This window comes from Rhodococcus sp. OK519 (assembly GCF_003051005.1).
Lineage (GTDB): Bacteria > Actinomycetota > Actinomycetes > Mycobacteriales > Mycobacteriaceae > Prescottella.
Map to the genome: position 1 here is coordinate 399,405 of NZ_QAOW01000003.1, position 56,243 is coordinate 455,647.

Sequence of the window (56,243 nt, forward strand, 5' to 3'; positions counted from 1 at the left end):
CACCGCGCCGGTCAGCAGCGTGACGGTGACCAACCACGACGCGCTCGTCGGCGGGACACCGAGGTCGACGGCGAACGCCGGCAGCACGGGCACGACGAGGGTCTGGAGGAGCGCGACGAGGATCCCGCTCAGGCTCAGGACACCGATGACGAGCCCGCTCCGCGCAGTGCGCGAAGCGGGCGTCGCATCGACTGTCACCCGGTCACACGAGCTGCATTACCTGCGTCGATCGGGAGCACGGTGCCGCTGATGTGCGCGCTGGCTTCGGCGGCGAAGAACAGGACCGCGCGCGTGATCTCGAACGGGTCGAGCCACGGCACGGGCTGCGCGTGCAAGCTCTGGAACACCGGGGCGACGTCGTCCATCGTCGGCTCTTCGAGGTCCGGTCGCATCATCGAGTAGAGCGCCTTGTTGTGGATCATCCCGGTCGAGATGTTTCCGGGTGCAATCGCGTTGACGGTGATGCCGTTCTGCGCGAGATCCAGTGCGGCGCTCTTGGTCATACCGATGACACCCCACTTGGATGCGGCGTACGCGGCCATGTTGGTGTTGCCGGCCCGGCCGAGCATCGACGAGATCGTGACGATGCGGCCGTAGCCGCGCTCGATCATGCCGGGTGACACGGCGCCCAAGGTGTTGAAGACGCCGGTGAGGTTGGAGTTGATCGCCTCGTTCCACTGCGCCGAGGTCATCGACTGGATCGGGGCGGCCACCGAGACACCCGCGTTCGCCACCGCGATGTCGACGCGACCGAACTCCGTCTCGGCCCGCTTCACCAGGTCGTCCATCGCCGCGCGATCAGCGGTGTCTGCCTTGACCGCGATGCACTTGCGGCCGGTGGCCTCGACGAGACGCACGGTCTCGGCCAGTTCCTCCTCGGTACCCAGCGGGTAGAACACGGACTTGCTGTCCTCGCACCGGTCGCAGATGACGATGTCGGCGCCGCGCTCCGCGAATGCCACCGCATGCGAGCGCCCCTGCCCGCGGGCTGCGCCCGTGATCAGTGCGACCTTGCCTTCGAACTCCTCCATGCTGCTTCTCTCCTTGCGATCGGGGACCGTGACGACACACGGCGTCCAGGACTATCACTACCCGCCACCGCTGTGACACCGGACACAAGTCTCGGCCAGCGGGAAGTTCGACCGTCATTCACCGAAACACAATCGGCGGGCGCAGTGGGGAATGCGATCCGATTGTCACCGACCGACCGTGAGGATCACGACGACCGAAACAGTCGCGAGTGCCACCACCGTAGCGGCCAGGCCGAGCATGATCACGAATGGAGGCACGATTCTCCCGGTTCCGAAGGCCTCGCTCGACCGCTCGTAGCGACTACGCGCCGTCACGACCACGACGGACGCCGAGGCGATCGCCCAAATCCCGATGGCCTGCAGCAGGACGGATGATCCGGGAACGTAACGAAGGCAGAGAAAGGCGACCGCGGCGAGGCTCGCAGCCGTGCGCACCCACGCGAGCGTCGTCCGCTCGGGTTGCAGGCCGGGATCCCCGTGCCCCGCGATCGCCCTGGTCAACGCACCACCACGATGAGCAGTGTGACGCCGGCGGCGGCGATGAGACAGGCCAGGAAGGCCGCGATCGCCGGTACCGGCAGACTGCGGCCCTTCCGCATCGCGGCCTCCACACCCATCCAGCGCAGGAAGGCGAACCCGACCAACAGGATCGCGCCGACAAGCAGACCCACGACGAGGACGGTGTGCATCGCGGGTCCGACCACGTCGGTTCCGAACGCCTCGAGTCCCACGGCGGCAGCGATCAATCCGAGACCCGTCCGAATCCAGGCGAGGTACGTCCGCTCGTTCGCCAGCGTGAACCGCGGATCCGGATCGTCGCCTTCACGAAAGGCCTTCGGTCGCCACCCGCGCAGTGTCACCGCGACGGTCCCTCCTCGTACGTCGATCCGGTCAACGGGCGTATCGCTTCAGCACCGCGGCGCGGCGACGACCGAGTACGGTCCGCCGCTCATCGGCGTCGACCCGAACCGTCGCTGCAGGCAACTGGGCGAGCACGTCAGCGAACTTCACCTTACGCACCGTCGGTGCCGGAAGGTCGGCATCCGACGCGAGCCACCACCGGTACACGCAGCGGGTCAACTCGTTGCCTGCCGTATCCAGCCAGTTCGCCACGCCGGGATCGCGGTGCGCGACCACCGCGCGGAACACCCCGTCGCCGTCGAGCACTGCTTGGTGGCCGTTGAGCGATGTCTGCCGGTAGGTGTAGTCCAGGGACTGCCCCCAGTGATCGCCGAGATGGATGTTCCAGAAATGGCAGTCCGGTGGGGCGACCTCGAGGATCAGCGCCTCGTCGGGGCCGATCTCGAAAGTTCCACCGCCGTAGGCGATGTGACCGCCGTCGCTCGCATACGATCCGCTCACGGTGGGTTGGGTCCGCAGGACGTTCCGTTCCCCGTCACGCAGTCGGTACATCGCGGACCAGTACTCGGCGAATCCGTCGACGAAGCGCCCCACCGACTCCACCTGCCCGGTCACGGTTACCGGTTCAGCCACCGGTCCCGGGCCGTCGACATCGAGCCGTTCGATCGAGACGTGGTACGGATCCTCGGCATCCCAGTCGTAGAAGTACTGGCGCGTGATGACGTCCTTTGCATTCGGGGGCATCGGCAGCCAGTTTCCCTCGTGCGGCCGAGCGCTGATGATCACCTCGAAATTCCCGTTGTCCTGCAAAGTGATTCCGCCGGGATTGGAGATCGCGCCGAGCGTCGACCCGGTGGCCGCCTTGAACGCGGCCCGGAAATCCTTCGGCTGGCGCCCGCCGGACTGGACCTTCTCGTACAGGCTGATGGTGTCGTAGAGGGTCAGCCCGATGTAGCGCGCGCGGCCACCGGTTCCGGTGAGCCGATACGTCCCGTTCGGATCGAGCACCGCGTGGCCGAACAGGCAGTCCGGCGACTCCGTCGCGTACCTCTTGGTGTTGTCCTGCAGGTGCCCGACCTCCGGATAGTCGGGGTCGGCACTGAAGACCACCTGTTCGAGACCCGCGTTCAGCAGATTGAGCAGGTATCGATAGCCCGCCGCCCGCATCGCCGGATCGTCCGACCGTGGATCACCGGAGATCACCTTGGACGCCCGGGACAGGTTGTCGCACAGGCTCTGCCAGGCGGCATCGAGTTCCGTGTTGCGTTGCTGCCGATCGTCGACGGGCTGGTTCACAACCCTGCCCTCAGGCCGGAACGTCGCCGAGGACGGAGACGCGCTCCATGACACGGCGATGCGGGAAGTAGTCACTGGCCGCGTAATGCTGCGTGGCGCGGTTGTCCCAGAAGGCGATCGAGTTGGGCTGCCAACGGAACCGGCACTGGAAGTCGGGCACCTTGGCCTGGTCGAAGAGATGACGCAGCAGTTCCTCACCTTCTTCGGGGTCCATGTCCGGAATGTGGGTGGTGAACAGACTGTTGACGAACAGCGTCTTACGGCCCGTCTCGGGATGGATCCGTACGATCGGATGCTCCACCGGCGGGTACTGCTCCTGCATCGCAGCGAGCTTCTCGGGCCCCATCGAGCGCCCGAAGGACGGCACGAAGTCGTGAATCGCGATGCGGCCCTCGATCTTCGCCTTGACCTCGTCGGACAGACAGTCGTAGGCGTTGCCCATGTCGGCCCACAGCGTGTCGCCGCCCGCGGGCGGAACGTCGAGCGCACGCAGGATCGATCCGAGCGGCGGCCGCTTCTGCCACGTCACGTCGACGTGCCAGATGTTCTCGGTGCCGGGGCTGTCCTCACCGCGCTCGAAGTGGACCACCTCCGGAACCTCACCCTGAGGCAGCAGCGGATGAATCTCGAGGTCACCCCAGTGTCGCGCGAAGTCGCGGTGTTGCAAGCCGGTGAGCTGTTGGTCGCGGAAGAACACGACCTTCCACTCGAGCAGAGCCCGGCGCAGGTCCTCGACGACCTCGGCACTGGGATCGCGCAGATCGACGCCGTGAATCTCAGCACCGATGTACGGCGTGACCGGCCGAACGTCGAACCTCTCGTACGGCCTCGACTCGAAGTCATTTGCGCACCTGCGCATTCCGCGCGGACCGAACTCGATGGAATGACCGCCGATCGCGACGGTTCGACTACTGGTCAACGTTGCCATGCAAGTCTCCTGGTCTCGAGGAATCCCTGTCCGAACACACCACCGCCGATGCCATCCGCTCGACCGGAGCCGGCGAAGGCGCCTTCCGCAAACTATCAGCCGGCGACTCGAGCCGTCAAGACACTGACTTAATTCGCGAAACATGCTGCATAGGACAGGTATTGATTCAGTCGCAAGCTCTCCGCGTGGGACGCGGGCCCCCGTGCCGATTCCACTGAGTGGGACCTGGGTCACATCCGGTCCTGCGACTGGGACTAACGTCCCTTCCCCAGGGCGACTCAGCCGCCCATACCGGACTCCGTCGAACGCGCCACCGCCAGGCACCTTCTTCCCGACGACGAAACATTCTGCGCCCCAAACTTCTCGCGCGTAGGCGTCGTCGTCCTCCACCGAAACAAAGGACAACGATGGCGCTCGTCCTCACTCCGATTCAAGGCGAACTCGCACGGCTTCTTGTACGCGGCAGCCGTCGGGCTCATCGGAATCGTCGTCGCCCTCGTGATGAAGCACGGAAGGACGCCCGCCGCCGCCGGCCCGGGCACGCCCGATTCGGAAGTCGGTCAGTCCGAGGTCGAGTCGGGTGCCTCCAACGCCCCCACCGACATGTCGACCAGATGACGAACGGTCTCGTCGAAGTCGACGTCTACCAGTGGATTACCGCCGTTGCGGCGCTGTTCGAAGACAGCGAGCGCCGAGACCGCCATGTTCAGCATCAGATCGACCCGGACCACCGCCACCCGACGCGGCAGGTGGTCGAGTGCGCGCATCAGCCGAGTCGACACCTCACGACTGACCTCGGTGACGCCGCCCAGATCGGAGTTCGTGATGTCCACCGACGGAGACACGCGAGCGATGAACTGCGCGTAGTACGAGTCGGTACCCGAGGTCCGAAGGTAGTCGGCGAGTGGCACGACGACCGCCTCGACGAGACCGCGGACGTCGTCGCCGCGACCCGCTTCGTCCAACTTTGCGAGGAAGGCAGCGCGGCTGAGGTTGATCTCGCGCATACGACGTCGGAACACCTCGAGGACGAGCCCGTCCCTGCCACCGAAGTGGTACTGCACAGCCGAATTGTTCTTCTGCCCGGCGGCAGCAGCGACATCACGCATGGACACGCCGTCGATGCCGCGCTCGGCGAACATTCGCTCGGCAACCTCGATCATCGTGCTCTTCGCGTTTCCGGGATTCGACACGCCGAGAGAGTAATGAGGCAACGCTTCAAGGGTCAAGGCGCACCGCCGGTACCCTCCCCCCGCTCCGCCACCATGAGAGGTGAGTCATGAACCGTCATTCGATTCCCATCGTCCGCACGGAACAGCAGGTTCCCACCGCGGTCGACTACCGCGACCAGAAGGAGCCGTTCACGCGGCCACAGCCGGTGCGACCGCCTGCGGGCGCTCCCAACGTCCTGCTGGTGATGCTCGACGACGTCGGCTTCGGCGCCCCGTCCGCGTTCGGTGGACCGTGCCGCACCCCCACCGCGGAACGTCTGGCCGCCGACGGCGTCAAGTACACCCGATTCCACACCACAGCCCTGTGCTCGCCGACACGCGCGGCGACGCTCACCGGGCGCAACCACCACAGCGTCGGATTCGGCGTGATCGCCGAACAGGCAACGGCCGCTCCGGGTTACAACGGAACTCGACCCGACTCGGCGGCTACCGTGGCCCGCGTTCTGCAGGGCAACGGCTACGCGACAGGCGCGTTCGGCAAGATGCACCAGACCCCGACCTGGGAGATCAGCGAGGCCGGCCCGTTCGACCGCTGGCCCACCCGCGAGGGCTTCGACCGCTTCTACGGCTTCCTCGGCGCCGAGTCGGATCAGTTCTCCCCCGTTCTCTACCAGGATTTCACTGTTGTCGATCCGCCGCGGACGCCCGACGAGGGCTATCACATGTCGGAAGACCTGGTGGACCGCGCGATCGAGTGGATCGAGTCGGTCGGCACGATGGATCCGGACAAGCCGTGGTTCTGCTACCTCCCGTTCGGCGCATGCCATGCGCCGCTGCAGGTTCCGGACAGCTACCTCGACAAGTACCGCGGCGAGTTCGACCACGGATGGGACCGTCAGCGTGAGATCACGCTGGAGCGCCAGAAGCAGCTCGGGGTGGTCCCGCCGGCGACCGAGCTGGCACCGTGGTCGGGCGATCTGCCGCACTGGGACGAACTGGACGACGACCACAAGAAGGTCTCCTCCCGGCTGATGGAGCTGTACGCGGCGTTCCTCGAGCACACCGACGATCAGGTCGGACGGCTCGTCGACCGGCTTCAGGAACTGGGTGCGCTCGACAACACCCTCGTGCTGTACATGCTCGGCGACAACGGCGCCTCCGCCGAGGGTGGCATGGAGGGGTCGTTCAACTACCTCGCCGGACTCAACGGCTACAAGCAGACCACCGCCGAGGTGCTCGAGCGCTTCGACGAGCTGGGCACGCCGGCGAGTTACCCGCACTACCCGGCGTCGTGGGCGCTGGCGCTCGACACCCCGTACCAGTGGGCCAAGCAGGCGGCATCCCACTACGGCGGTACCCGCAACGGTCTGATCGCGCACTGGCCCGACGGAATCACCGAACCTGGACTTCGGGACCACTGGCACCACTGTGTGGACATCACTCCGACGATCCTGGCGGCCGCCGGCGTGCCGGCGCCGGACACCGTCGACGGCGTTCCACAGAAGCCGATGGAGGGCGTCGCGATGAACTACACGTTCACCGACGCCGGGGCCGCGGACCGCCACACGACGCAGTACTTCGAGATCTACGGCAACCGCGGAATCTACGACCACGGATGGACGGCGGTGACCCTCCACCGGGCGCCGTGGCTGATGGCGACGTACGGTCTGAAACTGCCTGCATTCGAGGAGGATCGGTGGGAGCTGTACGACACGACTGCCGACTGGTCGCAGGCCCGCGACCTCGCCGCCGAGTTCCCCGAGAAGCTCGAGGAACTCAAGCAGAAGTTCCTGGTCGAGGCCGCGCGCTACCAGGTGCTGCCACTCGACGACCGCACGGTGACGAGAAACGCTGCACCACACGACCGTCCGCCACACCCGCTGCGGGGCCGCACGAGCATCACGCTGTACCCACACATGTACGGCCTGCCGGAGAAGGCGGCGCCGCCGCTCTTCAACCGCTCGTACGTACTCACAGCATCGCTCGAGACCGACGGCAAGCCGTGTGAGGGCGTGCTCGCGAGCCTAGGCGGGCATTTCGGTGGGCTGGCCCTGTACGTGGCCGATTCGAAGCCGGTGTTCTGCTACAACTTCAGCGGCGGCGGCCGCACCTTCGTGCGCCCCGACGTCGAGCTGACTGCGGACACCCGTGAGGTTCGGCTCGAGTTCGAGTACGACGGCGGCGGGATCGGGAAGGGCGGAACGGCAACGATTTCCGTCGACGGAGTCGTCGTCGCGACGGGACGGATCGAGGAGACGACCCGTGCGATCTTCAGCATGAACGAACAGTTCGACATCGGCGTCAACCGCGGCAGCCCGGTGTGCAACGACATCGTCGGCCGCTTCGCCTTCACCGGGCGCCTGCACCACGTCCGGGTCGACCTACCCGGCGAGGGCCGCCCGGAGACCGCCGAAGAGCGGCAGCGAGTGGCGCTGGCGACGCACTAGTGGCGGGAATCGGGGCCGGGGTCGGCGAGCGCGCGCTCGCCGACCCCGGCGCTCGACGGATTCGCGATTGCAGCGAGCCCGCTTGATAACCACGCGATCACGACCTGTCCGCGTTGCTGTCAGATCTTCTGGGCGCGTGACACGTTCGCCGGAGCGCCTGCATCGTGTCGTTCCAGCCATTCCAGAATCGCCCGGTTCGTCTCTTCGGGCTTCTCCTGCTGGATCCAGTGACCGCTGTCGAGGTGGATCTCTTCGACGTCGGGCACGAACTCTGCGAGGTTCTCGGCCTGCGCCACGGCATCGCGGTCGCCGTAAATCATGAGGGCGGGTTGGTGGATGATCGGGTCGACGTGGGCAAGCAGGTGCCAGTCGCGGTCGAAGTTCCGGTACCAGTTGATGCCGCCGGTGAAGCCGGACTTCTCGAAGGCGGAGACGTAGACGGCCAGATCGCTGTCGCTCATCATGGGCTCCCCGAGAGGGCTCTCCGCCCGGGCGAGATCGATCATCACCATCCCTGGCTGCGCCTGCTCGAAAGGCTCGTTCTTCCGGTACAGGTTGCGGAGGAACCGTGCCGGGTTCTCGTCGAGCACGGCGTCCGCGACGCCGGGCCGCCGGTTGAAGTGGACGAAGTAATAGTCGCTGCCGAGCACCGCTTCCATCCACTCGAGCCAGGGTGTCTCGCCGCGCACGGGGTACGGAAGGCTCAGGCAGATCACCTTCTCCACGCGCTGCGGATGCAGCAGGGTCAGGCTCCACACGACCATCGCCCCCCAGTCATGGCCGAGGAAGGTCGCGTCCCCGTAGCCGTAGTGGTCGAGGAGGGCGACGAGATCGTCGGCCAGGTGTACGACGTCGTAGGCAGTGACCTCGTCCGGGCGGGAGGAGTTGCCGTAGCCGCGCTGGTTGGGGGCAATGACGTGGTAGCCCGCGGCGACGAGGGCGGGCACCTGATGACGCCAGGTGAAGGCGAGATCCGGCCAGCCGTGGCAGAGCACGATAGGTTTGCCGGCGTTCTCGCGGCCTGCTTCGAAGACCTCCAGCTCCACGCCGTTGACGGCGATCATGGTGGGCTCGGGGAAGTCGGTGGGGTTCATTACTAATTCCATGCCATCAAGGTAGGAACCTATACCGGTCACATCATGACCGGTTTTTCTGGAAATGTTGTCGGTATGCGAACTGACCGGCTGGTGGCGATCCTGCTCATGCTGCAGCGACGCGAGCAGGTCACGGCCGCGGAGGTCGCCAAGGAACTCGAAGTCTCCGAGCGCACCGCACGCCGCGATCTCGACGCCCTGGCCATGAGCGGCATCCCGGTGTACTCGGTCCAGGGCCGAGGCGGCGGCTGGCGGCTCCTCGGCGGCGCCCGCACCGACCTGTCCGGGTTGACCTCGGGCGAGGCCCGCGCCCTGTTCCTGGTCGCCGGCCCTGCCTCGGCGGCGTCGCCCGCAGTGAAGACCGCCCTGCGCAAACTCGTCCGCGCCCTGCCGGAACCCTTCCGGGCACAGGCCGAGGCCGCGGCATCCTCACTGGTCCTGGACCCGCAACAATGGGGCGCGACACGTATCGTTCGGCAACCCCCACGCTTCCTCGACGACCTGCAGGACGCCGTGATTCGCGGCGTACAGGTGCGACTCGGTTACGTCGATCGCCAAGGCGCCGAGACCGAGAGGACCATCCACCCGCTCGGAGTCGTCGCCAAAGGCCCGTCCTGGTATCTCGTCGCCCAGACCGCGACCGGCCGACGAACCTTCCGAATCGACCGCGTCTCATCTGCCGACCCGACCGGCGACCCCGTCCACCGACCCACGGACTTCGACCTCTCCGAGAGCTGGCGCGAGATCTCAGACGAAGTCGACCGCAAGCGAGCGCCCGTCGAGATCCACGCGACCTGCGCACCCGACGGAATCGGCCTGCTCCGAATCGCCGTCGGCACCGACCTCGAAATTGGAGGCGCCACCGACGACGGCCGCGTCACCGTCGTGATCCGCGGACCCGAGGAGTACGCACTCGCAGGTCACCTCGCCGGACTGGTCGAATGGCTCGACATCACGAGCCCCCAGAGTGTGCGGGATCACCTCGCCGCGATCGGCAACGCCCTCGCCGAGCGATACCGCTGATCGACGCGGTTGTGAGGGACCTACTTGATGGTCGCGAGCGAGGCCGGCGCGGCGGAACAGGCGTCCGCGACCTCCGTGCCCTTCTTGTCGAAGTGCGCGGTGAAGACGTTCGCGTGGTCGGCGTGCTCGTGGAAGTGGTGCGGGGTAGGTGGCCTGGACGAAGGCGATAGGTGGCACCAAACTTCTACGCCGTGAGCACCAATCCCGAAGTGGGAACACCGGTTCCGGCGGTGACGAGGACGTTCTCGACATCCGACACCTGGTTGACCGAGGTGCCACGGATCTGCCGCACGCCCTCGGCGATGCCGTTCATGCCGTGGATGTACGCCTCGCCGAGCTGACCGCCGTGGGTGTTGATCGGCAGGCGTCCGCCCAGTTCGATTGCGCCGTCGGCGATGAAGTCGCGGGCCTCGCCGCGGCCACAGAAGCCGAGTTCCTCGAGCTGCATCAGCACATACGGGGTGAAGTGGTCGTAGAGCACCGCGGTCTGCATGTCCGACGGCCGCAGCCCCGACTGCTCCCACAGCTGATCGCCCACCAGTCCCATCTCCGGCAGACCCGTCAGACCGTCCCGGTAGTAGCTGGTCATGATGTACTGGTCGACCCCGCTGCCCTGCGCCGCGGCGGCGATGATCGCCGGCTTGTTCGGCAGATCCTTGGCCCGCTCGGGAGACGTCACCACGATCGCGATGCCACCGTCGGACTCCTGACAGCAGTCGAGCAGGTGCAGCGGCTCCGCGATGAAGCGCGAGTTCTGGTGATCCTCGAGCGTGATCGGCTTGCCGTGGAAGAACGCCTTCGGATTGGTCGCTGCGTGCTTGCGGTCGGCGACCGCAACGCGGCCGAAATCCTCGCTGGTGGCGCCGTACACATGCATGTACCGCTGCGCGATCATCGCAACGAACGACGCCGGCGTGCCCAGCCCGTGCGGGTAGGAGAACGCATTGTCGGTGCCCGACGAGTTCACCTGCTGCACCAGCCCGGTATTGACCTGACCGAACCGGGCCCCCGACCGCTCGTTGAACGCGCGGTAAGCGACCACGACGTCCGCGACTCCCGTGGCGACCGCCATGGCGGCCTGTTGGATGGTGGCGCACGCGGCACCGCCGCCGTAGTGGATGCGACTGAAGAACTTGAGGTTCGGGATGCCCACCGAACGGGCAACGGCCGCCTCGGTGTTGGTGTCCATGGTGAACGACGTCAGACCGTCGACGTCCGACGGCTTCAGTCCCGCGTCGTCGAGCGCCGCCTGGACCGCCTCGGCAGCCAGGCGCAGTTCACTGCGGCCCGAGTCCTTCGAGAAGTCGGTGGCGCCGATGCCGACGATCGCGGCCTTGCCGGACAGCCCGCTCATGCGCCGCCTCCGTTCATGACGAGAGTGACCGTGGAGGTGATGTGGTCACCGAGGCTGTCCTTGCCGACCACCTTGACCGTGGCCAGGCCGTCTTCGGCCGCGACGACCTCACCGGACAGGTGCAGGGTGTCGTACGCGTACCACGGCACACCGAGGCGGAGCTTGATCGACGTGATGCGCGCCCGCGGTCCGGCCCAGTCGGTGACGAACCGCTGCACGAGCCCGGTGTCGGTGAGGATGTTGACGAAGATGTCCTTGGACCCGCGCTGCTGCGCCTTGTCCCGGTCGTGGTGCACATCCTGGAAGTCCCTGGTGGCCAACGCCGTCGAGACGATGAAGGTGGGGTCGCCGTGGACGGAAAGGCCCGGCAGCTGGTCGCCGACGGAGATGTCGAGTGCGCTGGTCATCTCACGACTCCTTCACGGGACGCCACGCGTACAGCGTCCAGGGCTCGTTACCGGTCTCGTCATCGCCCGGGAAGTCCAGGAACTGGGCCTGCACCGGCATGCCGACTGCGACCTCGGACGGGTCGACTTCGCGCAGCTCGCCGAGCATGCGCACGCCCTCCTCGAGTTCGACGAGTGCCACCACGAACGGCAGCGATCGACCCGGCACCTTGGGGGCGTGATGGACAACGAAGCTGAACACCGTGCCGCGACCGGATGCCACGACGTAGTCGGTGGTCTCGGACTTGTCCTTCCACAGCGCCGGAACCGGCGGGTGCTGGAGCGTGCCGTCCGGGCGCTGCTGGATCCGCAGCTCGTGTGCCGCCACACCGTCCCAGAAGAACTGGGTGTCCCGCGACGGCGTCGGCCGCATCATGCGCGTCGGATCCAGATCGTCGGGCACACGCCCGTCGGCCGAATGTGACACGCGTTCAGTCGAACTGACCGAATGTGACATTCGGTCAGAAACCGGGGGCGCGAACTTCAGGATGCGGAACATCATTTCGGCGACGATCTCTGCACTACCGTCTTCCCGAGCCACCTTCCAGAAGTTGCGCGTCGTGAAGAACCACCCCTCGCCGAGTCCGGTCTTCTTGGGGCCGACGACCTCCTCGAGTGTCGACTCGATCGTCACCTCCTCACCGGGGCGCACGTAGCGGTGGTAGATCTGGTCGCAGTTGGTCGCGACCACCGAGGTGTAGCCGGCGTCGTCGAGAATCTGCGTCATCCGGCCCAGCGGATCGTCTTCGTCGCGGGCGGCTCCGAGGCCGCGCATGGTCCACACCTGTGCCATCGCGGGCGGTGCGACGAGGCCACCGTGGCCCGCGGCCACGGCAGCGTCCTCGTCGACGTAGATCGGGTTCTCGTCACCGATCGCCTCGAGCCAGTTTCGGATCATCGGCATGTTGATCGGATCCCGGCCCGCACGAGCCTTACTCGCCCCGCCTGCCTTGACCTGCTCGGCGCCGGCCAGGATCTGGGCGGTCGTGTCCGTCATGGCACCGTCACTCATCGCGGCACCTTCGGCAGTCCCAGGCCGGCCACCGCGATCAACTCGCGCATGATCTCGTTGACGCCGCCACCGAAGGTGATGACGACGTTGCGCTTCACCTGGACGTCGAGCCACCGCATGAGCGCGGCGGTCTCGGGATCACCCGGGTCGCCGTGCGCGCCGACGATCTCGTCCACGATCCTGCCCACGCGCTGAATGCGTTCGGTCGCAAAGACCTTGGTGGCCGACGCATCCGCGATGTCGACGTCGCCGGTGGCCGCCGCCACCTGCCAGTTGAGCAGTTCGTTGAGCCGGTACGTCGCGTGGATCTCGCCGAGTCCGCGGCGAACGTCGTCCAGTTCCAACAGGTCCCGCTTCGCGGCCCAGTCGTACACCTTCTCGTACAGACCCGCGACACGGCCGGCAGGACCCAGCATGACGCGCTCGTGGTTGAGCTGCGTCGTGATGAGCCGCCAGCCCTTGTTCTCCTCGCCGACCAGCATGGTCGCCGGCACGCGGACGTCGGTGTAGTACGTGGCGTTGACATGGTGGGCACCGTCGGCGGTGATGATCGGGGTCCACGTGAAACCCGGATCCTTGGTGTCGACGATCAGGATCGAGATGCCGCGGTGCCGCGACTCGGCGTCACCGGTGCGCACCGCGAGCCAGATGTAGTCGGCGTCGTGGCCACCGGTGGTGAAGATCTTCTGGCCGTTGACGACATACTCGTCGCCGTCGCGCACCGCCGTGGTGCGCAGCGCCGCCAGGTCGGTGCCCGCGTCGGGCTCGGAGTAACCGATCGCGAAATGCACCTCACCGGCAAGGATCGCGGGGAGGAACTTCTGCTTCTGCTCCTCGGTTCCGTACGTCTGCAGCGTCGGACCGACGGTCTGCAGGGTCACCGAGGGAAGCGGAACATCTGCGCGCACAGCCTCGTTGACGAAGATCTGCTGCTCGATCTCACCGAAGCCGCGGCCACCGAACTCGACGGGCCAGCCGACACCGAGCCAGCCGTCCTTGCCCATTCGGCGGATGACCTCACGGTAGGTGGCGCCGTGCCGCTCGGTGAGCATGATCTCGGCCTCCGCCGGTGAGATCAGCCCGGAGAAGTAGCGGCGCAGTTCCGCCTGCAGTTCACGCTGCTCGGGCGTCAGATCGATGAACACCGGGCCCCCACGAGGTCGAGTCGGTACGAGGCGCCGCCGACGAGGCGGGCCAGGTCTTTGGCAATGGAGAAGTAACGGTGCATCGGGTACGTGACGTCCACGCCGATGCCGCCGTGCAGGTGATGCAGCGTCCGCATCGCGGCCGGTACCTCGGTCGCGATCCAGTACGCCGTGACATCGAGATCGTCTGCGGCGTCGAGGCTCTCGGCCACCCGCCATGCCGACGACAGCGCCGCGACGTGCAGGGTCCGCGAAGTGACGTAGACGTCGGCGATCTGCTGCGCGACGGCCTGGAACGCCGCGAGCGGCTTGCCGAACTGCTCACGGGTCGTGAGGTGGTCGGCGGCCAGACCCGTTGCGCCGGCGAGCAATCCGTCGGCGTACGCGCCGATGCTCGCGAGCGCGATCCGGTACAGCGTCTCGACACCGTCGAGTCCGCCACCGAGGACGTCGGCGGCCGGGACGCGGACGGCGTCGAAATGGGCCGAGAACTCCGGACCACCGGCCGACGTCGCACCCTTGACGAGCGTGACCCCCGGCGCGTCCGGCGCCACCGGCACCACACCGGCGTCGGTGGGCACGAGAATGCGGTGCGCGATGTCGGCGAACGCCACGGCGATCTTGTGGCCCGTGACGACGACGTCGTTGCCGTCCGCGACAGCCGTCGTCGACGGCACGGCAGGGAACGCGCCACCCTGCTCCGCGAGCGCTGCGGTGAGCACCCGCCCGCCCGCGATGCCGTCGAGGAGCGTGTCCTGCTGTTCGATCGAACCGAGGGCGAGCACGGGGAGCACGCCGAAGCCGAGGGTCGCGAGCGCCGGGACCGGCGCGGCCCCGCGGCCGATCTCGGTGAGCATCGTCGCTACCTCGAGCACGCCGAGTCCGTCGCCGCCGAGCCGCTCGGGCACGGCCAGCGACAGCAGGTCCGCCTTCGCGAGCGCCTGCCACAGCTCGGCGCTGAAGCCGCCGGTGTCGGCGGGATCGGTGTGCTCGCGAGCCAGCAGGCCCACGACGATCTCCGCCACCGTTTCTTGAGTCTGATCCAGAGAGAAGTCCACGTTGCCGATCCCGCCTGTGTTTTAGAACGTGTTCCTGTTCTATCACCTGCAGGATGACGAAGAAAGTCCCACAAGATCGAGAACATGTTCACCTACCGAACGGCACGCGTTCAGGTACCCGCCGATCCTCGTCCCGGGGACAGCAGAACGCCCGCCCGTGAGCATGTCCACGGGCGGGCGATCGACGCGATCGGGCTCGGCGGGCGTCAGCCGCGCGGCAGCCCCAGCAACTGCTCGGCGGCGACCGTGAGCAGGATTTGCGTGGTGCCGCCGGCGATGGACAGGCACCGGGTGTTGAGGAATTCCCGCGTGAGCGGTCCCTCGACCCAGCCGGCCTCACCCGCGAGTTCGACGGCGAACTCGGCGACGCCCTGACGGTTTCGCACGCCGACGAGCTTGCGGACGCTCGACGCCGGCCCCGGATCCTGACCGTCGAGCTGACGCAGCGTCGTGCGCAGTTCGAGCAGCGATCCCACGAGCGCCTCGGAGATCAACGCGCCGAGGTGGTCAGCGGTCACCGGGTCCGGATCGCCCGCGAGTTCGAGCAGTTCCTCGACGGCCTTGCCGAGCGACGACCCACCGCTCATCGCGACCCGCTCGTTCGCGAGCGTCGTGCGGGCGAGCTTCCAGCCGCCGTTGACCTCCCCGACGACGCACTCGTCGGGAATGAACACGTCGTCGAGGAACACCTCGTTGAACAGTGCGTCGCCGGTGATCTCGCGCAGCGGCGAGATCCGGATGCCGGGGGTGCGCATATCGAGCAGGAAGTACGTGATGCCCCTGTGCTTCGGCGCGTCCTTGTCGGTGCGGGCCAGGCAGATTCCCCAGTCGGCCTCGCGGGCGAGCGATGTCCACACCTTCTGCCCGTTGAGCTTCCAGCCGCCGTCGACCTTCTCGGCAACCGTGCGCAGCGACGCCAGATCCGAGCCGGCACCGGGCTCACTGAACAGCTGGCACCAGGTGATCTCGCCGCGCAGCGTCTGCAGCGCGAAACGCTCGATCTGTTCGGGGCTACCGTGCTCGAGAACTGTCGGCACCGCCCACCACCCGATCACGAGATCGGGCCGCTCGACACCGGCCGCCGCCATCTCCTCCGCGATCAAGATCTGATGGGCCGCGCTCGCACCGCGGCCGTACGGACGCGGCCAGTGCGGTGCGGCGTAACCGGACTCGGCGACCGCCACGCGCCGCTCCGCCTCCGGAACGACGGCGAGGGCGGCCACGTCGTCGCGGATCGCAACCCGCTCCGACTCGAGTTCGGACAGGTCGATCGTCAGGTGCCGGCGTGCGCCGGCCCGGGTCAGCTCGGTGACCCGCGCCCGCCACACGTTGCTGCCACCGAGGATCTGCTTGTTCGACACCGCGCGACGCAGGTAGTAGTGCGCATCGTGCTCCCACGTGAAGCCGATGCCGCCGAGGATCTGGATGCAGTCCTTGGCGTTGGATACCGCTGCGTCGAGCGCGACGGCCGCGGCGACGGACGCCGCGATCGGCAGCTCCGAGTCGGCCGCGTGTCCGGTGTCCGGATCGGGCAGCGCATCCTCGGCGGCGACGGCCGCATCCCACGCGACGGCACGCGCGGCCTCGACGCGGCACAGCATCTCGGCGCACAAGTGCTTGATCGCCTGGAACGAGCCGATGGGCTTGCCGAACTGCTCGCGGATCTTGGCGTACTCGACCGCGGTCCGCAGGCTCCAGCCCGCGACGCCGGCGGCCTCCGCTGCCGCGAGGGTGGCGGCCAGGTCGCGCACGAGTTCCGGCGCGACGCCGGTGACGATCCGATCGGACGCCACCGCCACGCCGTCGAAGCGGATCCGGGCGGCGCCCCGACTCTTGTCGAGGATGTCGAGCGGTTCGACGGTCAGCCCGTCCGCAGCGGCGTCCACGAGGCACCACACGACGCCGTCAGCGGCCCGCACGGCGACCAGCACCGCGACGCCCGGCTCGCCACCGAGCGCGCTACCCGCGTCGCCGGACAGGACCAGTCCGCCGTCGGCGTCCGGGGTCGCGTCGAGCACCGGACCGTCGAGCACCACCGAAACCGGCAATTCGCCCTCGGCGATCTGCCCGGCCCACGCCTTCGCGGCGGCGCCGTCGGCGCGGCCGAGCACCAGACCCGCGAGCGCCGTCGACAGAACCGGTCCGCCGACCAGTTCCACTGCCGACTGTTCCAGCATCGCGGCCAGGTCGACCACCTGTCCGCCGACCCCGCCGACAGACTCGGGAACACCCACCGCGAACAGGCCCAGGGATGCCACCGACGGCCATGTGCGACGCCAGAAGTCCGCAGGTCCTTCACGTAAAATGGCGATGGGCGCGGCAGAGCGTGCCCACGCCTGAATCGACTCCTGGACGGCCTTCTGCTCGTCACTCGTGGCGATTGTCACAACGGCTACCCGCCTTTCGTGGATGACATATACATCTAGAACGTGTTCTAATATGCTCGACCGTCAAGAGTCAAGGCGTGAAGGAAACAGTCGATGACCACCTCATCTCGATCCCGCTCCACCGGGGGTACGGTCTCGACCCTCAGTGAGGACGATCTCAGCTCCAACGCTCAGCGCGAGCGCCGCAAGCGAATCCTCGATGCCACCCTGACGCTCGCGTCGAAGGGTGGCTACGAGGCCGTGCAGATGCGTGCGGTCGCCGAGCGCGCCGACGTCGCCGTCGGCACCCTCTACCGCTACTTCCCGTCGAAGGTGCACCTGCTGGTGTCCGCCCTCGCGCGCGAGTTCGAGCGGATCGAGTCACGGGGCAAGATCCCCCCGGGCCACAGCCCGCTCGAACGGATGCAGCTCATCCTGGGGCAGATCACCAAGGCGATGCAGCGCGATCCCCTCCTCACCGAGGCCATGACCCGCGCCTTCATGTTCGCGGACGCATCCGCGGCGGCCGAGGTCGATCAGGTCGGCAAGCTCATGGACACGTTGTTCGCGCGGGCCATCACCGATAACGACCCCACCGAGGAACAGCTTGCCGTCGCCCGCGTCATCAGCGATGTGTGGCTGTCGAATCTCGTGGCGTGGCTCACTCGACGCTCGTCGGCCACCGATGTCGCCAAGCGGCTCGAACTGACCGTCGAACTGCTCCTCGGCGACGGGTCGAAGACTCCCTTCTGACCGGATCCGTCGGCCCCCAACCGGAACGCGGCGCGCCAGCCCGCCCGCAATCGCTTAGGTTTGAACCTGTGAGCGCTCTGGATCTGCCGATCGAACTCCGCCGGGCCCTGTCCACCGTGGCCCGGACCCCTCGCCTGCTCGTGGCGTCCGACTACGACGGCACGATGGCTCCCATCGTCAACGATCCGGAGAACGCCTACCCCCACGCGGAGTCGGTGCGGGCATTGCGGGCGCTGGCCGGCCTGGCCGCCACGACGGCCGCCGTGATCTCCGGACGGGCCCTCAAGGATCTCGCGACGCTGTCGCGGTTGCCGGCCGAGGTGCAGTTGGTCGGCAGCCATGGGTCGGAGTTCGACATCGGCTTCGTGCACGCGATCGACGCCAACGCTCGCAAGTTGCTGAGCGAGGTCACCTCCGAGCTGTCCCGGATCGCCGACCTGTACCCCGGTGTCACGGTCGAGACCAAGCCGGCCAGCACCGCGCTGCACGTGCGCAACGCGAGCCCCGAGGCGGGCGCGAAGGCGCTCGCCGCAGTCCACGCGGAAGCCGCACTGTGGACCGGCGTGGAGGTCACCGAGGGCAAGTCCGTCGTCGAACTCGCCGTCATCGCGACCGACAAGGGCAACGCCCTCGACATCCTGCGACATCAGGAGGGCGCGACGGCGGCCGTCTTCTTCGGCGACGACGTCACCGACGAGAAGGCGTTCGGGCGCCTGCAGGGTCCCGATCTCGGCATCAAGGTCGGAGAGGGAGACACCCTCGCCGCGTACCGCGTCGACTCCACCGAGGACGTCGCAGCGGCACTGGCCTTCCTGCTCGAGGAGCGCCGCATGTGGCTCTCGGGCGCGGATGCCCCGCCCATCGAGCGGCTGACGATGCTCGCCAGTCCCCGATCCGTCGCACTCATCACCCCCGATGCGAACATGACGTGGCTGTGCCATCCCGAGCCGGACTCGGCCGCGGTGTTCGCCCACCTGCTAGGCGGTTCCGAGGCCGGTCACTTCAGCGTGGGCCCGCAGCGCGAGGCGTTGCCGCTGAGCCAGCAGTACCTCGACGGCACCATGACGGTGCAGACCCGCTGGGCCAGCCTCACGGTCACCGACTACTTGCCGCACGACGTCCAGCCGAGCCGTACCGACGTCACCCGCGTCATCACCGGCCGCGCGAAGGCCGTCGTGAGCTTCGCACCCCGCCCGGAGTTCGGTCAGGTTCCGGTGCAGATGGAACCGGACGCCGACGGACTCCGGGTCTCGGGCACGAGTGAGCCGATGGTGCTCCGTTCTCCCGGTGTCCACTGGGACATCACCACCGACGGAACCCAGCAGACGGCACTCGCCGTGGTCGACCCGTCACAGGGCCCGGTTGTGCTCGAACTACGTTGCGGAACAGAGGATCTGGGCCCCTCACAGATTTCGGAGCCGGAACGTCGGGAGATCGCCGAATCGTACTGGCGAGACTGGGCGAACACGCTCGAGCTTCCACCGCTCAAGTCGGATCTGATGAAGCGGTCGGCGCTGACGCTGCGCGGCCTGGTGCACGCGCCGAGTGGATCGATCCTGGCTGCCGCGACCACATCGTTGCCCGAGGAGATCGGCGGCGTCCGCAACTGGGACTACCGCTACTGCTGGCTACGCGACGCCGCGCTGACGGCCTCGGCCCTGGTGAGCCTCGGTTCCCTCGCGGAAGCCGAGAACTACCTCGAGTGGGTGCACGGCGTGCTCGAGACGCTGCACGGGCCGGAGCGACTGCACCCGCTCTACACGCTGTACGGTGCCGGCCTGCCGCCGGAGGCGGTGATCGATTCGCTGCCCGGGTATGCGGGATCACGCCCGGTGCGTGTCGGCAATGCCGCGAACCAGCAGGTGCAGTTGGACGTGTTCGGCCCCATCGTCGACCTGATCTCGAATCTTGCCCTGGCGCGACAGAAGAAGGGCATGGCCGGGTCGGACGCACTCACCGACCGCGACTGGGAACTGGTGTCCGCGATGGTCGAGGCGGTGGAGCGGCGGTGGAGCGAACCGGATCACGGGATCTGGGAGATTCGCGACAACCCCCGGCACCACGTGTACTCGAAGGTGATGGGCTGGCTCACGGTCGACCGGGCTCTCACCCTGGCCGAGAACTTCGGCCGCGAGGCCCGGGAGACATGGGCGGCCCTGCGCAGCGAGATCGCCGAGGAAGTCACGGAGAAGGGGTGGAACGCCGACGTCGAGTCGTACACCGCCGCCTACGACGGCACCGACCTCGACGCAGCGACGCTGCACATCGGACTGTCCGGCCTGATCGATCCGGCCGACGAGCGATTCGCGGCGACGGTGGTCGCGACAGAAACCGAACTGCGCAGCGGCTCGACCGTCTACCGCTACCACCATGACGACGGTCTACCCGGCACCGAGGGCGGCTTCCACCTGTGCGCGGCGTGGCTGGTGGAGGCGTATCTGCTGATCGGTCAGCGGTCGGACGCCGAGGCGTTGTTCAAGCAGCTGGTGAACGCCGCGGGACCGACCGGCCTGCTGGCCGAGGAGTACGACCCGGTGGCCGAGCGCTCACTGGGCAACCACCCACAGGCGTACAGCCACCTCGGCCTACTGCGGTGCGCGCAGCTCCTGAGCGCGGACACACAGCGGTAGAGACACCACCCTCCGGCCGCTCGGTTCGAGAATCCCTTATGTGCTGCAACAGATCTGGCTGACGAAACGAATCGCAGGGCGTCGACGCGCTCGGCTCGACCGTGACCACCTGAACGAAAACGGCAAAGGGTCGCGAAGTTTCGTGCCACACTCAGGCGTCCGCTGCGGTACCGCATCGAGAACCCCTCTTACGCAGGCCCGGCGGTCCCCTCGCATCGAACTGCCGAGGGTTCACCGAAGGAGGATGCAACAGTGGGTTCAGGCGACTTCGTGGGACAGTTCTTCGGCATTCTAGGGGGAGGGCTACAGCTGCTCGGTTCGACTGAACTGGGGCAGGGTGTCCAGATGGTCGGGATCTACCTCGCTCAGGCAGTCGGATCGCTGGGCAGCTAGCGCCCCAACAGAATCCGACGATCCCCTGCCGGGCGCCGGTTCCGGTGGGCCTCCTCGCTACCGCGGGGACCTGTTGCACCCCAGTCGGTTCGGTCCCGAGATCGCTACGGCTCGGGAGGGGAGGCCGCGGTGTGCCCGCGCACCAGTTCGGTCTCGAGCATCTCGACCGTCGTGACGCCGGAATCGGACCGGGACATCAGCAGTGCGCCGGCCCGTCGACCCTTGTCCTCCTGGGGCTGGAGGACGGTGGTCAGACCCTCGCGAAGCGCATCCTCGATCCCGTCGAAACCGGTGATCGACAGTCGGCCGGGAACGTCGACACCCTCGCAGCGCGCCCAGTCGAGGGCTCCGAGCGCGAGAACGTCGGTGGTGCACAGTAGCGCGGTGATGCGCGGGTTCACTGCGAGCGCATGCGCGGCCGCGGCGTGCCCGGCCTGCGTGGTGTGCTCGAAGCGCTCGACGACGGTGAGCGACGACGGGTTCAGGCCGGCGTCGGACATCGCGTCCCGGACACCGGCGATGCGCTCGCGCTGGACGTGGAAGTTGGGAGCGTGCAGCCGATCGCCGTCGACCACCCTGTCGGAGCGGTCACGACCGAGTCGCATGCACAGCACGCCGATCTCCCTGTGGCCCAGTGAGATCAGAAAGTCGGCAACCTTCCGCATCGCGGCGCGGTCGTCGATCCCGACGAGCGAGGCGCCGGACATCTCCCGCGGCTGGTCGCAGATGACGGTCGGCAGGTGCCGCTCCCGCACCGCAGCCAGATAGGGGTCGTCGTCTGCGACGGAGTACACGACGAAGCCGTCGACGCCGGCCTGCTGCACCACAGCTGCCGCCTCGACGTCGTTGCGCCCGGGCCCGGCCGGGATGAGTAGCAGACCCTGCCCGGCGGACTCGCACGATTCGGCGAGGCCCGCGAGGAAGCTCATCGCGGCAGGGTCACGGAACGAGTAGCTGAGCGCCTCGGTCAGCAGCAGACCCACGGCCCCGGCCCGACGGGTGCGCAACGACCGAGCAACCGGATCGGGGCCGGGGTAGCCCCGGCGCTTGGCGGCCTGGAGTACACGCTCGCGCAGTTCGGCCGACAGCTGATCGGGGCGGTTGTACGCATTGGAGACGGTCGTCCGCGAGACCTTCAGCTCGGCGGCGAGCGACGCCAGAGTGGCTTGACGACGTGGCTGTCGAGACCTTGGCATAACGGGACGGTAGCGGTTCGGGGGGCGAACGGCGAACTGGATCCCGCCCCGGACCGATAAGACCTGCACAGTTCCGCTAATGTGTAAACGGAAACCGTTACCAATAACGGTCGGTCCCGACAGCAGGTCGGCCATCGGCCCGGTCGTGATCAGGAGAGACGAAGTGCGCATGCCCCGAAGGTTCCGTGCCTCACGAACCGCAGCGGCAGCCCTCGGCGCTGCCCTCGCAGCAGTCGCCCTCACGGCGTGCGGCAGCAACCCCGGATCCGACGGCCAGATCCGCGTCGTCACATCCACCAACGTGTGGGGCAGCGTCGCGCAGGCCGTCGCAGGCGACCGCCTCGAGGTCACCTCGATCGTCAACGAGCCCTCCGCCGATCCGCATTCCTACGAGGCGAGCCCTTCCGACGCCGCAAAGATCACGGACGCGTCCCTCGTCGTGCTCAACGGTGGCGGCTACGACCAGTTCGTCGAGGACGTCCTCGAGTCCACCGGGCCGAAGCCGACCGTCGACGCGTTCGATCTGTACGAGGAGCGCACCGGCACGCACGCCACCGAGTCCGCCGAGGAGCACGCGGGCCACTCGCACGGGTCGATCAACGAGCACGTCTGGTACGACATCCCCACCGTCGATGCCACGGCGAATGCGATCGCCGCGGAACTCGGCAAGCTCGACCCCGAGGGCGCCGACACCTACCTCCGCAACGCCGAGACCTTCCGCAGCCGGCTACGCCAAGTATCGGAGACGACGGCCTCGATCGCGGCCGCGCATCACGACGCGCCCATCGCCCAGACCGAACCGATCGCGCACTACTTGCTCCAGGCCGCGACGCTGAAGGACCTCACTCCCCCGGCGTTCACCGGTGCGATCGAGAACGGCACCGACCCGTCGCCCGCGTCCATCGCCCAGACGCGTGAACTGCTGGCGGACAAGAAGGTACTCGTCCTCGTCTACAACTCGCAGACCGTGGACAAGGTCACCGAGAACATCCGTGAGACCGCCGAGAACGCCGGTGTTCCCGTCGTCGAGGTCACCGAGACCCTGCCCGAGGGCATGGACTTCGTGCAGTGGCAGACGGAGACGGCGCGAGCACTCGCGGCGGCCCTGAACGGCGTCTCGTGACCGCCGCACCGCCCGCCGTCGAACTGCGCGACGCCTGCCTGTCCTTCGGCGAGCGCACGCTCTGGTCCGAACTGAACCTGGCCGTCGAGCAGGGCGAATTCATCGCCGTCCTGGGCCCCAACGGCTCCGGCAAGACGTCGCTGCTCAAGGTCCTGCTCGGTCAGCTCGCGCCGACGTCCGGCACCGTCCGGATCGCCGGCACCCCGGCCCAGGCCGGCAACTCACACGTCGGGTACGTGCCGCAGCAGAAGTCCCTCGACGAAGGACTGCCGCTGCGCGGACGCGACCTCGTCGGCCTCGGTGTCGACGGGCATCGTTGGGGCACCGGCCTGCTCGGTCGCGCCAAGCGCCGCGCGATCGTCGACTCGGCCATCGCACAGGTGGGCGCGCAGGCGTACGCGGACGCCCCGATCGGCTCCATGTCCGGCGGCGAGCAGCAGCGGCTGCGAATCGCACAGGCGCTCGTCGGCGACCCCAAGGTGTTGCTGTGCGACGAGCCGCTACTGAGTCTCGATCTCGCCAACCAGCACCGCGTCTCCGAACTGATCGACCGCCGACGCCGCGACCACGACACCGCGGTCCTGTTCGTCACCCACGAGATCAACCCGATCCTGCCGCTGGTCGACCGCGTGCTCTACCTCGTCGACGGCAAGTTCCAGATCGGAACGCCGCAGGAGGTAATGACCTCCGAGGTGCTGTCCGCGCTCTACCGCACCGACGTCGAGGTGCTGCACGTGCGCGGACGCCTCGTGGTCGTCGGCACCGGCGACGCCATCGACGCGCTCGGCAGCGGCAGCGGTCCGCGCCCCGGCGAGGGCGTCCACCACACCGAGGACCACGCATGAGCAACAAGTTCACCGACGCGATGTCACACATGTTCGACTTCTCCGCGACCGCGGACCTGTTGCGGTACGACTTCGTCCAGCAGGCCCTCATCGCCGGCGCAATCCTCGGACTGCTCGCCGGTGTGATCGGCCCGCTGATCGTGAGCCGGCAGATGTCGTTCGCCGTCCACGGGACGTCGGAGCTGTCACTGACCGGCGCGTCGGCCGCACTGCTCATCGGTGTCGGCGTCGGCATCGGTGCAGTCGTCGGATCCGTCGTCGCGGCCGTCCTGTTCGGGCTACTGGGAACGAAAGCACGCGAACGTGATTCGGTGATCGGCGTCATCATGGCGTTCGGCCTGGGCCTGTCGGTGCTGTTCCTGTGGGCCTACGACGGCCGCACCGGCACCAGCTTCTCGCTGCTGGTCGGACAGATCGTCGCGCCCGGCAACTCGGGTCTGGCGCTGCTGTTCGGCTGCGCCGTAGTCGTACTCGGCACCCTGTCGGTCATCTACCGCCCGCTGCTGTTCGCGAGCACCGACCCCGACGTCGCCGCGGCGCGCGGCGTGCCGGTGCGCGGCCTGTCGATCGTGTTCGCCGTCCTCGTCGGCATCACCGCCGCACTGGGCGTGCAGATCGTGGGCGCCCTGCTCGTCATGGCACTGCTCATCACGCCGGCTGCCGCCGCCGGGCACGTCACCGCCAACCCACTGAAGGCGACGGTGCTGGCCGTGCTGTTCGCCGAACTCGCCGCCGTCGGCGGCATCCTGCTCTCCCTCGCCCCGGGCGTCCCGGTGTCGACCTTCGTCACCACGATCTCGTTCGTGATCTACCTGGTGTGCCGCGCGATCGGCGCATCGCGACGGCGGTCTGCGGGGCGCGTCGTCGTGCCGGCCGGAGAGCACCTCCACGCCTGAAAGTCGACCGCAGGCATCCCCGATCGGGGTGCCTTGGTCCGCCGCCACCCTGGATTCGGTGCCGAACCGCATGCAGGCACCGAATTCGTAGGGAGAGAACGATCCACTACTTCGAGCGACTTTCCGAGACGACATTCCTCGCGAGCAGCCACACCGGCGGCGCCTGGAATACCGCGGAGCAGCACATCGCACCGGCGCTCGGTCTGCTGGCACATGCAATCGAAACCGACCGCGATCGACGCCGCGACGACTCCCCTGCCATCGGCCGACTGTCCTACGACATCCTCGGAACCCTGCCGATCGGTGTCGTGGAAGCATCCGTTCGGATTCTGCGCGCCGGTCGCACGATCGAATTGGTCGAAGCCACTCTCAGCCACGACGGCCGAGTCGCCGTAGTGGTGCGGGCCTGGCTGATGCAGTCCTTCGAAACCCAACCGTTCCACGGCACCCCCTTCCCCACCATCGCCGCACCCGACGACATGCCGTCGTGGGACGCGACGACCGTGTGGCCGGGTGGATTCATCGAATCCGCCGACGTCCGCCGTGCGCACCTCGAGCCCGGACGCGCCTCGTTCTGGGTACGCACCCCGGTCGCGCTCGTCGCCGACGAACAGGTGAGCGCCGTCGCCCGAACCGCCGGGTTGCTCGACATCGCAAACGGCATGTCCACCCGGGTCAGTCCGACCGAGGTGGCCTTCCCCAATCTCGACCTCACCGTCCACCTGTTCGCGATGCCTCACGGCGAGTGGGTGGGTTTCGACACGAACGTCAGCTTCGGCGCCTCCGGGATCGGGCTGACCCACAGCGTTGTCAGTGACGTGCGGGGTCCGATCGGAACGTCGTCGCAGATCCTCACGGTGCGGCCCGCCACACGGTAGCCAGGCCGGCCGTACGCGGCTACGACGGCGGCACCGGAACTAGGATCGACGTGTGGGAATGATCGATCTCAACAGCGACCTCGGCGAGAGCTTCGGTGCGTGGACCCTCGGCGACGACGCGGCGATGCTCGACCTCGTCACCAGTGCGAACGTTGCGGGCGGGTTCCACGCCGGCGATCCCGCGACACTGCTGCGCACGTGCCGGGACGCGGCCGACCGCAACGTCCGGATCGGGGCGCAGGTGGGCTACCGCGATCTCGCCGGATTCGGTCGTCGCTTCATCGACATCACCGCGAGTGACCTGACGGCCGACGTGATCTATCAGATCGGTGCGCTCGACGCCCTGGCCCGCGCCGCCGGATCCGCGGTCACCTACGTCAAACCGCACGGCGCGCTGTACAACGCGATCGTCCACCACCGCGACCAGGCCCGGGCCGTCGTAGCTGCTGTGCTCGCGGTGAACCCTGCACTGCCGGTCCTCGGTCTGCCTGGATCGGTCTTCCTCGAGGAGGCGGACGAGGCCGGATTGCGCACCGTCACCGAGGCGTTCGCCGACCGCGCGTACACGCCCACCGGCACCCTGGTCCCCCGCACCGAACCGGGCGCCGTCGTGGACGACCCCGACGTCGTCGCGGCGCGGGTACTGCAATTGGTCACCGCCGGCACGATCGAAGCCGTCGACGGTTCCCGAATCGCAGTGCCGGCGGAGACGATCTGCGTCCATGGCGACACTCCCGCCGCGGTTGCGATGGCCGCAGCGATCCGAAAGCTGCTGGATGCCGAGAAGATCCACGTGAAACCTTTCGTGTGATGCGCATCCTCGACGCCGGCGACCGCGCGCTGCTGATCGAATTCGACGGGCTCGACGCGACACTCGCGCACTACCGCGCGATGACCGCCCACCGGCATCCCGCTGTCGTGGACCTCGTTCCCGCCGCACGGACTGTCCTCGTGCAGTTCCGCGGGACCCGGCCCGACATCGTCGCCGCCTGGGTGCGGTCGACCGCCCCGATCACCGCGCACGCGCTGCCCGCCACCGCAACCGCAACCGCAACCGCAACCGCAACCGTCGAGATCCCCGTCCGCTACGACGGGCCGGACCTCGACGAGGTCGGCGAACTCACCGGCCTCGGTCCCGACGGTGTGATCGCCGCGCACACCGGGCAGGCGTGGACGGTCGCCTTCGTCGGCTTCAGCCCCGGCTTCGGATACCTCGTCGGTGAGGACACTCGCCTGCACGTCCCCCGACGCTCGTCGCCCCGCACCTCCGTCCCGGTCGGCGCCCTCGGACTGGCGGGAGAGTTCTCCGGCATCTATCCGCGCAGTTCCCCCGGGGGCTGGCAGCTGATCGGAACTACGACCGAACCGATGTGGGACGTCGACCGCGACCCGCCGGCGCTGTTGCAGCCGGGCACCGTCGTCACCTTCCGCACGGTCGACGGCTGAGCCGTGTAGTCGACCCGGAATCGCCCGAACAGCAACGAAATAGGCCGATTCCGAACGACGCCCGGCGCTGTCGGGCGAGAATCTTCCATTGTCGGGGGACAAACGGGCGCGAAAACACCGCGCGGTTCGAAAACCCGATCCGAGGAGATTCGATGACCAACCCTCAGCACACTGCGCTGTCGGAATCGTCCCTCGCCGAACGACTCGGCAACGCCGTCGCAGGCGCCGTGTACAGCCCGGGTGAGGACGGCTACCGTCTCTCCGCCGCCGGGTTCAACGCTGCAACCGTGCACCGCAGTGCCGCCGTCGTCGTCGTGTCCCGTGCCGACGACGTCGCCGCCACCGTGAAGATCGCCGGCGAACTCAGCCTGACGATCGCGGTTCAGGCCACCGGGCACGGCGCCGCCCCGGCACCCGAGAACAGCATCCTGATCGACACCGCCCTGCTCGACGGAGTGACGATCGACCGCGACGGCCGCACCGCCACCGTCGAAGCCGGCGTCCGCTGGCAGGAGGTACTCGACGCGGCGGCCCCGCACGGCCTGGCCGCGCTTGCCGGATCGTCGACCACCGTCGGCGTCGTCGGCTACACGCTCGGTGGCGGCCTCGGGCCGATCGCACGGATGCACGGCTTCGCCGCCGACCACGTGCTGTCGATGGACGTCGTCACCGCTGACGGACGGCAGCGCCGGGTCTCGGCCGATGTCGAACCGGACCTGTTCTGGGCACTGCTCGGCGGCGGCGGCGCGTTCGGCATCGTCACCCGAATGACGTTCCGGCTCTTCCCGATCCAGACCCTCGATGCCGGCGGGGTCTTCTACGACATCGCCGACGCCCCGAACGTCCTGCGGCGCTGGCGGGACTGGATCGGCACGGCACCCGACTCGGTGTCGAGTTCCGTCGCGATCGTCAACTTCCCGCCGCTACCCGAACTGCCGGAACCACTGCGCGGACGCACCGTCGTGCACGTGCGGGTCTCCCACGTCGGCGACGACGAGAACGGTCCCGAACTGCTCGCCCCCATGCGCTCGATCACCGCGCCGATCCTGGACACCGTGACCGAGATGATGTTCCCCGCGATCGCGTCCATCCATGCCGACCCCACCGGCCCGATCCCGGGAATGGAACGCTCGACCCTCCTGCAGGAGTTGCCGGACCCCGCGCTCGACGCCCTGCTCGGCATCGCCGGGCCCGCCGCCGGTCTGCCGATCATGCTGGTCGAGATCCGGGCGCTGGGCGGCGCCCTGGCGGCCGCGACCGCCCGCAACGCTGTCGCGGGACGCGACGCCGCGTTCACGCTCTTCACCGTCGGCATCCTCGCCCCGCCGATCGCCGACGCCGTCCCCGGCGCACTCGAGAGCGTCGTCGAGGCGATGGCCCCGTGGAGCACCGGAGGCGCGCTGCTGAACTTCGCCGGATCGGCTGACGGCGCACCCGCGGCCCGGGCCGCTGCGGCGTGGACTCCGGAACAGCGCCGACGACTCGTCGCGACCCGACTCACCTACGATCCGGCCGGCCTCTTCGCCCCCACCGCCCGCTGGTCGTCGGGCCAGATCACTTCCACTCCCACTTCCACTTCCTGAACCCGCGTTTTGCGCACTTATCGCGCGTCCGGCGCCCGAAATTTCGCGACAAGTACGCAAAACGCGGGTCAGGCGCCGAGGGCGAAGGCGACGAGGAAGCCGAGCGCGGTGGACAGCCCCACCCACCAACCGCCCTCGCGGTACGCCTCGGGCATGAGCGAGTCAGCAAGCACCGCAATGGTTGCGCCACCCGCAAACGCCTGAATGACGGCGATGCCGCCGACGGAGACGGTGTCGGAGACCGCGTTCGCGGCGATGACGACGAGCACCAGGACCGCGGCGGTGACGGCCCACACCCCGAACGCGCGCTTCGAATCGAAGCCGGGTTGCCCCCGCATCGACGCGGCGCCCGCGACGGACTCGGGGACGTTGCCGACCGCGACCGCCACCAGCAGCACCACTCCCCCGCCCTCCATGAGCGAGACGCCGAGCGCGGTGTTCTCGGGAATGCCGTCGAGCAGCGACCCCAGCATCAACGCCCAGCCCAGCGCGGCCGGTCCCAGTCTGTTCTCGATGAGATGGTCCGCCACGACGTACACGAGCGCACCCGCCAGCAGTGCCGTGCCGGCAACCCACACACCCTCGATCGCGAACGCCGGCGCGAACAGTTCCGACGACACCGCCGCCACCATCGTGCCCGCACCGAACGCCATGAGCGCGGCCAACAGCGGCTTGGGGAGGTTGTAGTGCAGACCCACCCACGCGCCGAACAGCAACGGCAGGGCCGTTCCCAGACCGTACAACGCAGCCGTCAGCATCGATCGATCGTAGTGAGCGCCGACGACGATGGGCGACAATCGACGCATGGCATGGCTCGAAGTCCTGCGCGCCGGCGCGCGCACCACCGTCCAGGACCGCGGGCGGCCCGGGCACGCGGCACTCGGCGTCGGGATCTCGGGTGCCGCCGACGTAGTGGCCCACGACGGTGCCAACCGCCTCGTCGGCAATGATCCCGGCGCCGCCACGCTCGAGGTGACACTCGGGGGCCTGCGGGTGCGCGCCCACGGATCCGCCACCATCGCCGTCACCGGGGCGCCGACGCCGCTCCTCGTGAACGGTGCACCCCGACCGCGGTACTCGACGCTCCATGTCCGCGACGGCGACGAGGTCGCGCTCGGGGTCGCGCCGACCGGTCTGCGCGCCTACCTCGCGGTGCGCGGCGGCATCGACGTTTCGCCCGTCCTGGGCAGCCGCTCGACGGACACCCTCTCGGGGATCGGGCCCGACCCGCTCCGGGACGGGGACCGACTGCCCGTCGGCTGTCCAAGCGCCGATCTACCCGCGGAGGACCTCATCCCGCCACCCGCGCCGGCCACCGATCCGGTCGAACTGCGGATCCGAATGGGGCCGCGTGACGACTGGTTCACGCCGGCCTCGCATTCCGCCCTCGTGGAGCGGACGTGGACGGTCAGCACCGACACCGACCGCGTCGGGGCCCGTCTGGACGGTCCAGGACCGCTGCACCGCGGCCGCCAGGGCGAGTTGCCGAGCGAGGGCATGGTGAGAGGTGCGCTGCAGGTGCCGCCCAACGGCATGCCCGTGCTGTTCCTGGCCGACCATCCCGTGACCGGCGGGTACCCGGTGATCGCCGTCGTCCTCGAAGACGACATCCCGGCCGCAGCTCAGCTGCGACCGGGATGCCGGATCAGATTTCGTCGGGTTCAGTGACCCCGCGAGCAGTCAGCCGCGGCGCTGGCGCGCGATCTCGGAGAGCACGACGCCCGCGGCAACGGACGCGTTGAGCGACTCCACCTCACCGGACATCGGGATGCTGAGGATCGAATCGCACGTCTCGCGGACCAGACGCGAGAGGCCCTTGCCCTCGGAACCGACGACGACCACGACGGGGCCGGTGCCCTCGTAGTTGTCGAGGGTGGTGTCGCCGCCGGCGTCGAGGCCGACGACCTGAACACCCTTGGACTGCCAATCCTTCAGCGTGCGCGTCAGATTCGTCGCGCGAGCGACGGGCAGACGGGCCGCGGCACCGGCACTGGTGCGCCATGCGACAGCCGAAACGCTGGCGCTGCGACGCTGCGGGATCACCACGCCGTGACCACCGAACGCCGCCACCGAACGCACGACGGCGCCGAGATTACGCGGATCGGTGATGTTGTCGAGGGCCACCAGCAGTGCGGGCTCCTGACGGGTACGGGCCGCCGTGAGCAGATCGTCCGGATGCGCGTACTTGTACGGCGGCACCTGCAGGCCGATGCCCTGGTGCAGTCCGTTGGCGCTCATGCGGTCCAGGTCGCTGCGCGGAACCTCGAGGATCGAGATCCCCGCGTCGGCCGCGCGCTGCACGGATTCCTTCAGCCGGTCGTCGCTCTCGGCGCCCACCGCGACGTACAGCGCGGTCGCCGGCACGCCGGCACGCAGGCACTCGACGACCGGGTTGCGTCCCAGCACCATCTCCGGACCGTCGTCGGACTTGCGGGTCACCGGGCCCCGGCCGCCACCGGTACGCCCGCCGCCGGCACGCCCACCACCGGTGGCGCGCTGATCGGCAGCTTTGGCCGCAGCCCGCGCACGCTTCGCCGCGGGATGCTTGGTGCGCTCCTCGGCGGGGGGCGTCGCGCCACGGCCCGCGAGACCACGGCGGTGCTTGCCACCGGATCCGCTGACCTGGCCCTTCTTGGTGCCATCCTTGCGGATCGCGCCGCGCCTGCTCGAATTACCAGCCATCACTGTCCCGATTCGTTAGAAGCTTGCTTGAGGGCCCATGCGGCCCCGTTAGCGGTGTCCGTGACCTCGATGCCGGCCGCAGCCAACCGGTCGCGAACCTCGTCGGCCACCGCCCAGTTCTTTTCGGCCCGCGCCTGCTGGCGCCGGTCGAGTTCCGCCTGCACGAGCACATCGAGTGCGCCCATGGCTGCAGTGTTGTCCGAAGCGGCGGCCCACTGCTGATCCAGCGGGTCCACCCCCAGGATGCCGAGCATCGCACGGACCTGACCGGCGAGCGCCCGCGCGCCGTCGGCATCCCCGGACTCGAGCGCGATATTGCCCTCGCGTACCCGCCCGTGAATCTCCGCGAGCGCCGCGGGCACGTTGAGATCGTCGTCGAGCGCGGCCGCGAACTCCTCGGTCCACTTGCCGACCTGAACATCACCGGCCCGCTCGACCGTGCGCATCACGAACGACTCGCACCGCCGGAATCCTGCCGCAGCCTCCTGTAGCGCCTCCTCGGAGTACTCGAGCATCGACCGGTAGTGGGCGCTGCCGAGGTAATACCGAAGTTCCTGCGGTCGAACGATTTTCAGAACGTTCGGCACGGAAAGTACGTTGCCGAGCGACTTCGACATCTTCTCGCCCGACTTGGTGACCCAGCCGTTGTGCAGCCAGTACTGCGCGAAGTCGTCGCCCGCGCACTTGGCCTGCGCGATCTCGTTCTCGTGGTGCGGGAAGACCAGATCCAGTCCGCCACAATGAATGTCGAATGCCTGTCCGAGGTAGAACACGGCCATCGCCGAGCATTCGAGATGCCAACCCGGGCGGCCCGGGCCCCACGGAGTGGGCCACGACGGCTCACCCGGCTTGGCCGCCTTCCACAGAGTGAAGTCCCGCGGATCCCGCTTGCCCGCACCGACGCTCTCGCCCTGGTGGACGTCGTCGAGCTTGTGCCCGGACAGCCGGCCGTACTCGGGGAAACTACGAACGTCGAAGTAGACATCGCCACCGGATGCGTACGCGTGCCCGTTGTCGATGAGCCGCTGCATCATCTCGACCATCTGCGTGACATGCCCGGTCGCGCGCGGTTCCACGGACGGCGGCAGCACACCGAGCTGCTGGTACGCCCAGTCGAACGATCGCTCGAACGTCGCGGCCCACTCCCACCACGGCCGGCCGGCCTCGGCGGCCTTGTTCAGGATCTTGTCGTCGATGTCGGTGACATTCCGCACGAACGCGACGTCGTAGTCGTGCGCCAGCAGCCAGCGCCGCAGCACATCGAAGGCGACGCCGCTGCGGACGTGTCCGATGTGGGGTTCGCCCTGCACGGTGGCGCCACACAGGTACACCGAGGCATGTCCGGGGGTCAGCGGGACGAAGTCACGCGGAGCCCGTGTCACGGTGTCGTATAGGCGCAGGGTCACGACGAGCGATTCTACCGGGCGCCATCAGCGGGGATGATCAGCGCGGTCGCCACCGCAGCTATGCCTTCGCCGCGGCCGGTGAGCCCGAGGCCGTCGGTGGTCGTCGCCGACACCGACACCGGCGCTCCGAGGACGTCGCCGAGCACCCGCTGGGCTTCTTCGCGACGCGGACCGATTTTGGGCCGATTGCCGATGACCTGCACCGACGCATTGCCGACCACGTAACCGGCATCGCCGAGCAGTCGCCGGACCTCGGCGAGCATCCGCACGCCGGATACGCCGTCCCATTCGGGCCGCCCGGTTCCGAACACCGAGCCCAGATCGCCCAATCCCGCCGCAGACAGGAGCGAATCACACAGTGCGTGGGCCGCGACGTCGCCGTCCGAGTGCCCGGCGCAGCCGTCGGTCTCCTCGAACAGAAGCCCCGCCATCCAGCACGGACGCCCCTTCTCGATCGGATGGACATCGGTGCCGATTCCGACTCGCACGCTGGGAACTCCTTACTCGGATCCGGCCTGCCCGAGCAGAACCCTGGCCAGGGCGAGATCCCACGGTGTCGTGATCTTGAATGCCTCGGGTTCGCCGACGATGGTGCGCACCCGCTCACCCAGCCGCTCGACCAGTCCGGCGTCGTCGGTCGCATCACCGTTGACGTCCTGGTAGGCGCGACGGAGGAGGTCTGCATCGAAACCCTGCGGCGTCTGGACGGCCCGCAACTCCGAACGCGGCGGAGTGCCCGTCACCGTGCCGAGCACGTCGACGGTCTTGATGGTGTCGCTCACCGGCAGCACCGGAACGACGGCGGCCCGACCGGCGTGCAGTTCCGCAACGACCCTCGCGATCAGCGACGGCGGGGTCAACGCGCGGGCGGCGTCGTGCACCAGCACCAGTTCCGCATCCGAGGCCGCGGCGAGTCCCGCCCGAACCGAATCGGCGCGTTCCTCGCCACCCACGACGACGAGAACCTCGTCGGGCAGCTCGGCTCGGGCGGCCTCGACGAGGTCGTCCGGCACGATCACGATGACCGCGTCCACGGCGCCCGAACCGAGGAGTCCGTCGACAGCACGGCGCAGCATGCTGCGCCCGCCCAGCTCGACGAACGCCTTCGGTACGGACTCGCCCAGCCGGACTCCGCGCCCGGCCGCAGGGACCAGTGCTACGACCGGCCCCCTGTTGTCACTCACTGTCAGGACGCTGCGGCCAGGACCTCATCGAGGATGATGTCTGCCTTGGCGGCGTCGGTGCCCTCCGCCAGGGCGAGCTCACCCACGAGGATCTGTCGAGCCTTGGCCAGCATCCGCTTCTCACCGGCGGACAGGCCACGATCCTGCTCGCGTCGCCACAGATCACGTACGACCTCTGCGACCTTGTTCACATCACCCGAGGCCAACTTCTCCAGATTTGCCTTGTAACGGCGAGACCAGTTCGTAGGCTCCTCGGTGTGCGGCGCACGAAGCACCTGGAACACCTTGTCGAGACCCTCCTGGCCGACCACGTCACGAACACCCACGTACTCGGCGTTATCCGCAGGAACGCGAACGGTGAGATCACCCTGCGCGACCTTGAGAACGAGGTATTCCTTCTGCTCACCCTTGATGGTGCGGGTTTCGATCGCCTCGATCAACGCCGCTCCGTGATGGGGGTATACGACGGTGTCTCCGACCTTGAAAATCATCTGTCCCGTGCCCCTTTCGATCTTTCGAGTTTAACACGTGACCAAACGATCGTCCCATCAACAGCGCAGGTCAGGGGCGTCGTTACCTGATCTTAGGGCTTGACAGAGTGCTCCAACCGTGCATTTCGACCCCCCGGAAAGGCCCTTCCGGAGCGCCACCACGGACGCCCGATCCTGTACTCCGCCAACCGTTGCGCGCCCGACACGACCTCGTAACGAGTACCCAGCGCGCGGCGTCTCGAGGCTGACTACTACTCTGCCTAGTGGATTGTGAACCTGACCCATGGAGGACAACCCGTGACTGCTCTCAAAGCGTCGCCGACTCGCCGAGTCCTGGCCGCTGTCGCTCTCGCTGCCGGCGCGACGCTCGTGCTGTCCGCATGCGGTGCGGGTCAGATCTCGCAGACCGCGACCCAGGTTGCTGCCATCAACGGCAACCAGGCTACGAGCGGCGACATCGCACTGCGCAACGTGCACGTCGTCTACCCCAACTCCGAGGAATACAGCATCGAGCCCGGCGGCAACGCGGCGCTCGCATTCACCGCTGCCAACCTCAGCGAGTCGAAAACAGACCGTCTGAAGGACATCAAGACGGACTTCGCCGGCTCGGTGAAGATCGACAAGAAGGACGGCACCCTCGAGATCAAGCCGCAGGCTGCTCTCGGCGCCGGCAACCCGGATGTCACGGTGCCCGAGCAGGCACCCGAGCACGTCAGCCTGATCGACGTCACGCTCGAGGACATCCGCGAGGGCGTCCGCCCGGGCCTCACCTTCCCGGTCATCTTCACGTTCGAGAACGCCGGCGACATCGTCGTGCAGGTTCCGGTCGACGCCGGCCCGCTGGTCGAGCGCCACGAGTCGGACAAGTCTCCGGACGTGGCCGAGGGTCATCACTGATCCACAGCACTTCGGGAAGGCCCGGGCGACACCGTCGCCCGGGCCTTTCTGTCTGTGCGGGCCACTAGGATTCGCGGGTGGCCAAACCCAAATCCAGCTTCAAGTGTTCGTCGTGCCAGTACACGGTGGCCAAGTGGGTGGGCCGCTGCCCCGAGTGCGGTACGTGGGGCTCGATGGACGAGGCCCCGGTCCTCGCGGCGGTCGCGTCCCGGCCCGGCGCGTCACTGGCCCGAGCCGGCGCGGCGGCGCTCCTGCCGTCCACTCCCGCGACGCCGATCACCCAGATCGACAGCAAGGCGACCCAGGCCAAGGCGACGGGGGTCGACGAACTCGACCGCGTGCTCGGCGGCGGCGTCGTGCCCGGGTCGGTCGTGCTGCTGGCCGGCGAGCCCGGTGTGGGCAAGTCGACCCTGCTGCTCGAGGTCGTGCACCGGTGGGCGTGCCGCAGCGCCGACGACCGGGCCCTGTACGTCACGGGTGAGGAGTCGGCCGGGCAGGTGCGCCTGCGCGCCGACCGCACCGGCGCGGTGCACGAACGGGTGTACCTGGCCGCGGAGTCCGACCTCGCGACGATCCTCGGACACGTCGAGCAGGTCCGCCCCACACTGTTGATCGTCGACTCGGTACAGACCATGCTCGCCGCCGACGTCGACGGTGTCGTCGGTGGTGTCACCCAGGTGCGGGCGATCACGAGCGCACTGACATCACTCGCGAAGGCCAGCGGTGTGCCCGTGTTGTTGATCGGTCACGTCACCAAGGACGGCGCGGTCGCCGGACCGCGGTCGCTCGAGCACCTGGTCGACGTCGTCCTGCATTTCGAGGGCGACAAGCACTCGAGCCTGCGCATGGTCAGAGGCATCAAGAACCGATTCGGCGCGGCCGACGAGGTGGGCTGCTTCGAACTGCGCGAGGACGGCATCGTCGGTGTCAGCGACCCGTCCGGGCTGTTCCTGCACCATCGGGCCGACGAGGTGTCCGGTACCGCCGTCACGGTCACGATGGACGGCAAGCGCCCGCTACTCGGCGAGGTGCAGGCGCTCGTCGCGCCCACCAACAACCCGTCGCCCCGCCGCGCGGTCAGTGGGCTCGATTCGGCACGCGTGTCGATGGTGCTGGCGGTCCTCGAACGCCGCCACGGCATCAAGCTGTCCGACAAGGAGGTCTACGCCGCGACGGTCGGAGGGATGCGCATGACGGACCCGTCGTGCGACCTGGCCCTCGCGGTCGCGGTCGCGTCGGCGGGCAAGAACCGGCCGATTTCGGCGGGCACCGTCGTGCTCGGTGAAGTGGGGCTGGCCGGGGAGGTCCGACGGGTGTCCGGCGTGGCCCGCAGGGTCGCCGAGGCCGCACGCCTGGGATTCACGCGCGCGGTGGTCCCTGTCGACTCCGGTGACGTGCCGAAGGGTATCCGCTCGATCGAGGTCGCCAACGTGGGAGACGCACTCCGGGCGCTGAGCCTGAGTTAGGCCTTTCGGGACAGAACATCGTCGGCCGACACTGGAGCAACTCCGTGCCGAGCATGGAGTGGCAGCCGAGATCAACCCCTCTATCCGTGTCGAAGAGCGGGGCGTCAGACCGCGGAGGTACCGAACGGCGATGAGGGTTCGCCGTCGACGAACGCCGCGGTGGGCGCGAAGTGCTCCGGATTCACGGTCAGGAACAGGCCCCGCGACGTCGCGACCGGAGTCTCCGGATCGGCGCCGGGGCCCTCGACGATGAACGCCTCCGAGGTCGTGTACGCCTTGCGGCGCACGGTGCCTTCGAGTCGCGCCCGGAACTGCAACACCGAACTCAGCGGGATGGGGCGAGCGAAGTCGATCTCCAGGTGCGCCGTGACGACGGGGCCGCCGAGCACCATGCACGCCATGCCCTGCACCTCGTCGAACGCGGTCGACAGGATGCCGCCGTGGATCACTCCGGGGCCGCCCTGATAGCGGTTGGCCACCTCGAGGCGGCCCGTGACGGCCAGCTCCTCACCGGCCTGGAAGCTCATCGCCATGCCGGCGGGCTGGTCGTCACCACATCCGAAGCACTTGGACCAGTGCTGCGGGAGTGCTTCCCCGGGTACGGGAAACCAATCCGGCAGCTCCGGAAGAACGAGGTCATCGGGCAAGGTCCAAGTACTGCTCACAACTAGGTAATGTAGATGCGGCCCGACCGCGGCCCGTATGCGGCACGGCAAGATGTGACGTCGACCGCACCAGGGGGATTCGCGATGACCGATGTGCCGCCGTCGACTGCGTCACGTGACACCCGCGAAACCATCGCCCGCCTCGCCCCCGGAACCGCCCTCCGCGACGGGCTCGAACGCATCCTGCGCGGGCGCACCGGCGCACTGATCGTGCTCGGCTACGACGAGCAGGTCGAGGAACTGTGCGACGGCGGCTTCGAACTCGACATCGACTTCGTGCCGACGCGCTTGCGCGAGCTGTCGAAGATGGACGGCGCCGTCGTGCTGTCGACGGACGGCACCCGCATCCTCCGCGCCAACGTGCAGCTGGTTCCGGACCATCGGATCCCGACAGTCGAATCGGGCACCCGGCACCGCGCGGCCGAGCGCACCGCCATCCAGACCGGGTATCCGGTCGTGTCGGTGAGCCAGTCGATGAGCATCGTCAGCGTGTATGTCGGCGGAATCCGACACGTCATCAACGCGTCGGAAACCATCCTGTCGCGTGCGAACCAGGCGGTGGCCACCCTCGAGCGGTACAAGTCGCGCCTCGACGAGGTCACTCGGCAGCTGTCGGTGGTCGAGATCGAGGACTTCGTGACGCTGCGCGACGCTCTGACGGTGGTACAGCGGCTCGAGATGGTTCGCCGCGTCTCGGTCGAGATCGAGCAGGACGTGCTCGAACTCGGCACCGACGGTCGCCAGCTCGCCCTGCAGTTGGAGGATCTCGTCGGCGACAACGACACCGTCCGCCAGCTGATGGTCCGCGACTACCTGGCAGGAAGCGAGCCCGCATCCGCGACCGCGGTGGAGAACACGCTCGCGGCGATGGACAAGCTCACCGACGTGGATCTACTCGACCTCACGACGCTCGCACGGGCATTCGGCTACCCCGGCACGATCGAGGCGCTCGATGCACCCATGAGCCCCCGCGGTTACCGCGTGCTCACCCGGGTGCCCCGCCTGCAGTTCATGCAGATCCATCGCCTCGTCAGCTCGTTCGGAACGCTGCAGGGTCTGCTGGCAGCCACCGCCGCGGACCTGCAGTCCGTCGACGGCATCGGCGGCCTGTGGGCAAGGCACATCCGGGAGGGCCTGTCGCGGCTCGCCGAGGCGTCGATCAGCGGCCCGTACGACTAGTCGGCCGGTCAGCCCCGACACAGCACGTCAGGCGATGTTGAACGGCTCCGGACTGCTGCGCAGGGACCCCAGCTGTCCCACCACTGTGTAACCCCCGGGTGCGACCGCCTCACGCGGCGCGGTGCAACCCGGGGCAGACGTCTTACCGGACCACTTGACGGTGAAACCGGCCTGTTTGCCCGGCTCCAGCGTCCGCACCTCGGGAGCCGCGGACGGGAAGCAGTCGACGTTGGACCACAGCCGGTCCTTGCCGTCGAGGGAGTAGACGAGCACCTGCTGGAGGCTCGATCCGAGGTCGCGCTCGCACGTGCTGGTGCCGATGTTCGTGATCGCGATCGTGAATCCGGGCTCTTCCCCAGCCTTGTACTGCGGAAGATCGGGAGTCACTCTCAGCGCCAGCGACTGGTCTGTGCACTCCTTGGACGGATTGCCGGTGGTGGTGCTCGGCGCCGTCGTGGTGCTGGACGCTCCGGCGCTCGAGGCGTCGGTCGCCGACGGATCGGCGGACTCCGACGCGTCCGGCGCCGCGTTCGGTTCCGTCAGCTCGGACGAAGCCGCGGCGGCAGCCGACTCGGGTTCGTCGTCGCCGCCACCGATGGACAGGACGATCCACACGATCAGCACGAGCGCCACGACGGCGCTGCCGATGGCGAGCGCCCGCCGACGCCAGTAGATCTCCGGGGGAAGCGGTCCGTTCGGTTCAAGCACGGCTCAACCGTAATTCCACGAATACAACACCCGCATCAGCACACTCGGCGTGTCGCCCCGGGTTCACGTCAGTCGACGGTCTCACCCACATCGCCGACCACGCTCTGCAGCTTGATGTCGCCGTCGGACAGCTTGTAGGTGACGCCGACGATGGCGCACTTGCCCGCCTCGACAGCCTCGGAGATGATCCGCGATCGCTGCATCAGCAGCGAACCCGTCTCGACGACGTGGCGGCCCTCGAGTTCGTCGACGGTGGTCAGACCCTCGCGGCGGCCCATCAGGATCGACGGCGAAACGCGCTCGACGACGTCGCGAATGAAGCCGGCCGGGATGTTGCCGTTGTCGAGGGCGTCGAGCGTGGCCTTGACGGCACCACAGCTGTCGTGGCCGAACACGACCACCAGCGGAACCTTGAGGACCGCGACGGCGTACTCGATGGAGCCGAGGACCGCGCTGTCCATCACGTGACCGGCGGTGCGGACGACGAATGTGTCACCGAGGCCCTGGTCGAAGATGATCTCGGCGGCGACACGGGAGTCGCCGCAACCGAAGATCACCGCGGTCGGATACTGGGCGTCGACCAGTTTCGCCCGGTCGGCAATACCCTGGCTCGGATGCAGCGGGGTTCCGCTGACGAAGCGCTCGTTACCCTGCTTGAGGGCCTTCCAAGCGGAGATCGGGTTGGAATTGGGCATGAGGCAATTGTGCACCCTTCGCCGCTCGGCGTCTCGGCGGACCTGACGAATGCCTTAGGGACGAACAGAAAGTGGTGAGAGTTTCGGTGGCTTCCACGTCAGTGGACAGTGCGGCGCTACTGCGGTGGTACGGCGAACAGGCACGCGACCTGCCGTGGCGCCGCGAAGGTGTGACCGCCTGGCAGATCCTGATGAGCGAGATCATGCTGCAGCAGACACCGGTCGTCCGTGTGGCCCCGATCTGGGAGGAATGGGTCCGGCGGTGGCCGGTGCCGTCGCTGATGGCGGCGTCGAGCCAGGCGGATGTCCTGCGAGCCTGGGGCAAGCTCGGCTACCCGCGGCGGGCGCTCCGCCTGCACGAGTGCGCAGGCGTCCTGGCGGCGGAACACGGTGACGCCGTCCCCACCGACGTCGACGTCCTGCTGAGCCTGCCGGGCATCGGCGACTACACCGCCCGCGCGGTCGCATGTTTCGCGTACGGACAGCGGGTTCCCGTGGTGGACACCAATGTTCGACGGGTCGTCGCTCGGGCCGTGCACGGCCGCGCCGATCAGGGCAACCCGTCGACCAAACGCGACATGGCCGACGTCGACGCACTCCTGCCCCGCACCCGCGAACGCGCAGCCCGCTTCTCGGCCGCGCTGATGGAATTGGGTGCCACCGTCTGCACCGCCCGCACCCCGGACTGCGACGCCTGTCCCCTGCCCCGCTGTACCTGGGTGGAGGCGGGCCGACCCGCGTACGCCGGCGAGCCGCGCAAGGTGCAGAAGTTCGCCGGCACCGATCGCCAGGTGCGCGGGAAGCTGATGGACGTGCTGCGGGGCACCGCGCATCCGGTCGAGCGCGCCCAACTCGATCTCGTGTGGCTCAGCGACCCCGGCCAGCGCGACCGCGCGCTGGACTCACTGCTGGTCGACGGGCTGATCGAGCAGACCGAGGACGGCCTGTTCGCCCTGGCCGGCGAGGGGAACTGACGCCCTCATCCGAGGGACGTCAAGAACTCCTCGACCGCATCGCGGTACCGCCCGGGCTGATCGTCGTGGACCAGATGTCCGGCGTCGGCGACCCACACGTACTGCGCGTCGTGGCCGTCGAGCATGCGTTTCATCTGCCCCTCGGGGGTGATGGTGAACTCGCCCTCGATGAGCAGCGCGGGCGCCCGCACCGCATCCCACTGCTCCCAGAAGTCGCGCGTGCCCCACTCCTCCGAGATGTCCCGGAAGGTCGCGACACTGCCGTGCAGGTACCAGCCGTCGGCGCGTCGCTCGAACGAGTCCAGGAAATAGCGGCCCGCGACCTCCCCGAAGAACTCGAGCACCGACTCCTCGCTGGGAAACGGCTGCGGCCACGCGGAAACCATTGCCGCCCAGTCCTGCGCGGTGCGGCCGCGGAAGTCCGGGGCCATGTCCTCGAGCACCAGCGCCCGGACCCGGTCGGGATGCGCAGCGGCGAAGCACCACGCGTGCAGCGCGCCCATCGAATGGCCGATCACGGTGAGCGGCTCGTCCAGCCCGTCGAAATCGCTGAGCGCGGCGGCGAGGTCATCGACGAACAACTCCGTCGTCGGATCGCCGTCGATCGGACGACCGTGACCGGCTGCGTCGAACGTGTAGACGTGGCCGTGTTCGCGCAGCCACGAAACATGCCGCGACCACGTCCGTGAACTTCCCATCAGCCCGTGCAGGAGCAGTATCGGCCGCCCCGCCCCACCCTCGTCGTGCAACACGGGATCGACGGTAGCCGAATGCCCGCGGTACAGGGGAGGACAACTGCCTCGGGAGTACCCTCGCGGGCATGGCAGTCGTGAAGATCAACGCAATCGAGGTACCCGAGGGCGCCGGCCCCGAACTGGAGAAGCGGTTCGCGAGCCGCGCCCACGCGGTCGAGAATTCGCCCGGATTCCTCGGGTTCCAACTCCTGCGTCCGGTGAAGGGCGACAACCGCTACTTCGTGGTGACGCAGTGGGAGTCCGACGAGGCGTTCCAGGCGTGGGCGAGTGGCCCGGCTCGCGAGGCCCACGCCGGCGAGCGCGCGAAGCCTGTCGCCACGGGCGCCTCACTGCTCGAGTTCGATGTCGTGCTCGACGTGGCGGCCAAGCGCGAATCCTGATTCCGCGAATCCTGATTCACTGCCCGCAGCTCGGGCGAGAATCGCCCATACAAGACATACCGGTCACGGTGTCAATCGCTCGATTGACACCGTGACCTGCATGGTGCCAAAGTTCGCTCGACAGAGCGATGGGTCGACGGTAATCCGGTGTCATTCCGGAGCGGTCGCGCCACTGTGATCGAGGGAACACCCTCGGGAGCCAGACACCTCGGCCATCGCATGGACCTAGCGGGACGCGAAATCCCAGGAGGCACCGATGGCAATCGCCTATTCACCCGACAGATCGGCCGAGACGGCCACCGTCGCACTCATCGCCGCGGCAGTCGTACTGCTCGCGATGCTCACGCTCTACCTCGTCGGATTCGACCAGGGCGCAATCTCCCGCAGTGGCATGTACATGCACGAACTGATGCATGACGGTCGTCACCTGCTGGGTGTGCCGTGCCATTGAAACCACTGACGACGATCACCGAGACCTTCAAGACCCTCCTCCTCCGTGGCCTGCTGGCCGGCCTGATCGCAGGCCTGCTGGCAGGTGCCGTCGCGTTCACACTCGGTGAACCCCACGTGCAGTCCGCGATCGTTCTCGAGGAATCCGCTGCCGCACCGGAGACGGATCACCACGCGAGCGAGGCGGCACCGCACGACACCGAAGCTGCGGAATCCGCTGAGCCTGAGGGTCATGCACACGGCGACGATGCCCTCGTCAGTCGCACAGGTCAGCGATTCGGCCTGTTCCTGGCCACCGGCCTCGCCGGTCTCGCGTTGGGCGCGATCTTCGCCGTAGTCGTGCACTACGCACGCCGGTTCACCACGATGGCGGGTCCCCTCCTCGCCATCGTGGTGGCTGGATGCGGCTGGCTCGCAATCGAAGCCGTGCCGTTCTTCAAGTACCCGGCCAACCCACCGGCCGTCGGCGATCCGGAGACGATCAACGAGCGGACCCTGCTGTGGCTCGCGTCGGTGATCCTCGGTCTCGTCGCGGTGGCGGCAGCCGTGTACGCAGGCCGCGCTCTGCGCAACCAGCAGTTGGTGACGGCCCGCGTCATCGCCCGGGTGGCAGCGTTCCTCGTGGTCGTCGCCATCGGGTACATCACGCTGCCCGGGATCGACGAGGTGGGCGAGGACTTCCCCGCCACCCTGCTGTGGCAGTTCCGCATCTCGTCCCTCGCGACACAGGCAAGCCTGTGGCTAGCGCTGGGGCTGGCGTTCGCATTCCTCACCGAACGCGCCGCCCGCCGCACGATCCGCTAGCTCAGATCGCGCACGAGTCGTCGTTGCAGCCCTCGGCCTCCCCGCCGAGGGCTGCACTGGTTTCGCCCTCCGCATCCTCGAAGGCCTGACGAAGCAACTCGCCGAACACGTCCTGCGGCTGCGCACCCGACACCGCGAGGCGGCGGTTGGCGACGAAGAACGGCACCCCGGACACCCGAAGCTCCTTGGCAGCGTCGAGGTCGGCCCGCACCACATCGGCGGCGGCATCGCCGTCGAGCGCCGCAGCGACCTCGGCGCCGTCCATCCCGACCGTCGCAGCGATCTCGACCAGCACGGCGCGGTCGTCGATCACCTTCCCGTCCGCGAAGTGCGCACGGAACAACGCCTCGAGCAGTACGTCACGCCGCTCCCCCGCCAGGTGCAGCAGGCGGTGTGCATCGAAGGTATTGGCCGCGATCACGGTGTCGAAGTCCATGACCAGCCCGTCGGCGGCCGCGGTCGTGGCGACGTGCGCGAACATCTGACGGACCTGGTCGGCCGGCATGCCCTTGTGCTCGACCAGTGCCTCGAGCTCACCGCGCCGCGCACCCACCGGAGTGTCCGGCGCGAGCTGGTACGAGCGCCACACCACCGACACCCGGTCCCGGTGCGGAAACTGGTCGAGGGCATCCGTGAAGCGGCGCTTCCCGATGTAGCACCACGGGCAGGCGATGTCCGACCACACCTCGATCAGGACGGTCGGCAGAGCGGACTCGGTTCCAGCGTGCACGGCAGGGGCATTGTTCTCGATGGTCACGACGCATTCGAACACACGGCGGCGACGTGTTGTTCCGTGCGCGCCGTGTGACCCCGGTCAGCCCCTGCCGAGTTCCTCGCGGAGCACCCGCTTGAGGACCTTGCCCGTACTGCTGCGCGGCAGGCCCGCGCGCCCCTTGGCGATGACGAGTCGCTGCGGCGTCTCGCCCGGATCGACACCGCGATCCTCGAGAAACTGCACGATCTCTTCGAGACTGAGGACGGCACCGGGCGAGCACGCGACGACAGCGACAACCTGCTCACCGACGCGCCCCTCGGGGCAGCCGATCACGGCCACTTCGGACACCGCCGGATGCTCGGCGATGATCACCTCGAGGTCGACCGACCCGATCCGCACCCCGCCCCGCCGGATGATGTCCGAGGCGCGGTCGACGAACCTCAGGTACGCGTCGTCGGGTCCGTCGATGACGAACAGGTCGCCGGTCATCAGGAACCCCTCCGCATCGAACGGATCGCGATCACGTGCGGGGTTGAGGTACCCCGCGAACACCGTCGGGCCCGTCACCCGCAGTTCCCCGAGGACTCCAGGCTCGGTGATCTCGGCCCCGGTCTGCTGATCCACCAGCTTCAGCACCGTGCCCCGCCCGTCGCCGCATCGGGGATACAGCAGCGCGCGCGGGTGATCCGACGAGCGGGCATCCGGATCCGACCGCAGGCTCACGCCCTCGATCGTGCCGAAGAAGTTGACGAGTTGAACACCGTGCCGATCCCGCCAGCGCTGCACCGTCTCCGGCGCGAGATGTCCTGCACCCACGCCGACCCGGGTGAGGGTGGACAGATCCACGGCAGGCCCCTCACAGGACTCGACGGACGCCAGCATCGAGGGACGCCCGGCCGTGTACGTGACCTTCTCCTCGGCGATCTGTCGCACGAATACGTCCAGGCGGAACGGCTGATGCTGAACCAGGATGCACCCGGTCGACAGCCACGGCAGCATCGTCCCGATGATCCCCGCCGAAGTCATCATCGGGAACGGATTGAGGACCACGTCGTCGGCTGTGAGCCCGGCCGCCTCGACCACACCGCGCGCGTGGGCGAGGGACTCGCAGTGGGCGTGCGGCACACCCTTCACGGCGCCCTCGGTGCCGGACGTCCAGCAGATGGCGATGCAGTCGTCGGGCGCGGCGCGGTCGACTGCGCCGTTCGCGGCGACTTCGGCCGCATCCGCGGCGGTGGGCACGCCGTGACCGATCCTTACGACACCGTCAGGGACGCCGACACCGTAGCTGAACACTGTCCGCATGGTCGGGATCTGCGATCGCGCCGAGATCACCCGTTCAGCAACGTGATTGGACCCGATCCGGGCAGCAGTGACGAACGCACTCGCACACGATTCGTTGCAGAGTTCGACGATCTCGCGTTCGACGGACTCGATCGCGAGCAGTGAGACGATCGCGCCGATCCGCCACGCGGCGAGGATGACTACAACCTGCTCGATGGTGTTGGGAAGCTGGACGCCGATCACCTCACCCGCACGGACGCCGGACCGCAACAGGGTCGCAGCGAGCCGATCGACCTCGCCGTCCAACTCGGCCCACGTGATTCGGCCGGGGACCGCGTCCACGTAATCGGACTTGTCCACCGGGTCGACGACTGCGAGCTGATTACCCCGTTCGCGCACCCTGTCGGCCAGCAACTGCTGGACGGTGTCCTGCGTCCAGACACCGGACTTGGTGTACTCGTCGATGCGGATCTGAGGGTGAATCTTCAGGCTCCCCATGGGCCCTCCCTTTCTCGCGATCCGACGTCCCCGACAGCCGTCACTCCACTGAATGTGTGATCTAGGTCACTAGATCTATCACGGTCCAGTTACTTGCGCGAGTCGCAATCCGCCCGATAGCGCACGACCTGCGGAAATCAGACGAACACCGCGATCGGGAGCCCGATCCCCGGGGGCTGCGGGCCGTCAGACGACCAGCCCCGCCCGGAACGCCTGCAGCGCCGCCTCGACTCGATTCCGCACACCGAGCTTGTCGAAGATCGCCGACACGTGCGACTTCACGGTCGTCTCCCCCATGAACAATCGCCGCCCGATGTCGGCGTTCGACTCCCCCTCGGCCAACACCGTGAGTACTTCACGCTCGCGCTCGGTGAGCCTGCTCAGATCAGGCCCGGCGGACTGCGGCATACCGCGCTCGGACACGATGCGCCGCAACGCTTCCGGACTGAAGAGCGTGTGACCGGATGCCACCACCCGGACCGACTGATGGAACGTCAGCGGCGATTCGTCCTTGCTGAGAAAGCTGTGCGCGCCGGCAGCGACGGCCTTCACGACGAGATCGTCGACATCCATCGCGGTCATCGCGATGACCTTCGGAGGCGATTGCAACTCCATCAGTCGGCGAGTCGCTTCGAGCCCACCCACCCGACGCATCTTGAGATCCATCAGCACCACGTGGGGCTTCATCGAAGCGACCGCGGCCGGGACCTCGTCCCCGTCGCTCACGCACCCCACCACACAAATGTCCTGCGCAGGATCGAGAATGTCCGCTACCCCCCGTCGAACGAACGGATCGTCATCGACGATCAGAACGGTGATTCCCCCAAGGTCTCCCATAATGCTCAGAGAATAGTTGCCGACACCGACAATTCCGGCTGTTCAGGCGGACCACGGAACCCAGCACCTCACGACGAAGTCCGACTCGAGCCGGCCTGCCTCCACCGTCCCGCCGATCTCCTGGGCCTGCTCCGCGAGACCCCGCAGCCCGGTCCGAGAACCGACACCTGCACCGGTCACGCTTCCGCTCAACGAGTTGCGCACCAGGATCTGGATGCCGCGCTCGGGCGCACCCTCCAGCGAGATCGCGACGACCTGATCTGCGGCATGCTTCTGGGCATTGGTCAGCGACTCCTGCACGACGCGGAAGCAGACGTGTCCCGCCAGCACGCCGACATCTCCCGGCGCCAGATCTGTGGCGAGCGTGCAGTGCATGCCGGCGGCCCGGGCCGCCTGGACCAGTTGCGGCACCGAGTCGATGCCCTGATGCCCCGCCGAACTCCGCGGGCCACCCGTACCGCGCAACACCCCCACGATGCCCTTGAGGTCGTCGAGCGCCTCGTGTGCGGTCGACCGGATCTGGGCGGCCGAGTTCACGACCTTCTGCGGGTTGTCGGCAGCGTTGACCTGCAGGGCACCCGCGAACAACGAGATGCGACTGAGGCCCGCCGCCAAAGTGTCGTGCATGTCCCTCGCGATCCGCGTGCGCTCCTCCGCGCGGATCATCTCGTCGCGCATCACGTCGCTCCGTTCGGTCGCCGCGTCCCGCACCTGCTCGGCCTCCACGAGCGCGCTACGGGTGCGGAGCACGGCCGCCGACGCCAGCACCAGACCGACCAGGATCGTCGCCACCAGCAACGGGATCCACGCCGACACGACGTACTGGTTCATCGGACTGCCGTCCTCGGGCTTCTGTGAGCCGATCGTGAGAACCGAGTAGTCGCGCAGTCGGTAGGCGTCGTAGAGGAGCGACACCGCACACGCCACCCAGACAGCGACAGCCGCACCGGCCAACCGGTATCCACGCACGAGGCGCGCGACGGCGAAAAGTGCGATGAGCGCTGCCGTGGCATCGGTTTCGAACGCGATCGGACCGACGAGCGCTGCCGCCAGTACCAACCACGGACGTTCGTACCGCCACACCAGCGCCACACCGGCAGCGAGGTTCAGCATGAGCCCGATGCCGTGGTTCCAGGCCGGCGTGTTCGCGGACATCGACGCGAGCCCCACCGTCATCAGCGAACAGAAGACGCTGAACGAGACCGCGAGCACGGTCCAGACGCGACGCCGAATCCTCTCGGCTCTCTCGGATTTCACGAAGAGCACGGTACGCAGCTTCACCGACATCCCGACATCCGACATAGGTGGGACTCGGCGGCACGAACAGGTACGAAATGAGGAGGAGGTTCCTCCGACGGGAGGAAGACACCGCGGGTGTCGCTGCGATGTGCTCGAAGCAGATCAACGAAACGCCGCCACCGGGCGGCGATCCACGACCGTCGAAAGGAAGCTCGGTGAGCGCTCCGCAGCAGTACCCCCACCCGCCGCAGCCCGGCTACGTTCCGCAGGAACCGCCCCGCAAGAGCTGGTTCGCCCGGCACAAGGTGCTGACCTCACTCGGGGTGGTCGCCGTGGCGATCATCGCGATCACCGCCGCGACCAGCGGATCCGGGGACGGGCCCGCGCAGGAGGCGCGCGAGGCAGGCGCGGCCGTCGAGGCACCGTCCGATGTCCGGATCGGAACGCCGGTTCGCGACGGCAAGTTCGAGTTCGTCGTGCACGGGGTCGAGGCGGGCGTGCCGAGCGTCGGGACCAACGAGTACCTCACCGAGCGGGCCCAGGGGCAGTTCGTCCTCGTGCGAATGACCGTCCGCAACATCGGTGATCGCGAGCAGAGCTTCACAACGTCGGCCCAGAAGCTGGTCGACGCGCAGGGACGGCAGTACTCGGTGGACGACATGGCCACCATGACCCTCGACAGCGGCACGCCGTTCGAGCAGATCAATCCCGGCAACTCCATCGATGCCGCGATCGTGTTCGACGTACCGGCCGGCGTTGCACCGGCTGTGCTCGAGGTTCACGATTCGGTCTTCTCGGGCGGTGAATCGGTTCTGCTGCAGTAGCGATCGGTCAGAACCGATGGCGGTGTGGTTCGGCGTCGAGGGGTCGCCGAACCACACCGCCTCCGCGCGTCGACCGGCCCGCAGTTGTGCGAAGCGCACAACTACGCGCGACGGCCGAAGCTGCGCGGTAGCGTCGGGGTTGGCTTCCGATCGACGGAGAGCAGGCAACACACTCGATCGACCGGACCGCTGTCGCCCAAGGCTGTTCGCCGCCCCGGATCCTGGTCCACCGGGTTCGCGGTGCCGCTCGCACGGTGCTGCATCGGAACCCGGCACGTCCTCCGACCCGATCGTCCGGGGCGCACCCCAGGAGGAACCCATGACTCTCGTCCACAGTCCCAACAGGGCAATCGAATCGCTCGGCATCGCACTCGTCGCGGTCGGCGTCGTGCTCCTCGCTCTGCTCACCCTCTACCTCGTCGGATTCGATCAGGGCGCCATCTCGCGCACCGGTATGTACATGCACGAACTGATGCACGACGGTCGCCACCTTCTGGGGCTCCCATGCCACTAGCGGGGTCGCTCAAGAGCCTGCTTCTGCGCGGTCTCCTCGCCGGCCTGATCGCCGGCCTCCTGACCGGCGCCGTCGCCTTCGCGCTCGGGGAACCACATGTCGCGGCGGCCATCGCCATCGAGGAATCGACATCCGCCCCGGCGGAGCCCCACGATGCAGCTACACCGGCGCACTCGCACGATGACGACCCACTCGTCTCCCGGGACGGACAACGCGCCGGGTTGTTCCTGGCGACCACCCTCGCGGGAATCGCGATCGGCGCCATCTTCGGGGTCGTCGCTCACTACGCGCGAAGATTCACGACTCTTTCGGGCCCGCTGCTGGTGCTCGGTCTCGCGGGCGCCGGCTGGCTCGCCGTCGAGGCGGTGCCCTTCTTCAAGTACCCGGCCAACCCGCCGGCAGTGGGAGACCCCGACACGATCAACGAACGAACCTGGCTGTGGCTTGCCGCACTCGTGCTGGGACTCTTCGCAGTCTGCGCAGCGGTATACGTCGCAAAAGTCCTTGTCTCCCAGAGATACTGGACAGTACGTCTCGCCGCCTCAGCTCTGACCTTCCTCGCAATCGTGACCGTCGGCTACCTGCTTCTCCCCACCGTGAACGAAGTGGGAGAAGACTTCCCCGCCACCCTGTTGTGGGAGTTCAGGATCTCGTCGATGGCGACGCAGGCGACGCTGTGGCTCTGCCTCGGTCTCGCCTTCGCCTTCCTCACCGAACGGGCCCAGGCCACGCCGACACCCGAACGGATCTCTCCCGCCGCCGAGGGTAAGGCGACGACCAGGACCACGCGACCGTAGGAGGGGCACTGGCGAGGATTCGGAACGACCAGGACAAAACCCCGAACCCACATGGAAGGGAGACCTCCATGACCACCGCACATCAGGCTCGATTCCAGACGCTCACCGACGGTCTGGCCAAGATCGCTCCGGCAGAACACGACGTGCGGGATTCGCCGTACACGATCACCAACGCGCAGTACGACGTTCTGCGACACGTCCTGCACGACGTCGGCGGACAGCCCGCGCTCTCGGTCCCGTACCTCGAGAAGGGCGAAGAGGCGTGGGAGATGAACACCTACGTCACGTGCGAATGCCTCGGCTGGCGTGGCTCCTGGAACTCGGAGATGCGCCGGCGGGCCGAAGTCGATCTCGGCGAGACGCAATACTTCGGCTACCCCTACTACGCCCGCTGGCTCACCGTCGCCGCGAAGGTGATGGTCGACAAGGGCCTCATTCCCCTCGACGAACTCTGCGACCGCATCGACCAGGTGCGCGCCCGCCTTCAGGAGGAGCGGAAATGACCCCCAAGTTCAAGGTCGGCGACCGCGTGGTCGTCAAGGACCAGACGAGCCTCTTCCACACCCGCACACAGGCTTTCGTGCGCAATCAGGAAGGCACCGTCGTCGAGCACCGTCCCGATTGGGTGATTCCGGAGGACGAGGCGTTCGACAAGCTCGAGACCGGACGCAAGGAACCGTTCTACGTCGTCCGTTTCAAGCAGACCGACCTGTGGCCGCGCTACACGGGATTCGCCATCGACACTCTCGAGACCGAGTGTGCCGAAGGCTGGCTCCGGCCCGCAGGCAAGAACAAATAGATAGGAGGAGGAGAAGTGAGCGATTCGCACAGCCATTCGGGCAAGGATCCACACGCCCCCATCCAGGCTTCGGAAGAGATCAGCGAGTTCGAGGTGCTCGAACTCGCGCTGCGGGAACTCGCGATCGAGAAGGGCCTCTTCTCCACCGAGGACCACAGGCGTTTCTCCGAGTGGGCCGAATCGATCGGCCCGTCAGGCGGTTCCAAGCTGGTCGCCAAGGCCTGGACCGATCCCGAGTTCAAGAAGCGTCTGCTCGAGAACGGCACCGAGACGTGCAAGGAGGTAGGCATCGACTGGACGGACCCGACGGGCACCGGCACACCCAGTGACTACACCTTCTTCTACGTCCTCGAGAACACGCCGGAGGTGCACAACGTGATCGTGTGCACCCTGTGCTCGTGCTATCCGCGTCCGGTGCTCGGCATGTCCCCGGACTGGTATCGGACACCGAACTACCGGCGTCGCCTGGTTCGACGTCCGCGCGAGGTACTCGCCGAGTTCGGCCTGCACTTCCCGTCAGATGTGGAAGTGCGCGTGCATGATTCGAACCAGAAGTCCCGATTCATGGTGATGCCGATGCGCCCTGAGGGCACCGAGGGCTGGTCCGAGGAGCAGCTCGAGAAGATCGTCACCCGGGACACCATGATCGGTGTGGCGCTGCCCTCGACAGACTGGGACGCGTCGAAGGCGCCGTCGGCTGGAGGTGGCAAGTGACGGCGACCCAAGGCTACGAGGTCATCCTGAGAACGCTGCCGCCCGGAAGCGAACGCGCCGGCGACCTCGACGACACCGACCGCAAGCCGGAACCGTGGGAGTCCGCGATGCAGGCCACCTGCGAGTGCCTGTCGTGGCGTGGATCGTGGGACAACCTCGAACGCCGGCACACCGAGGACGAGCTGGGCGAGACCGTCTACAGCGAGTTCCCGGTCCGTTCACGGTCCGCCATCACCACGGCGCACGCCTTCCTGGATCGCGGAGTCGTGAGCCAGGACGAACTGCGCGCGAAGATGGAGCAGGTCCGGGCGAGGCTCGAACGCAGCTGAGGACGGACCTCACCGCCCCAACACGTTCGAGCGCTCGCCACAGGGGGCTACTCGAGCGCGGCGTCGAGCGTGATGTCGACGCCGGTCAGGGCCTTGCTCACCGGGCAAGACTCCTTGGCGGCCTGGGCGACGCGGGCGAACCCCGCAGCGTCCAGGCCGTCTACCTCGCCGCGCACCGTGAGCACGATCCCGGTCAGCTTGAACCCCGGATCGTCGGGTCCGAGCGAGACGTCGGCGCGGATGTCGAGACTCTGCGGCGTCCCGCCCGCCTCACCGATCAGCGCCGACAACTGCATCGCGTAGCAGGACGAATGCGCCGCCGCGATCAGTTCCTCGGGACTGGTCGTGCCACCGGCGTCGTCCGCCGCCCGTTTCGGGAAGGAGACCTCGAACGTGCCGGTCCCGGAACTGGTGAGTTCCACCTGACCCGAACCCTTTTCGAGTGTTCCGTTCCAAGCGGTACGCGCGGTACGTGTGGGCATGTGCAGATCCCCTCTCGTCGTCAGGTCTAGGTCCTTCTCGCAAACTACCCCCTATCGTGGGATCACATGGGGCAGCTGGAGAACGTCGGGCTACGGCGGGAGTCCCTCGGTTTCGCGTGCGGCTCGAGCCTGTTCGTACTCGGCGCCTTCCCCGGCTACACGTCAGCCGTGGGCAGCGAGGCGGACAACCTCACCTACTTCGCGGGGTCGCTGTTCTTCACCGGCGCCGCATTCGTCCAACTGCGACTGAGCGGACGAGTGGTGCCCACCGCCTCGACCTCGCGTGTGGACCGGTACGACTGGTGGTCGGCGCTCGTCCAGTTCGTCGGCACGCTGTTGTTCAATGTCAGCACCGGAGCCGCGCTCGTGCACAGCCTGTCGCTCCGCGAGCACCACGAGTTCGTCTGGCAACCCGACGTGTTCGGCTCGTTGTGTTTCCTCGTCTCGAGCGGCCTTGCCGTGGTCGCCACCACCGACGTCGACGGACTGTGGGATCCACACGCCCGCAACTGGATCAGCACCTGGCTCAACGTGACCGGATCGGTCGCGTTCGGGATTTCCGCGGTGGGAGCAGTGATCGTTCCGGGCACCCACCGACCGGAGAGCGCCGTGGCCGCGAACCTCGGCACCCTGGTCGGGGCATTGTGCTTCCTGATCGCGGCGCTGTTCATGAAACCGGCGGCGCCCGGAACGGTGAGGATTCCCGGCAGGCACCGCTGACCCGGGCCGGGTCGGCGTTCTCGGTCTCACAGATCCGCGTGCTCGGCAGCTTCATCGATTTCGCGATAGTGCGCGAGCAGTTCCCGTTCCCGGTCGTGGCGCGGATAGGCGAAGAAGACGAGCGCCGCGCCGACCAGGACGATCGCGATCGCCGCGCCGTACGCGCGGGAGTCTCCGTCGAGGAAGGCTGTGCGGGCAGCATTTTCGATCACACTCGCGTACTGCGGGTACCGTTCCGCGACATTCTCGGCACCTGCGAACGATTTCTCCAGAGCGGCCTGGGTCTCGTCACCGACGCCCCTCGCCTGCGGACTGGCGGCAATCGCGGCAGCGAAGGAAGCCGCGTATCCGGCGGTGAGCAGCGCGCCGAGCACCGACTGCACGATGGCACCACCCAGATCGCGCTGCAGGTCCGCAGTGCCCGACGCCATCCCGGCACGCCACACCGGCACCGAGCCGGTCAGCGAATGCGAGGCCGGGGTACCGGCCAGTCCGACGCCCGCGCCGAGGAACATGTAGCCGAGCGCGATCTTCCAATACTGTGCGTCTTCCTTCCAGAGCAGGAGCGCCACCACCAGCCCCAGGACGATTGCCGCGTATCCGAGCAGCAGCGTGAACCGGGCGCCGTGAGACTCGACCAGCTTGGCCGACTGCGGGGCGACCACCACCATGACGGCCGCCGCGGGCAGACCGGCGGAGCCTGCCGCCAGCGTCGAGTACCCGAGCACGTTCTGCATGAACTGCTGACCGATGAACAGGGTCCCCATCAGCGTTCCGAACACCACGATGCCGGCGATCGCCGCCACCCAGAAGATTCGCCGGCGGGCCACTCGCAGGTCGAACAGCGGGTACTTTGCCCGCAGCTGCCGGATTCCGAACGCCACCCCGGCAGCGGCGGCGACCAGCAGCATGGAAAGTGCCGTCGCACGCATTCCGGCGACCGGGGCGAAATTGATGCCCAGTACCAGAGCCGCCACCAGGATCACCGAGACGATCCCGCCGAGATGGTCCACGGGATCGGTCGACTCGTTGACGTGGCCAGGCACGAAGCGAACCGCAGCCCACAACGCGACCAGTGCGAGCGGCACGGTCACCAGGAACACCGATCCCCACTCGAACGACTGCAACAGCGCCCCCGACACGAGCGGCCCGAGCGACGAGATGCCGCCCCCGATCGCGGACCACAAGGCGATCGCCTTGGTCCGGTCCGCCCCCGACCAGAGTGCCGTGATCAGCGCGAGTGTGGTCGGGAAGGCCATACCGGCCGCGACGCCACCGAGCAGTCGGGCAAGGACGAGCACCTCGATGCTCGGTGCGAACGCGGCGATCGCACTGGCCGGCAGCGACAGCACCATGCCGAGTACCAGCATCATCTTGCGCCCGTACCGGTCTCCGAGGGCTCCGAGATAGAGCACCGAACCGGCGAGCCCGACGGAGTAGCCGACGGCAATCAGGTTCAACTGGGTCTGACTGGCGTCGAATGCCCGACCGATGTCGGGCAACGCGACGTTGGCCACCGCCAGGTTCAGGTTCGCGACGGCCGCAACGAGTATCAGAGCCGCAAGGACGAACGCGGCCCGCGCGGGACGGGTCCCGACCGCTGCGGATGTCATGCGGTCAGTCCACACCATCGACGCCGGTCGCGTGCACCGAAATGCCGATGCGACGAGAGTCGGCCCGCGACTGGCATAGCGTGCTGATCATGACAGTCGACGACCCGATCCTCCCGGCATTCGCCGAGGGCACAGCCCGAACCGTCGCGTTGGCGCACGCCGCGCTTCGTCGACGTCCGCGAAGGCACGGAAAGCGCGGGACGATCCTGGTCGGAATCGACGGCCCCTCGGGCAGCGGGAAATCGACTCTGGCCGATCAGGTGGCCGCAGCGCTCGACGCCGCCCCGATCGTCCGGATGGACGACCTGTACCCAGGTTGGGACGGCCTGGCCGCCTCGGTTCCACGGCTCGTCCGCTGGGTTCTCTCCCCTGCCCTACACGGCCGGATCCCCCGCTATCGGCGCTACGACTGGCATCGCGGCGGATTCGCGGAGTGGCGGGCGGTTCGCCGTCATCGATATCTGGTCGTCGAGGGCGCGGGGTCGACCTGTGGCACTGCACGCGAGTACTACGCGGTCCGGGTGTTCGTCGACGGCGACCCGGACGAACGGATGCGACGTGCTCTGCGGCGCGACGGAGAGATGTTCCGACCGCACTGGACCCGTTGGGCCCGGCAGGAGGCGGCGCTGTTCGGGGCGGACAGGACCCGCCGGGCCGCCCATGTCACGTTGATCACGAGTTCGGTGTCGGAGAGGCAGAACTGCACAGTTCGACCATGAGTCGGTGGTGCCGGCCTCAAATGCGACGACGCCCCGCGAGCACATGCTCGCGGGGCGTCGTTCTGCGTGAACCTACTCGGCCGAACCACCCTCGGACGGGGTGTCACCGGCATTTGCCAGAGCCTCGGCCGGCGAGTCCGGAACCGTGACCGGCTTCGGGGCTCCGTGGAACGTGAACTTCGCGTTCTCTCCGGCGCCTTCGCCGTCCCAGCCCTCGACGTCGACCAGAACGATCTGACCTGCGCCGAGCTCGTTGAAGAGGATCTTCTCCGACAGCTGGTCCTCGATCTCGCGCTGGATGGTGCGACGCAGCGGTCGCGCACCGAGCACCGGATCGAACCCGCGCTTCGCGAGCAGCGACTTCGCCTGCGCGGTCAGCTCGATATCCATGTCCTTGTTCTTCAGCTGCTTCTCGACGCGAGCGATCATCAGGTCCACCATCTGGAT

At 67.9% G+C, this 56,243-nt stretch carries 61 protein-coding genes (2 of these 61 cut by a window edge); 29 read left to right on the forward strand and 32 right to left on the reverse strand.

From position 1 onward, the window contains the following. The 7 genes from C8K36_RS11855 to C8K36_RS11885 form a co-directional block, all read right to left on the reverse strand. A protein-coding gene (locus C8K36_RS11855; RefSeq protein ID WP_107984669.1) for an MFS transporter crosses the window boundary here: on the reverse strand, positions 1-198 show its 5' end (the start). It extends 1,263 nt beyond the left edge of the window; only the first 198 of its 1,461 coding nucleotides appear in the window; its start codon is at positions 196-198; its stop codon lies beyond the left edge, outside the window. Then, positions 195-1,031, reverse strand: a complete 837-nt coding sequence (locus C8K36_RS11860; RefSeq protein WP_107984670.1) for a mycofactocin-coupled SDR family oxidoreductase — start codon at positions 1,029-1,031, stop codon at positions 195-197. Before C8K36_RS11860 ends, C8K36_RS11855 begins: the two co-directional genes overlap by 4 nt. Before the next feature lie 165 nt (positions 1,032-1,196). Continuing rightward, a complete protein-coding gene (locus C8K36_RS11865; RefSeq protein ID WP_107984671.1) occupies positions 1,197-1,532 on the reverse strand; it encodes a DUF202 domain-containing protein in 336 nt (111 codons plus the stop codon). Then, the gene (locus C8K36_RS11870) at positions 1,529-1,891 is read right to left on the reverse strand and encodes a YidH family protein (protein WP_107984672.1); all 363 of its coding nucleotides are present in this window, start codon (positions 1,889-1,891) and stop codon (positions 1,529-1,531) included. The genes C8K36_RS11865 and C8K36_RS11870 overlap by 4 nt, the downstream gene beginning before the upstream one ends. Positions 1,892-1,922: 31 nt before the next feature. Then, positions 1,923-3,188, reverse strand: a complete 1,266-nt coding sequence (locus C8K36_RS11875) for a DUF1214 domain-containing protein (protein ID WP_181319513.1) — start codon at positions 3,186-3,188, stop codon at positions 1,923-1,925. 10 nt (positions 3,189-3,198) lie between these two features. After that, positions 3,199-4,116 (reverse strand): TauD/TfdA dioxygenase family protein, encoded by a 918-nt coding sequence (locus C8K36_RS11880; RefSeq protein ID WP_107984673.1) that lies wholly within the window; start codon positions 4,114-4,116, stop codon positions 3,199-3,201. 560 nt (positions 4,117-4,676) lie between these two features. Beyond that, the gene (locus C8K36_RS11885; RefSeq protein ID WP_181319514.1) at positions 4,677-5,309 is read right to left on the reverse strand and encodes a TetR/AcrR family transcriptional regulator; all 633 of its coding nucleotides are present in this window, start codon (positions 5,307-5,309) and stop codon (positions 4,677-4,679) included. An 86-nt stretch (positions 5,310-5,395) separates the two neighbouring features. Between C8K36_RS11885 and C8K36_RS11890 the strand changes: the two genes are divergently transcribed. Continuing rightward, on the forward strand, positions 5,396-7,735 hold the full coding sequence (locus C8K36_RS11890) for an arylsulfatase (protein ID WP_107984675.1): 2,340 nt from the start codon (positions 5,396-5,398) through the stop codon (positions 7,733-7,735). Positions 7,736-7,854: 119 nt separating this feature from the next. Here C8K36_RS11890 and C8K36_RS11895 read toward each other — a convergent pair whose 3' ends face one another. Next, a complete protein-coding gene (locus tag C8K36_RS11895) occupies positions 7,855-8,799 on the reverse strand; it encodes an alpha/beta hydrolase (RefSeq protein WP_258195383.1) in 945 nt (314 codons plus the stop codon). Positions 8,800-8,904: 105 nt separating this feature from the next. Here C8K36_RS11895 and C8K36_RS11900 point away from each other — a divergent pair, with 105 nt between their 5' ends. Beyond that, positions 8,905-9,852: a WYL domain-containing protein gene (locus tag C8K36_RS11900; protein WP_107984677.1), complete on the forward strand. Its 948-nt coding sequence runs from the start codon at positions 8,905-8,907 to the stop codon at positions 9,850-9,852. A gap of 184 nt (positions 9,853-10,036) precedes the next feature. On the opposite strand, the gene C8K36_RS11910 is transcribed toward C8K36_RS11900, so the two are convergent. From C8K36_RS11910 to C8K36_RS11935, 6 genes are all read right to left on the reverse strand, one after another. Then, a complete protein-coding gene (locus C8K36_RS11910; RefSeq protein WP_107984678.1) occupies positions 10,037-11,206 on the reverse strand; it encodes a lipid-transfer protein in 1,170 nt (389 codons plus the stop codon). Next, positions 11,203-11,613 (reverse strand): MaoC family dehydratase, encoded by a 411-nt coding sequence (locus C8K36_RS11915; RefSeq protein WP_107984679.1) that lies wholly within the window; start codon positions 11,611-11,613, stop codon positions 11,203-11,205. The genes C8K36_RS11910 and C8K36_RS11915 overlap by 4 nt, the downstream gene beginning before the upstream one ends. Before the next feature lies 1 nt (position 11,614). Continuing rightward, positions 11,615-12,664: a bifunctional MaoC family dehydratase N-terminal/OB-fold nucleic acid binding domain-containing protein gene (locus tag C8K36_RS11920; RefSeq protein WP_420910873.1), complete on the reverse strand. Its 1,050-nt coding sequence runs from the start codon at positions 12,662-12,664 to the stop codon at positions 11,615-11,617. Continuing rightward, positions 12,661-13,809 (reverse strand): acyl-CoA dehydrogenase family protein, encoded by a 1,149-nt coding sequence (locus C8K36_RS11925; RefSeq protein WP_107984680.1) that lies wholly within the window; start codon positions 13,807-13,809, stop codon positions 12,661-12,663. The genes C8K36_RS11920 and C8K36_RS11925 overlap by 4 nt, the downstream gene beginning before the upstream one ends. Next, positions 13,794-14,867 carry an acyl-CoA dehydrogenase family protein gene (locus C8K36_RS11930; RefSeq protein ID WP_107984681.1) on the reverse strand — a complete coding sequence of 358 codons (1,074 nt, stop codon included), beginning with the start codon at positions 14,865-14,867 and terminating at the stop codon, positions 13,794-13,796. The genes C8K36_RS11925 and C8K36_RS11930 overlap by 16 nt, the downstream gene beginning before the upstream one ends. A gap of 206 nt (positions 14,868-15,073) precedes the next feature. After that, entirely contained in the window at positions 15,074-17,254 is a 2,181-nt protein-coding gene (locus tag C8K36_RS11935) for an acyl-CoA dehydrogenase (protein ID WP_107984682.1), read from the reverse strand. A gap of 93 nt (positions 17,255-17,347) precedes the next feature. Between C8K36_RS11935 and kstR the strand changes: the two genes are divergently transcribed. From kstR to C8K36_RS24810, 3 genes are all read left to right on the forward strand, one after another. After that, entirely contained in the window at positions 17,348-17,986 is a 639-nt protein-coding gene (gene kstR / locus C8K36_RS11940) for a cholesterol catabolism transcriptional regulator KstR (RefSeq protein WP_107984683.1), read from the forward strand. Between the two features lie 68 nt (positions 17,987-18,054). Then, positions 18,055-20,616 carry a trehalose-phosphatase gene (gene otsB / locus C8K36_RS11945; protein ID WP_107984684.1) on the forward strand — a complete coding sequence of 854 codons (2,562 nt, stop codon included), beginning with the start codon at positions 18,055-18,057 and terminating at the stop codon, positions 20,614-20,616. A gap of 252 nt (positions 20,617-20,868) precedes the next feature. After that, on the forward strand, positions 20,869-21,009 hold the full coding sequence (locus C8K36_RS24810; protein ID WP_181319515.1) for a hypothetical protein: 141 nt from the start codon (positions 20,869-20,871) through the stop codon (positions 21,007-21,009). A 104-nt stretch (positions 21,010-21,113) separates the two neighbouring features. Here the strand turns inward: C8K36_RS24810 and C8K36_RS11950 are convergent, their stop codons facing one another. Continuing rightward, positions 21,114-22,205 (reverse strand): LacI family DNA-binding transcriptional regulator, encoded by a 1,092-nt coding sequence (locus C8K36_RS11950; protein ID WP_107984685.1) that lies wholly within the window; start codon positions 22,203-22,205, stop codon positions 21,114-21,116. Between the two features lie 169 nt (positions 22,206-22,374). Here C8K36_RS11950 and C8K36_RS11955 point away from each other — a divergent pair, with 169 nt between their 5' ends. The 7 genes from C8K36_RS11955 (at position 22,375) to C8K36_RS11985 (ending at position 28,976) form a co-directional block, all read left to right on the forward strand. Continuing rightward, entirely contained in the window at positions 22,375-23,328 is a 954-nt protein-coding gene (locus tag C8K36_RS11955; RefSeq protein WP_107984686.1) for a metal ABC transporter solute-binding protein, Zn/Mn family, read from the forward strand. After that, the gene (locus C8K36_RS11960) at positions 23,325-24,173 is read left to right on the forward strand and encodes a metal ABC transporter ATP-binding protein (protein WP_107984687.1); all 849 of its coding nucleotides are present in this window, start codon (positions 23,325-23,327) and stop codon (positions 24,171-24,173) included. The genes C8K36_RS11955 and C8K36_RS11960 overlap by 4 nt, the downstream gene beginning before the upstream one ends. Next, positions 24,170-25,069 (forward strand): metal ABC transporter permease, encoded by a 900-nt coding sequence (locus C8K36_RS11965; RefSeq protein WP_107984688.1) that lies wholly within the window; start codon positions 24,170-24,172, stop codon positions 25,067-25,069. The genes C8K36_RS11960 and C8K36_RS11965 overlap by 4 nt, the downstream gene beginning before the upstream one ends. Positions 25,070-25,170: 101 nt before the next feature. Next, entirely contained in the window at positions 25,171-25,947 is a 777-nt protein-coding gene (locus tag C8K36_RS11970; RefSeq protein WP_107984813.1) for a thioesterase family protein, read from the forward strand. 52 nt (positions 25,948-25,999) lie between these two features. Continuing rightward, positions 26,000-26,758, forward strand: a complete 759-nt coding sequence (locus C8K36_RS11975; protein WP_107984689.1) for a LamB/YcsF family protein — start codon at positions 26,000-26,002, stop codon at positions 26,756-26,758. After that, positions 26,758-27,393 (forward strand): 5-oxoprolinase subunit B family protein, encoded by a 636-nt coding sequence (locus C8K36_RS11980; RefSeq protein ID WP_107984690.1) that lies wholly within the window; start codon positions 26,758-26,760, stop codon positions 27,391-27,393. The genes C8K36_RS11975 and C8K36_RS11980 overlap by 1 nt, the downstream gene beginning before the upstream one ends. A 152-nt stretch (positions 27,394-27,545) precedes the next feature. Then, positions 27,546-28,976 (forward strand): FAD-binding oxidoreductase, encoded by a 1,431-nt coding sequence (locus C8K36_RS11985; protein WP_107984691.1) that lies wholly within the window; start codon positions 27,546-27,548, stop codon positions 28,974-28,976. A gap of 68 nt (positions 28,977-29,044) precedes the next feature. Here the strand turns inward: C8K36_RS11985 and C8K36_RS11990 are convergent, their stop codons facing one another. Beyond that, entirely contained in the window at positions 29,045-29,734 is a 690-nt protein-coding gene (locus C8K36_RS11990; RefSeq protein WP_107984814.1) for a ZIP family metal transporter, read from the reverse strand. 46 nt (positions 29,735-29,780) lie between these two features. Between C8K36_RS11990 and C8K36_RS11995 the strand changes: the two genes are divergently transcribed. Next, a complete protein-coding gene (locus C8K36_RS11995) occupies positions 29,781-30,644 on the forward strand; it encodes a biotin-dependent carboxyltransferase family protein (RefSeq protein ID WP_181319516.1) in 864 nt (287 codons plus the stop codon). Between the two features lie 12 nt (positions 30,645-30,656). Here the strand turns inward: C8K36_RS11995 and rlmB are convergent, their stop codons facing one another. From rlmB to carD, 5 genes are read right to left on the reverse strand one after another with little or no spacing between them, the layout of a single operon-like run. Beyond that, positions 30,657-31,658: a 23S rRNA (guanosine(2251)-2'-O)-methyltransferase RlmB gene (gene rlmB, locus C8K36_RS12000; protein WP_107984693.1), complete on the reverse strand. Its 1,002-nt coding sequence runs from the start codon at positions 31,656-31,658 to the stop codon at positions 30,657-30,659. Then, positions 31,658-33,064 (reverse strand): cysteine--tRNA ligase, encoded by a 1,407-nt coding sequence (cysS, locus tag C8K36_RS12005; RefSeq protein ID WP_107984694.1) that lies wholly within the window; start codon positions 33,062-33,064, stop codon positions 31,658-31,660. Before cysS ends, rlmB begins: the two co-directional genes overlap by 1 nt. An 11-nt stretch (positions 33,065-33,075) precedes the next feature. Then, positions 33,076-33,552: a 2-C-methyl-D-erythritol 2,4-cyclodiphosphate synthase gene (gene ispF, locus C8K36_RS12010; RefSeq protein ID WP_107984695.1), complete on the reverse strand. Its 477-nt coding sequence runs from the start codon at positions 33,550-33,552 to the stop codon at positions 33,076-33,078. Positions 33,553-33,564: 12 nt separating this feature from the next. Further along, the gene (ispD, locus tag C8K36_RS12015) at positions 33,565-34,248 is read right to left on the reverse strand and encodes a 2-C-methyl-D-erythritol 4-phosphate cytidylyltransferase (protein WP_107984696.1); all 684 of its coding nucleotides are present in this window, start codon (positions 34,246-34,248) and stop codon (positions 33,565-33,567) included. A 2-nt stretch (positions 34,249-34,250) separates the two neighbouring features. Next, on the reverse strand, positions 34,251-34,739 hold the full coding sequence (carD, locus tag C8K36_RS12020; RefSeq protein ID WP_107984697.1) for an RNA polymerase-binding transcription factor CarD: 489 nt from the start codon (positions 34,737-34,739) through the stop codon (positions 34,251-34,253). 297 nt (positions 34,740-35,036) lie between these two features. Between carD and C8K36_RS12025 the strand changes: the two genes are divergently transcribed. Next, entirely contained in the window at positions 35,037-35,636 is a 600-nt protein-coding gene (locus tag C8K36_RS12025; RefSeq protein ID WP_107984815.1) for a hypothetical protein, read from the forward strand. A 77-nt stretch (positions 35,637-35,713) separates the two neighbouring features. Then, positions 35,714-37,102, forward strand: coding sequence for a DNA repair protein RadA (gene radA / locus C8K36_RS12030; protein ID WP_107984698.1), 1,389 nt, complete (start codon positions 35,714-35,716; stop codon positions 37,100-37,102). Positions 37,103-37,206: 104 nt separating this feature from the next. Here radA and C8K36_RS12035 read toward each other — a convergent pair whose 3' ends face one another. Continuing rightward, a complete protein-coding gene (locus tag C8K36_RS12035; protein WP_107984699.1) occupies positions 37,207-37,767 on the reverse strand; it encodes a PaaI family thioesterase in 561 nt (186 codons plus the stop codon). An 84-nt stretch (positions 37,768-37,851) separates the two neighbouring features. On the opposite strand from C8K36_RS12035, the gene disA reads away from it, so the two are divergent. After that, positions 37,852-38,946 (forward strand): DNA integrity scanning diadenylate cyclase DisA, encoded by a 1,095-nt coding sequence (gene disA, locus C8K36_RS12040; RefSeq protein WP_107984700.1) that lies wholly within the window; start codon positions 37,852-37,854, stop codon positions 38,944-38,946. Between the two features lie 27 nt (positions 38,947-38,973). Here the strand turns inward: disA and C8K36_RS12045 are convergent, their stop codons facing one another. Both C8K36_RS12045 and C8K36_RS12050 read right to left on the reverse strand, forming a co-directional pair. Then, positions 38,974-39,654: a hypothetical protein gene (locus tag C8K36_RS12045; RefSeq protein ID WP_107984701.1), complete on the reverse strand. Its 681-nt coding sequence runs from the start codon at positions 39,652-39,654 to the stop codon at positions 38,974-38,976. Positions 39,655-39,722: 68 nt separating this feature from the next. Further along, the gene (locus C8K36_RS12050; RefSeq protein ID WP_107984702.1) at positions 39,723-40,349 is read right to left on the reverse strand and encodes a carbonic anhydrase; all 627 of its coding nucleotides are present in this window, start codon (positions 40,347-40,349) and stop codon (positions 39,723-39,725) included. 86 nt (positions 40,350-40,435) lie between these two features. Here C8K36_RS12050 and C8K36_RS12055 point away from each other — a divergent pair, with 86 nt between their 5' ends. Continuing rightward, complete coding sequence (locus tag C8K36_RS12055) at positions 40,436-41,323, forward strand: A/G-specific adenine glycosylase (protein WP_107984703.1); 888 nt, start codon at positions 40,436-40,438, stop codon at positions 41,321-41,323. 5 nt (positions 41,324-41,328) lie between these two features. Here the strand turns inward: C8K36_RS12055 and C8K36_RS12060 are convergent, their stop codons facing one another. Beyond that, complete coding sequence (locus tag C8K36_RS12060) at positions 41,329-42,075, reverse strand: alpha/beta fold hydrolase (RefSeq protein WP_107984704.1); 747 nt, start codon at positions 42,073-42,075, stop codon at positions 41,329-41,331. Positions 42,076-42,143: 68 nt separating this feature from the next. Here C8K36_RS12060 and mhuD point away from each other — a divergent pair, with 68 nt between their 5' ends. The 3 genes from mhuD to C8K36_RS12075 all read left to right on the forward strand — a co-directional run bounded on the left by mhuD (position 42,144) and on the right by C8K36_RS12075 (position 43,712). After that, positions 42,144-42,458 carry a mycobilin-forming heme oxygenase MhuD gene (gene mhuD / locus C8K36_RS12065; protein WP_107984705.1) on the forward strand — a complete coding sequence of 105 codons (315 nt, stop codon included), beginning with the start codon at positions 42,144-42,146 and terminating at the stop codon, positions 42,456-42,458. A 256-nt stretch (positions 42,459-42,714) separates the two neighbouring features. Next, positions 42,715-42,909 (forward strand): CbtB domain-containing protein, encoded by a 195-nt coding sequence (locus C8K36_RS12070; RefSeq protein WP_107984706.1) that lies wholly within the window; start codon positions 42,715-42,717, stop codon positions 42,907-42,909. Next, positions 42,900-43,712 (forward strand): CbtA family protein, encoded by an 813-nt coding sequence (locus C8K36_RS12075; protein WP_107984707.1) that lies wholly within the window; start codon positions 42,900-42,902, stop codon positions 43,710-43,712. The genes C8K36_RS12070 and C8K36_RS12075 overlap by 10 nt, the downstream gene beginning before the upstream one ends. Position 43,713: 1 nt before the next feature. Here C8K36_RS12075 and C8K36_RS12080 read toward each other — a convergent pair whose 3' ends face one another. The 4 genes from C8K36_RS12080 to C8K36_RS12095 form a co-directional block, all read right to left on the reverse strand. Further along, positions 43,714-44,463: a DsbA family oxidoreductase gene (locus C8K36_RS12080; RefSeq protein ID WP_420910878.1), complete on the reverse strand. Its 750-nt coding sequence runs from the start codon at positions 44,461-44,463 to the stop codon at positions 43,714-43,716. A 63-nt stretch (positions 44,464-44,526) separates the two neighbouring features. Beyond that, positions 44,527-46,209, reverse strand: a complete 1,683-nt coding sequence (locus tag C8K36_RS12085; RefSeq protein WP_107984709.1) for a class I adenylate-forming enzyme family protein — start codon at positions 46,207-46,209, stop codon at positions 44,527-44,529. Between the two features lie 186 nt (positions 46,210-46,395). Then, the gene (locus C8K36_RS12090) at positions 46,396-47,046 is read right to left on the reverse strand and encodes a response regulator transcription factor (protein ID WP_107984710.1); all 651 of its coding nucleotides are present in this window, start codon (positions 47,044-47,046) and stop codon (positions 46,396-46,398) included. 42 nt (positions 47,047-47,088) lie between these two features. Beyond that, positions 47,089-48,333 carry a sensor histidine kinase gene (locus C8K36_RS12095; protein ID WP_107984816.1) on the reverse strand — a complete coding sequence of 415 codons (1,245 nt, stop codon included), beginning with the start codon at positions 48,331-48,333 and terminating at the stop codon, positions 47,089-47,091. A 167-nt stretch (positions 48,334-48,500) separates the two neighbouring features. Between C8K36_RS12095 and C8K36_RS12100 the strand changes: the two genes are divergently transcribed. The 7 genes from C8K36_RS12100 (at position 48,501) to C8K36_RS12130 (ending at position 52,262) form a co-directional block, all read left to right on the forward strand. Continuing rightward, positions 48,501-49,109, forward strand: coding sequence for a DUF4352 domain-containing protein (locus tag C8K36_RS12100; protein ID WP_107984817.1), 609 nt, complete (start codon positions 48,501-48,503; stop codon positions 49,107-49,109). Between the two features lie 319 nt (positions 49,110-49,428). Then, positions 49,429-49,623 carry a CbtB domain-containing protein gene (locus C8K36_RS12105; protein WP_107984711.1) on the forward strand — a complete coding sequence of 65 codons (195 nt, stop codon included), beginning with the start codon at positions 49,429-49,431 and terminating at the stop codon, positions 49,621-49,623. Next, a complete protein-coding gene (locus C8K36_RS12110; protein ID WP_107984712.1) occupies positions 49,614-50,420 on the forward strand; it encodes a CbtA family protein in 807 nt (268 codons plus the stop codon). The genes C8K36_RS12105 and C8K36_RS12110 overlap by 10 nt, the downstream gene beginning before the upstream one ends. A 68-nt stretch (positions 50,421-50,488) precedes the next feature. Further along, positions 50,489-50,923 carry an SH3-like domain-containing protein gene (locus C8K36_RS25430; protein ID WP_107984713.1) on the forward strand — a complete coding sequence of 145 codons (435 nt, stop codon included), beginning with the start codon at positions 50,489-50,491 and terminating at the stop codon, positions 50,921-50,923. Next, complete coding sequence (locus C8K36_RS25435; RefSeq protein WP_107984714.1) at positions 50,920-51,219, forward strand: SH3-like domain-containing protein; 300 nt, start codon at positions 50,920-50,922, stop codon at positions 51,217-51,219. The genes C8K36_RS25430 and C8K36_RS25435 overlap by 4 nt, the downstream gene beginning before the upstream one ends. 15 nt (positions 51,220-51,234) lie before the next feature. Beyond that, entirely contained in the window at positions 51,235-51,933 is a 699-nt protein-coding gene (gene scnC, locus C8K36_RS12125) for a thiocyanate hydrolase subunit gamma (protein WP_107984715.1), read from the forward strand. Continuing rightward, positions 51,930-52,262: an SH3-like domain-containing protein gene (locus tag C8K36_RS12130; RefSeq protein WP_107984716.1), complete on the forward strand. Its 333-nt coding sequence runs from the start codon at positions 51,930-51,932 to the stop codon at positions 52,260-52,262. Before scnC ends, C8K36_RS12130 begins: the two co-directional genes overlap by 4 nt. 47 nt (positions 52,263-52,309) lie before the next feature. On the opposite strand, the gene C8K36_RS12135 is transcribed toward C8K36_RS12130, so the two are convergent. Beyond that, positions 52,310-52,744, reverse strand: coding sequence for an OsmC family protein (locus C8K36_RS12135; protein ID WP_107984717.1), 435 nt, complete (start codon positions 52,742-52,744; stop codon positions 52,310-52,312). 66 nt (positions 52,745-52,810) lie between these two features. Between C8K36_RS12135 and C8K36_RS12140 the strand changes: the two genes are divergently transcribed. Continuing rightward, entirely contained in the window at positions 52,811-53,464 is a 654-nt protein-coding gene (locus tag C8K36_RS12140) for a YrhK family protein (RefSeq protein WP_107984718.1), read from the forward strand. 26 nt (positions 53,465-53,490) lie between these two features. Here C8K36_RS12140 and C8K36_RS12145 read toward each other — a convergent pair whose 3' ends face one another. Beyond that, the gene (locus tag C8K36_RS12145) at positions 53,491-55,077 is read right to left on the reverse strand and encodes an MFS transporter (RefSeq protein WP_107984719.1); all 1,587 of its coding nucleotides are present in this window, start codon (positions 55,075-55,077) and stop codon (positions 53,491-53,493) included. Positions 55,078-55,166: 89 nt separating this feature from the next. On the opposite strand from C8K36_RS12145, the gene C8K36_RS12150 reads away from it, so the two are divergent. Continuing rightward, positions 55,167-55,796, forward strand: a complete 630-nt coding sequence (locus C8K36_RS12150; RefSeq protein ID WP_258195385.1) for a (d)CMP kinase — start codon at positions 55,167-55,169, stop codon at positions 55,794-55,796. A gap of 72 nt (positions 55,797-55,868) precedes the next feature. On the opposite strand, the gene C8K36_RS12155 is transcribed toward C8K36_RS12150, so the two are convergent. Next, positions 55,869-56,243: the 3' end of an ATP-dependent Clp protease ATP-binding subunit gene (locus C8K36_RS12155; RefSeq protein WP_107984720.1), read on the reverse strand. The gene runs 2,178 nt beyond the window's last position; 375 of the gene's 2,553 nt are visible here — the last part of the coding sequence; its start codon lies off the right edge, out of view; its stop codon occupies positions 55,869-55,871.

Coding starts and splice junctions, on each gene's coding strand:
- C8K36_RS11985 (WP_107984691.1), top strand. CDS start 27,546: ATGACCAACCCTCAGCACACTGCGCTGTCGGAATCGTCCCTCGCCGAA.
- C8K36_RS11920 (WP_420910873.1), bottom strand. CDS start 12,664: ATGAGTGACGGTGCCATGACGGACACGACCGCCCAGATCCTGGCCGGC.
- carD (WP_107984697.1), bottom strand. CDS start 34,739: ATGATTTTCAAGGTCGGAGACACCGTCGTATACCCCCATCACGGAGCG.
- C8K36_RS11900 (WP_107984677.1), top strand. CDS start 8,905: ATGCGAACTGACCGGCTGGTGGCGATCCTGCTCATGCTGCAGCGACGC.
- C8K36_RS12105 (WP_107984711.1), top strand. CDS start 49,429: ATGACTCTCGTCCACAGTCCCAACAGGGCAATCGAATCGCTCGGCATC.
- rlmB (WP_107984693.1), bottom strand. CDS start 31,658: ATGGCTGGTAATTCGAGCAGGCGCGGCGCGATCCGCAAGGATGGCACC.
- C8K36_RS11915 (WP_107984679.1), bottom strand. CDS start 11,613: ATGACCAGCGCACTCGACATCTCCGTCGGCGACCAGCTGCCGGGCCTT.
- C8K36_RS25435 (WP_107984714.1), top strand. CDS start 50,920: ATGACCCCCAAGTTCAAGGTCGGCGACCGCGTGGTCGTCAAGGACCAG.
- C8K36_RS12085 (WP_107984709.1), bottom strand. CDS start 46,209: ATGGGGAGCCTGAAGATTCACCCTCAGATCCGCATCGACGAGTACACC.
- C8K36_RS12090 (WP_107984710.1), bottom strand. CDS start 47,046: ATGGGAGACCTTGGGGGAATCACCGTTCTGATCGTCGATGACGATCCG.
- C8K36_RS12150 (WP_258195385.1), top strand. CDS start 55,167: ATGACAGTCGACGACCCGATCCTCCCGGCATTCGCCGAGGGCACAGCC.
- C8K36_RS12140 (WP_107984718.1), top strand. CDS start 52,811: ATGGGGCAGCTGGAGAACGTCGGGCTACGGCGGGAGTCCCTCGGTTTC.
- C8K36_RS12135 (WP_107984717.1), bottom strand. CDS start 52,744: ATGCCCACACGTACCGCGCGTACCGCTTGGAACGGAACACTCGAAAAG.
- C8K36_RS11990 (WP_107984814.1), bottom strand. CDS start 29,734: ATGCTGACGGCTGCGTTGTACGGTCTGGGAACGGCCCTGCCGTTGCTG.
- C8K36_RS12145 (WP_107984719.1), bottom strand. CDS start 55,077: ATGACATCCGCAGCGGTCGGGACCCGTCCCGCGCGGGCCGCGTTCGTC.
- kstR (WP_107984683.1), top strand. CDS start 17,348: ATGACCACCTCATCTCGATCCCGCTCCACCGGGGGTACGGTCTCGACC.
- C8K36_RS11890 (WP_107984675.1), top strand. CDS start 5,396: ATGAACCGTCATTCGATTCCCATCGTCCGCACGGAACAGCAGGTTCCC.
- C8K36_RS11895 (WP_258195383.1), bottom strand. CDS start 8,799: ATGATCGCCGTCAACGGCGTGGAGCTGGAGGTCTTCGAAGCAGGCCGC.
- C8K36_RS12110 (WP_107984712.1), top strand. CDS start 49,614: ATGCCACTAGCGGGGTCGCTCAAGAGCCTGCTTCTGCGCGGTCTCCTC.
- disA (WP_107984700.1), top strand. CDS start 37,852: ATGACCGATGTGCCGCCGTCGACTGCGTCACGTGACACCCGCGAAACC.
- C8K36_RS11980 (WP_107984690.1), top strand. CDS start 26,758: ATGCGCATCCTCGACGCCGGCGACCGCGCGCTGCTGATCGAATTCGAC.
- mhuD (WP_107984705.1), top strand. CDS start 42,144: ATGGCAGTCGTGAAGATCAACGCAATCGAGGTACCCGAGGGCGCCGGC.
- C8K36_RS12095 (WP_107984816.1), bottom strand. CDS start 48,333: ATGTCGGTGAAGCTGCGTACCGTGCTCTTCGTGAAATCCGAGAGAGCC.
- C8K36_RS11955 (WP_107984686.1), top strand. CDS start 22,375: ATGCCCCGAAGGTTCCGTGCCTCACGAACCGCAGCGGCAGCCCTCGGC.
- C8K36_RS11910 (WP_107984678.1), bottom strand. CDS start 11,206: ATGAGCGGGCTGTCCGGCAAGGCCGCGATCGTCGGCATCGGCGCCACC.
- C8K36_RS12050 (WP_107984702.1), bottom strand. CDS start 40,349: ATGCCCAATTCCAACCCGATCTCCGCTTGGAAGGCCCTCAAGCAGGGT.
- C8K36_RS25430 (WP_107984713.1), top strand. CDS start 50,489: ATGACCACCGCACATCAGGCTCGATTCCAGACGCTCACCGACGGTCTG.
- C8K36_RS11950 (WP_107984685.1), bottom strand. CDS start 22,205: ATGCCAAGGTCTCGACAGCCACGTCGTCAAGCCACTCTGGCGTCGCTC.
- C8K36_RS11965 (WP_107984688.1), top strand. CDS start 24,170: ATGAGCAACAAGTTCACCGACGCGATGTCACACATGTTCGACTTCTCC.
- C8K36_RS11995 (WP_181319516.1), top strand. CDS start 29,781: ATGGCATGGCTCGAAGTCCTGCGCGCCGGCGCGCGCACCACCGTCCAG.
- C8K36_RS11860 (WP_107984670.1), bottom strand. CDS start 1,031: ATGGAGGAGTTCGAAGGCAAGGTCGCACTGATCACGGGCGCAGCCCGC.
- C8K36_RS12070 (WP_107984706.1), top strand. CDS start 42,715: ATGGCAATCGCCTATTCACCCGACAGATCGGCCGAGACGGCCACCGTC.
- C8K36_RS11880 (WP_107984673.1), bottom strand. CDS start 4,116: ATGGCAACGTTGACCAGTAGTCGAACCGTCGCGATCGGCGGTCATTCC.